Raw genomic sequence first — 56,024 nt, 5'->3', positions numbered from 1 at the left:
GCACAGCAAGGCCGACGAGGACAAGCTCTCGCAGGGGCTTGGCCGGCTGGTCGCCGAGGACCCGACGATGCGCCTGGAGCAGAACCAGGACACCCACCAGGTGGTCCTGTGGTGCCTGGGCGAGGCCCATGCGGACGTCGCCCTGGAACGGCTGCGCTCCCGCTACGGCGTCCAGGTCGACGTCGTCCCGCACAAGGTCTCCCTACGGGAGACGTTCGCGGCGAAGTCCGCCGGGCGCGGGCGGCACGTGAAGCAGTCCGGCGGGCACGGGCAGTTCGCCATCTGCGAGATCGAGGTCGAGCCGCTGCCGGGCGGTTCCGGCATCGAGTTCGTCGACAAGGTGGTCGGCGGTGCCGTGCCACGGCAGTTCATCCCGTCGGTGGAGAAGGGCGTCCGGGCCCAGGCCGCCAGGGGCATCGCAGCGGGACACCCGCTCGTCGACATCCGGGTCACGTTGCTGGACGGCAAGGCGCACTCGGTGGACTCCTCCGACGCCGCCTTCCAGACGGCGGGCGCGCTCGCGCTGCGGGAGGCCGCGGCCGACGCGAAGATCCACCTGCTGGAGCCGGTGGCCGAGGTGACCGTCCTGGTCGGCGACGACTACGTGGGCGCGGTGATGAGCGACCTGTCCGGGCGGCGCGGCCGGGTGCTCGGCACCGAACAGGTGAGCACCGGGCGCACCCTCGTCAGGGCGGAGGTGCCCGAGATCGAGATCGGCCGGTACGCCGTCGACCTGCGGTCGCTGTCGCACGGCACCGCCCGCTTCAACCGCACGTACGCGCGGCACGAGCCGATGCCACCGCAGATCGCCGAAAGGGTTCGTGAACAGACGCAGGACGCCTCGTAGTCGGCGCACGACCGCGCACAACCGGCTTGCGTGGTACGGCCATACACCACCGCACCACCGGCCGCACTGGAATGCTCCCCTCCGCGTCGGCGGACCGCTTCGGCGGTCCGCCGACGAATGTCGGTGCCTGCGGATACGCTGATGACCTGATCAACAGGTGTGCGGGGCAGGGAAGTCGGGAAGGCCGCAGAAGCGGGCATGGGCGGCGATCGGGGGCGGGAATGACCGTGGACAGCGGTTACGGCGACATCTTCGGACCACAGGTGCCGCGTACGGGCGACGAGGGCCAGACGGCCACCTTCGCGCTGGCCTCGGCGGCCTACCGGGACAACCCGGTCGAGGAGATAACCAAGGCCGACAACGAGTGGCACCAGTCGACCGTCAAGGCCGGGAAGGTCTCGCTGTTGCGGCCCAACCTCGGCGAGGCCTTCTCCCGAGCCGTGGTGGACCGCATGCTGGGCAGCGGCCGCAAGCCGCTCATCCAGTCCTTCGGTGCCGAGCCGCAGGTCGTCGTGGAGCACTGTCTGGCCGCCAACAACATCCGCCGGGACCGCGACAACCGGCTGACCGCGGTGATGGTGCTGTGCGGTCTGATCTTCCTGCCGGGGCTGCTGGTCTGGCTGCTGGTCTTCACGATCCGGACCAACATCGACAAGCGCGACGACAAGCGGGCCTCCGCCCTGGCCACCACCCTGCTCGTCGCCGTCGGCGCGCTCGCCGTGATCTTCCTGATCCGTATGCCCTTCACGGGTTTCTGGGCGTGGTACGCCCGCGCGGCGGTCGTCATGCCCGTGGTCGGCTGGCTGTCGGCCCGGCGGATCTGCGAGCACACGGCCAAGGATCTGCGGGAGCGCTGGGGCAGCCTCCTGTCGGGCAGCAGCGTCGGCGCCAAGGTCCCCGAGGCGGTGCCCAGCAGCCCCCGCGAGACCGCTGCCGAGCAGCTGCGCCAGTCGCTGGCCAAGCTGAGCGCCGAGCAGCAGTCGAACTCCGTCTTCTACGCCGGGCCCAAGGGCATCCTCGGCATGGGCACCCGCTGGGGTTCCTGGCAGCTCGCCGAGGACCTGACGCCGGCCGACCCCACCCGGGAGATCCACCCCTTCCGCAGCTGGGACGTCATCCGCTCCGTCCACGACCAGCTGCGCATGCTGGAGCGCGACCTGCTGAACACCGGCGGCTTCCCGAAGGCGTCGATACGGCACTGGATCGTCACGCCGATCGGGGAGAACGCGAAGGAGGTCTCCCGGCCCCAGGGCACGGACGTGGACGCCTACCAGGTCAAGCAACACGCGATACAGGACATCTGCAACAAGCAGCAGTTCGGGGCCGGGGACCGGCACTACCTCGGCGTGCAGTGGACGCTGTGGGACGGACAGCTGGTCATCACCATGCTGATCACGGTGACCGTGCTGCACTCCACCCTGCGCATCGAGGTCACCGGCCATGCGCTCGGTCCGGTGAACCCGCTGTTCACGACCAAGCCGGAGGCGCCGACCAAGGAGGTCGCGAAGTCCTTCAAGCCGTGGGAGATGCGCACGGTGAAGCTTCCCCTGGTCACCACCAACGAGGTGGTCCGGCTCGCCGTCCGCGCCCCGCTCACCTGGTATCCGCCCCTGCTGAACTGGCTCGGCGGGACGATAGCCCTGCCCGAGCCGTTCGGTCTGCGGCACGCCTGGGCGGATCAGCCGTGGCGGCACCGCTTCATGGCCGACGACGCGCTGCGCGCGGCCACGCCGGTGCTGCGGGTGGTGCACTCGGCCGCGATCCGGGTCCTGGAGGAGAACGGCGTGGACATCGAGAAGTTCGGGACGCGATCGGCGTTCCTCAGCACGGCGGTGCAGGACGCCTCACCCAAGAAGGCCGACCTCTACGACGCATAGGCCTCCGGCGGCCGGGCAGGTGTCGGCGACAGCTGGGTGCCTGACCCTGGGGGCTGCGCGCCCCCGGGGTGCCGGCCTCGTCGGCGCATCAGGCCGTCGGCCAGGCCTCCGCCAGCATCTTCCGGGTGTCCGCCAGCAGCTGCGGCAGCACCCTCGTGTGACCGACGACCGGCATGAAGTTCGTGTCGCCGCCCCAGCGGGGAACGATGTGCTGGTGGAGGTGGGCGGCGATGCCCGCGCCGGCCACCGTGCCCTGGTTCATGCCGATGTTGAAGCCGTGCGCGCCGGAGGCGGTGCGCAGGGCCGTCATCGCCTGCTTGGTCAGCTCGGCGAGCTCGACGGTCTCCGCCTCGGTCAGGTCCGTGTAGTCGGCGACATGACGGTAGGGCACGGTCATCAGGTGGCCGCCGTTGTACGGGTAGAGGTTGAGCACCGCGTACACGTGCTCGCCCCGCCTGACGATCAGCCCGTCCTCGTCGGACTTGGCCGGGATCGCGCAGAAGGGGCAGCCGTCGTCGGCCCCCGGGCCGGTCGGCTTGTTCTCACCCTGGATGTAGGCCATCCGGTGGGGCGTCCACAGGCGCTGGAACGCGTCCTGCGTCCCCACTCCGATCTGCTGCTCCGGCTCACTCGTCATGCAAGGCAGCATATGGCTTCGCCCGTTCGCGGCGTGTCGGCGGGTGCCGTACCTGAGGGCTTGCGGCCAAGCTGGGGCGATGTATGACGACAGCCCCCAGGCCCGCTGGGAGCAGCGCAGCGAAATCCCGCTCGGCGTGGGGTCACTGCTGTTTCTCTTCTTCTACGCGGTCCTCGTTCTGGCCCACGACCTGCCCAGGGCGTGGCGGGACGCCTGCCTGGCGGCGCTGTTCGCCACCTGGGCGCTGTTCGCCGTCGACTACGCCGTGCGCTGGCGGTTGAGCGGGCAGGGCCTGGGTTTCGTACGGACGCACTGGCTGGACTCGGTGGTGCTGGTGCTGCCTCTGCTGCGCCCGCTGCGGATCGTCAAGCTCTACGAAGCGGTGCAGCGCCGGCGCGGACAGCCCCGGTTCAGCCTGCACGCGCGCGTGATCACGTACGCCACCCTGTCGGTGATGCTCCTCGGCTTCGCCGGTGCTCTCGCCGTCTACCAGCAGGAACACAACGCCCCGGACGCCACGATCCGCACCTTCGGGGACTCGCTGTGGTGGGTGTGCTCCACGCTGTCGACGGTGGGCTACGGCGATGTCACTCCGGTGACGCCGTGGGGGCGGGTGATCGCCACGGGCCTCATGGCCTGCGGGCTGGCCCTGCTCGGCGCGGTGACCGGCTCGTTCTCGTCCTGGCTGCTCCAGGTGTTCACGCGAGAGGACGACGTGAGGCCCCCGAGGAGCTGAGCTTCTCGGGGGCCTCACAGCGCAGGCTCAGACCTGCGACCGCTCCTCGACGACCTTCGCGATCTTCGCGATGGCCTCGTCGAACGGGATGCCGTTCTCCTGCGAGCCGTCGCGGTAACGGAAGGACACCGACCCGGCCGACATGTCCTCGTCGCCCGCGATGACCATGAAGGGCACCTTCTGCTTCTGGGCGTTGCGGATCTTCTTCTGCATACGGTCGGAGGAGGAGTCGACCTCGACGCGCAGGCCCTTCTTCTTGGCCTCCGCCGCGAACTTCTCCAGGTACTCGACGTGCGCGTCGCCGATCGGGATGCCGACCGCCTGGACGGGGGCGAGCCACGCCGGGAAGGCGCCCGCGTAGTGCTCGAGGAGCACCGCGAAGAACCGCTCGATCGAGCCGAAGAGGGCCCGGTGGATCATGACCGGACGCTGCTTGGACCCGTCGGGGCCGGTGTACTCCAGGTCGAAGCGCTCCGGCAGGTTGAAGTCGAGCTGGACCGTCGACATCTGCCAGGTCCGGCCGATCGCGTCCTTGGCCTGGACGGAGATCTTCGGGCCGTAGAACGCGGCGCCACCCGGGTCGGGAACGAGCGGGAGGCCCTGCTTCTCGGCGACCTGGCGCAGCGTCTCGGTGGCTTCCTCCCAGACCTCGTCCGAGCCGACGAACTTCTCCGGGTCCTTGGTGGACAGCTCCAGGTAGAAGTCCGTGAGGCCGTAGTCACGCAGGAGGTTCAGCACGAAGGTGAGCGTCTTGTCGAGCTCGTCGGCCATCTGCTCGCGGGTGCAGTAGATGTGCGCGTCGTCCTGGGTGAAGCCACGGGCGCGGGTCAGGCCGTGCACGACGCCCGACTTCTCGTACCGGTACACGGTGCCGAACTCGAACAGGCGCAGCGGCAGCTCACGGTAGGAGCGACCGCGCGCGTCGAAGATCAGGTTGTGCATCGGGCAGTTCATGGGCTTGAGGTAGTAGTCCACGCCCTCGTCGAGCTGCATGGGCGGGTACATGCCCTCGGCGTACCAGTCCAGGTGACCCGAGGTCTCGAAGAGCTTGCCCTTCGTCGCGTGCGGGGTGTAGACGAACTCGTAGCCCTCCTCCTCGTGGCGGCGCCGCGAGTAGTCCTCCATCGTGCGGCGGACGATGCCGCCCTTGGGGTGGAAGACGGCGAGGCCGGAGCCGATCTGCTCCGGGATGGAGAACAGGTCCAGCTCGTTGCCCAGCTTGCGGTGGTCGCGCTTCTCGGCCTCGGCGAGGAAGTCGAGGTGCGCCTTCAGCTCGTCCTTGGACGGCCAGGCGGTGCCGTAGATGCGCTGGAGCATCGGGTTCTTCTCGCTGCCGCGCCAGTAGGCGGCGGCGTTGCGCATCAGCTTGAACGCCGGAATGTTCCGGGTGGTGGGCAGGTGGGGACCACGGCAGAGGTCCTTCCAGCACAGGTCACCGGTCTTGGCGTCCAGGTTGTCGTAGATCGTCAGCTCGCCGGCGCCGACCTCGACGTCCGCGCCGTCGTCCGAGGACGCCGAGCCCTTCAGACCGATGAGCTCCAGCTTGTACGGCTCCGACGCCAGTTCCTCCCGGGCCGCCTCGTCGGTGACCACACGGCGGGCAAAGCGCTGGCCGCGCTTCTGGATCTCCTGCATCTTCTTCTCGATGGCCTTGAGATCCTCGGGCGTGAACGGCTTCTCGACGTCGAAGTCGTAGTAGAAGCCGTCCCTGACGGGCGGGCCGATGCCCAGCTTGGCCTCGGGGAAGAGCTCCTGCACGGCCTGGGCCATCACGTGCGCGGTGGAGTGGCGCAGGATGTTGAGACCGTCCTCGGAGGAGATCTCGACGCCCTCGACGGTCTCGCCGTCCTTGACCTCGTAGGCGAGGTCCTTGAGCTCGCCGCCCACGCGTGCGGCGATGATCGAGCGCTCACCGGCGAAGAGGTCGGACGCCGTAGTGCCCGTCGTCACCACGCGTTCTTCCCGCTCGGAATCGCGCTGGATGATCACACGGACGTCTGACACCGGTCTCTCCTGACTGAAGGTGGGGTGCGGCGCCATACCAGGAGCGCGCGCATGAGTGGGATCGTACCGACCCCGACCCGCCGACCGCGAAACGGTTACCCTCAGTCCTCGCCCGTGCACGCCTCCTCGAAGAAATCCAGGTTCTCCTGGAGCGATTTCATCAGCCGGTCCCGCTCCGCCTCGTCGACCTGCACCGGTACGACCCCGCCGGCCCCGGTCAGCCTGCGGAAGCCGCCGCGGCTCTCCAGCCGACCGTGCAGCCGCACCGGCAGCCCGACCAGGTGCGCCTGTCCGGCGATGCGGTAGTCCTCCTCGTCCAGCGTCAGCCGGACGTGCGGGACCTCGGCCCCGGCGATCACCCTCAGCCGTACGGCTCCCTCGCCACGCGGCCCCGACCTGCGCAGCCGCTCCACCGCGCCGGTGATCCGCACGGGTACGGACGGCTCCTCGCGCAGATAGCGTGCCCCGGCCTCGCGCAGCACCGGCAGGTCGCCGGGCGAGAACTCGACGGGCTCGACCCCGGCCGCGCAGTCCTCGGGGACTCCGGCGGCGGGCGCCCACTCGACGGCGATACGGGCCCCTTCGGTGCCGCGTACGAGGGCGATCAGGGCCTCGGTGAGCTCGCGGCTGACGCCCGCCTCGACGGCTCCGTCGAAGGCGTCCATGCCGCCGGTGGCCCGCTGGTAGTCGATGGCCTCGCGGGCGGCGTACAGGGCCTGGTGGAGGCGGACGGCGAGCGGGCGGGCGGTGCCGACGGGCACGAAGGCGGTCAGGCTTCGGCCTCCGGCCGCCGAGCCGGCGAGGACGCTCTCCAGCAGCGCGGCGGCCGGGCGCCGGTGCCGGGCGCCGTGGTAGCCCGCACGCGCGCGGGTGGCGAGTGCGCCGGCGAGCAGCGTCTGGCGGGCGGCGGTGCGCAGTTGCTCCTCGACGGTCCAGGGCGAGGCGCCGGCGGGCCCGGTGGGCACGTCCCGCCACCAGCGGATCTCGTCGCTGGGCACCGCGAGCCCGAGCAGCACCTCGCGCGCGGACGGCGTCCCGCTGCGGGACAGGGCGACGAGCGCCTCGCCGAGCAGGTCGTCGCTGTCGGGGAAGGCGCGGCTCTCGGGCACGAGCAGGCTCGTTCCGCCGCCGCCCGGGCCGGGCGGGGTCCAGCGGCCGTAGCGTCCGGCGGCTCCGCCGCGCCGCTGCCAGCCGTGCCGGCGCAGCAGAGCGCCGAGGACGGCCGGGTCGACCTCGTCGGGCGCGGGCGGGCGGTCCCAGTGGGCCTCGGGGTGCGGCCTCACCTGCCGCAAGGGCTCCACGAGCGGGCGGTGCGTCATGGTCTGCCTCCCGTCCCGACCCGCGTCATGATCTCGCACAGCGCCCGGTCGTCGAAGATGCGTGAGGTCGGTATCCGCACGGTGGTCCGGTGCCGGCCGGTGATGGGCTGTCCGGCCAGGTTGACCCAGTAGCAGCAGTGCCGCAGGTCGAGGCGGTCGTGACTGGCGCGCAGCCAGTCGTCCTGGGATCTCGGGACGAGCATCACGACCAGGATCTTGTGCACCGAGACAGGCGTGCGGGCGAGCTTGGCCAGGTGGTCGTTGTCGAGCGTGAAGGAGAAGAACCGGCCCGGCGGATTCGGCCGGATCTGGTACGTGCACTTCAACTGCACCTTGATGGTGACCTCGTCGTCGACCGTGTGCCCGGGCGCGCTGTGACTGACGTGCCAGTCGATGCCGTTGTCCGGAAACGGCTGCGACAGCGAGCAGCCCGCGGCCGCGGCGACCGCGTGCAGATAACCCACCTGCAGTGTCTCCATGCAGGCGGTGGTGGCGAGTGTGCCGCGATGGGGTGCCGTCCGTTCGGGCAGCAGCCCGCCCCGCTCGGGCTGCGCTATCGCCATGGCCAACAGCCTTCCACGCCAAGTGTTTCCCCGCTGCGGGCCGCTGAACTGCAAAGACCCGTACTCCTGTTGTGTCCTCCCGGCGTACGGCGCAAACAGCCCGGGTATCACCAAACAGGCAGAAGACGGCGCGTCAGCTGCCGTGGGTGAACGAGGAGTTGTGTTCGTATGACGTACTGGTACGAGGGGCCCCTGGCCGCGTTCGACACCGAGACCACGGGCGTGGACGTCGAGACCGACCGGATCGTGTCGGCAGCCCTCGTCGTCCAGGACGCCCCGGGCACCCGGCCGCGGGTGAGGCGCTGGCTGGTGAACCCGGGCGTGCGGGTGCCCGAAGGGGCGACGGCGGTGCACGGGCTGACGGAGGACCATCTCCAGCGCAACGGCCGCTGGCCCGCGCCGGTGATGTACGAGATAGCCGAGGACCTGGCCGAACAGGCAGCCGCGGGCCGCCCTCTGGTGGTCATGAACGCGCCGTTCGACCTGACCCTCCTGGACCGCGAGCTGCGCCGGCATCGCGCCTCGTCGCTCGACCGCTGGTTCGATTCGGCGCCGTTGCAGGTGCTCGACCCGCGGGTGCTGGACAAGCACCTGGACCGCTACCGCAAGGGCCGCCGCACTCTCACCGACCTGTGCGCGCACTACGACGTCACGCTCGACGGCGCGCATGACGCGGCCGAGGACGCGCTGGCCGCGCTGGAGGTCGTCCGGGCGCTCGGGCGCCGCTTCGCGACCCGGCTGGAGCGCCTCTCCCCCGCCGAGCTGCACAACCTGCAGGCGGGGTGGCACGCGGCCCAGGCACGCGGCCTTCAGGCCTGGTTCGCGCGCAGCGGCACCGAGGAAGAGGTGGACCAGGCGTGGCCGCTGCGTCCGGAGCTGCCTGCTGCGGCGTGACGACGGCACACGGCACGAAAAAGCCGGTCCGTACGGATACGGACCGGCCTTTCCCGGTGGGCGATACTGGGTTCGAACCAGTGACCTCTTCGGTGTGAACGAAGCGCTCTCCCACTGAGCTAATCGCCCGGGAACGCACTGAACAATACAGGTCCCCGCGGGCTTCCTTCAAACCGCTTGCACATACGCGGCGAGGCCGCGCTCTCCGGCCCGCATCATCAGCCGGTGGTTGACGCGGAAGACGGGCCGCCCCGGCACGGCGAGCCGCCTGAGCAGCGGCTTGTTCACGTCGACCACCTGGTCGTAGCGCGCGAGGGTGCCGTCGCCGTGCGCGGTCACGGTCCAGCGCGCCCAGCCGTCCATGTCGCCGGACATCGCGATCTCCAGGACCCCGGCCGCCGGATCGCGCCGCACCTCGCGCGCCGTGAAGGTCATGTCGTACGGGAGGAACGAGCGGATCCGGATGACGCCCGTGCTGTCGTTGAGCCGGGTCACCTCGCGCACCTGGGGCCACCACCGGGGATAGTCCTCGACCCGCTCCAGCGCCTCGTACACGGTCGCGGGCGCCACGGGCAGGGTCCACCGGCTGAGGAAGCGGTAATGGGTCCAGTCCATGCTGGGAGTCTGCCCGTACCCAGCGGTTTCTCCCGTGATCTGAGTACGTTCTGAGTACCCACGCTCATGCCGTACGGCGTGACGCGGACCACACTCCAGGACATGACGCATGTTCCGCCCCCGGCCGAGGAGTTGCGGATCCTCGACGCCGAGCTGTGGCGACTGGACTCCCGCCGGGCTCAGTTGCTGGCCCGCCGCGCCTGGCTGATCGCCACCCTGCAACCGGACCCGCAGACTCCGGTCGCGCCGCCCCGACCGGAGGCCACCGCGCCGCGCGTGCAGAACGTGCTGCTCCTGCTCGGCGGTGTGCTGCTCACCATCGCGGCGATGGTGTTCACCCTGGTCAGCTGGGGGCACCTGGGGATCGTCGGGCGGAGTGTGGTGCTCGGCGCGGTCACGCTGGCCGTGCTCGCGGCGCCGGTTCCGCTGCTGCGGCGCGGTCTGCGGTCGACGGCCGAGTCGGTGGCGGGCCTCGGGCTGGCGCTGACGGTGCTCGACGCGTACGCGTTGCACGAGGCCGGCTTCCCGGGGGCGGACGGCACGGCGTACGCGGCGGTCGCGGCGGCGGTGCTGGCCGGGCTCTGGACGGCGTACGGCCGCGGACTGGACGCGTTGCGCCTGCCCGTGCCCGCCGCGCTGGCCGCGGCCCAACTCCCGCTCGTACTCGGGGCGGTCGCGGCATCGGCGGGGCCGTACGCCATCGCGGCCGCGCTCCTCGTGACGGCCGGGCTGGACACGGTCGTGGCGCTCCGGGTGACCGCCCCGGCCGTACGGTACGTCGCCGCCGTCGGCGCGTACGGCCTGGGCGTCTGGGGCGTGTCGGCGGCCGGCCGGCTGTCGTGGACGGCCACCGGTCCGAGCGCCGCCGCCCGTGCGGCGGCGCTCCTCGCCCTCGCCGCGGCGATCGCGCTGGGGGCCGTGTGGAAGGCGCGGCAGCCGGTGGTCGCCACCGTCACCGCGCCGGTCGGCGGCCTGCTCCTGGTCTCGGCGGGCGGCGGCCTGCTGCGTGCGGTGCTGCCCGGCGGCTGGACGGTGCCCGCGTATCTGGTGTGCGGAGTCGCGCTGTTGGCGGTGCTGCGCGGCCGGCTCCCCGAGCCCGTGCGAAGCGGCCTGGTGCGGGCCTCCGGCGCCGTGCAGCTGGCCGCGTCGGTCTGTGCGCTGCCGCTCGTCGCCGTCGCGTTGCTGGGTCCGGTCGGCTGGGTGGCGCGACCCTGGTCCGGTGGCCCGTCGGACGCCCGTGCCGGGGTCACCGTGGACGTGCCGTGGCCTGCGCACTCGGCACAGCTCCTGATCGCTCCCGTGGTCGTCGCCGGCGTGCTGACCCTGCTGGTCCGCGCCGAGGCCTGGCGGCAGCGGGCCCTGTCCGGCGCGCTGGTCCTGGCGTGGGCCACGGCCCTCGCCCTGCCGGCGGTCCTTGAACTCCCGTACTCTTTCGGACTGTTGACACAGGGGGTCGCGACTGTGGTCGCCCTCGCGGCAGCGGCGTCCGGCCGCCCCTCCCCGCCGCTCCGTCTGACCGCCACTGTCCTGGCCCTGGTCGGCTCGCTCGGTCTCGCCTTCCTCGCGCTCGCCTACGAGACCGCGACCCTGACCGTGCTGTCCGCGCTGACCCTGCTGTTCGCGGGGGCCTCGTGGCGCCCGGAGGTCGCCCCCGTCACCGCTCCGGCGGCGCTCGCCCACGCCGCCGCGCTCGCCTGCGCGACCGGCGCCGCCGCCGGCTGGCCGGCGCAGCACACGGCTCTGCTGGTCCTGGCCGTCCCGGTGGCCGCGGCCCTGCTCGCCGCCCGGCTCGGCGGGAACGGGGCGACCGTACCGATCGAGGTGACGGGGATCGCCGCCGGACTCCTCGCGGTGGGCCTCGCCGTCACCGACCCGCCGATGCTCGCGCTGGTGCTCGCTCTGAACGGGGTGATCGCCACCGCCACGGCGGTCCGCCCCGGCCGCAGGCCCGTCGGCTACGCGGCAACGGTCCTGTTCGTGCTGGCCGCCTGGGTGCGGCTGGCGTCCTGGGATGTCGGCGCCCCGGAGGCGTACGCGCTGCCGGTCACCGTCCCGGCGCTGTGCGTCGGCGCCTGGCGCAGGCGCCGTGATCCGCTGACGTCGTCCTGGACGGCGTACGGCCCCGGACTCGCCGCCACGCTCCTGCCCAGCCTCGCCGCGGCCTGGGACGACCAGCACTGGCCGCGCCCGCTGCTGCTGGGCACGGCCGCGCTGCTGGTCACCCTGCTCGGTGCCCGGCACCGGCTCAAGGCGCCGCTCGTGCTGGGCGGTACGGCGCTCGTCCTGGACGCGCTGCACGAACTCGCCCCGTACCTGGTCCAGGTGGCCGACGCCCTACCCCGCTGGGTGCCTCCCGCACTCGCCGGCCTGCTGCTGCTCGCTCTCGGCGCGACGTACGAGCAGCGGATCCGGGATGTCCGGCGAGTGCGGGAGGTGCTGGGGAGGATGAACTAGCCCGAGGACGGACCAGCCCGCACGACGGCAACCGCTACGGCATCTTGTCGCCCAGCAGCGCCAGGTTCTCGATGGCGGCGAGGCCGTACAGGGCGGTGTCGTTGCTGGACACCCAGGCGGCCTCGCTGCCCGCGACCAGGGTGGCCGGGCCGCTGAGCGGCTCCGTCTTCCACGGCGAGGACTCCATGTAGCCGTCCGAGCTGTAGAACTTCGTCCACGCGCGCTTGGCGAGCGTCTCGTCGCCGGTCTGGACGGCGGCGTACGCGTCCAGGCGGGAGTGGCCCTGGAAGAGCAGCAGGGAGCCGAAGTTGGTGCCGTAGCGTGCCGCCTGTTCCGCCTTGGTGGCGTTGAAATAGCGGCAGTAGTCGAAGTAGGCCTCGTTGAACTTCGGCATGTCGGTCAGGTGGATCAGCTCGGCGCACAGTTCGTTGAGGCCGAAGACCGCGGACAGGTGCGAGACGCCGACCACCGGGGTCGTGGCGACGGCGAACTTGCCGGTGTCGAGGTCGTACAGGCCGCTGCCCTGCACGAAGCCGTTGGGCTGGGCGGCGATGCCCTCCATCGTCGACAGCACGCGCGCCTTGGCCTTCTCCCACTTCGGGCCCTTGCGCTCCCACTCCGTCAGCCACGCCGACACCAGACCGCTCCAGTCGGTGCCGAAGCCGATCGACAGGGCGTGCCGGTCGGGCGTGTACGTGTCGGTGCGGACCTTGCGCAGCGGGTCGAGGACGAGGAAGGTCTCGTCGGAGTCGACGTTGGCGTGCATGAGGTCGCCGACGCGTTCGTCGGCGGTGAGGAAGTAGTAGAAGCGCCGGTAGGTGGTGTTGGAGATGCGCTGCTGCTTCGCGCTGTCCGCGAAGTGCTGGACGCCGTGCCGGGTGCCGAGGCCGGCCCACTTGCCGATGTGGTAGACGTCGACCTCGCCGGTGTGCCGGGTCAGCGCCTCAGCGAACCGGAAGATGTCGGAGCGGCCGCTTCTGAGGTACGCGTACCAGAGCCACAGGTCGGGCGAGAGCTCGGAGTTGTCCCAGGCGTAGCCGCCGACGTCGTACCGCCACTGGTGGCGCACGGTGTCGTACGTGTGCATGAAGTCGCCGTAGTCCCAGAAGCCGTACCAACGGCGTTGCTCGACCTGCTCCTTGTAGTAGGTGAAGAGGAAGTCGAGGTGGTCCTCGATCTTGGCCTTGGCGGGCGTGGAGCGGTCGGGCTCGGAGTAGAGGCCCGGGCCGAAGACCTTGGCCTTGATGAGCTGCTTGGGCGGGGCGGCCAGCTGCGGCAGCACCCGGACGGCGTCGACCTGGTCGGCGAGCGTCTCGGGGGCCGGCGTCGATTCGTTGGCCCAGAAGAGGAGTTCGGAGGTGCGGGCGATGCCGTAGGGGGTGCCGAACTCCGGCTCGTAGTCCTCGTAGGTGATGTTGAGGCCTTCGAGCTGTTCGGCGAAGGTGTCCTGGCCCATGCCGTCGTGGTAGAAGCGCAGGTCCATGGGCTGGGCCTCGGGCGACCAGAGCCAGAGGGTGACCTCGGCCTCGTCGGTGTGGGCGTCACGGATGTCGAGCTGGGCGGGGAACTTCTGCCAGAAGTCCCTGAGGCCGAAGGAGAATCCGCCGCTCGCCCCCCCGACGTAACCGAACCCGGAGGCCCGCCTGCCGCCGCCTGCCGCAATCCAGCCGTAGCCCTTCTTGGTGCGCTTGCGCACGGTGAAGCCGTCGGCGGAGAGCTGGGAGAGGGTGTAGTCGCCCCAGTGCGGGATGTACTGGAGGCGGGTGGTGACCCGCTGGTCCCAGGTGGACGGGTCGGGCAGCTTCTGGCCCGCGTACTGGGCCGCCTGCACGGCCGCGCCGGGGTCGCGGCGCAGCCCGGTGATGCCCTGGACGGCCTCGCGCAGCAGGCCCGTGCCCTCGCCGCCGATGCGGATGTGCCGGTCGTACGCCTCGTCGCGCATCGGCACGGTGAAGCGGACGCCGAGGCCGCGGATGAAGTCGCCGCCGGCCTTCCCGGGCTCCTGCGTCCCGTCGTAGGTGATCGTGTGCACCATGCGGAAGGAGTCGGCGCCGGCGTAGAAGTAGAGGCGGATCGAGAACGGCAGCCAGCTGCGGTCGCCCTTGCGGTGCTTGCCGTCGATGCGGACCACGGCCCGGACCGGGCCGTCCTGCTCGACGGTGACCTCGGAGATGGCGCCGTCGAAGCGCTCGGTCTTCACCGAGCCCTGGTCCTCGTCCTCGATCTCGGGCTGGCGGATCAGGACGAGCCGGCCGTTCTTGGCGATCTCCGTCGAACCGCGGGTGACGGACTTGATGAGCGTGGAGCCGTTCTTGCCGATCTTCGCGGTGATGACACCCGTCGACACGTCGATGGTGCCGCCGCTCTCGTCGACGGTGACCTTCTTCTCGGCCTCCGCGGGCGTACCGGCGGTGAGGGTGAGCTTGCCGGAGCCCGAGGCGACCGCGTGCGCGGTCCACTTCAGGGAACCGTCCGGCCAGTAGCCGATCGGCCACGACTGCACGGGTACGGCCTTGCCGTCGGCGTCCGTCAGCGCGAAGGTCTGGTCCTCCTGGTAGGTGCCCATGGGCCAGGGCACGCCGACCGTGGAGCCGGGGGCGGCGCCGAGGCCACCGTCCTCGATCCAGTCCAGGGTCACCGGGTCGGCGTCGGCGGCCGCGGCGCCGGGTGCGGCCTGCGCGTCCTTCGCCCCCAGCGCCCAGCTGAACTGGGCGGCGGCTCCGGCGACGGCGGCAGCCTTGAGAAGGGACCTGCGGGGGATGGGAGACATGAGATGCAACCTTTCCATTCCGTGCGGGCAGTAGGTCAGGGGCATGACAGGGAGAGGTGCGACGCCCGGAGGCGCCGACCTTGTAGGTATGGGGGACCGCCCGTCAGCGGTGCCGGTACCGCTCCTCCGCGGCGACGGCCGCCGCCGCGACGGCTCCGAGGACGGGGACCGCCAGCGGCGCGATGAACAAGGCGGACAGGGTGACGACGGCCAGCCCGCAGACGATCAGGAAGGACCCGGCGGGATCGAGCACGGTCCGCCTGACGGACTCCGCGAGCAGCGCCCGCCAGGCGGAGCCCGGTGTCCAGACGGCCGCCGCCCGCAGCAGGGCCACGGCAAGCCCGATCAGCACGAAGATCCCGACGGCCCCGACGAACGGCCCGCCGGGAATCCCGGCCCGCGAGGCCAGGACGTCCACCCAGACCGCGGCGGCCGCCGCCCACCCGGCGAACCCGACGGCCCACCCGCGGCGCACGGCCGCCCGGAAGTCCTGGGCGAACTCCCGCCAGCCACCGCCCTCATGAGCGGTGCGACGCCGCAGGTGCCGGGCGCCGGCGGCGAAGGCCGCGGGGTAGGTGACGACCCCGAGACAGGCCACGGCGATCCACACTCCGGTGAGCAGACACTCGGCGAAGACCGCGAAGCGCTCGCCGAACACGGACTCCTTGCGCCGGGCGCGGGCCTTCACGCGTGCTTGGGCCATGGTGACCGCCTCAGCCCTTCAGTCCGGAGGTCGCCATGCCGTCGATGAGGTAGCGCTGGAAGGCCATGAAGAAGGCGATGACCGGCACCAGCGCCACCAGCGACATCGCGATCATGCTGCCGTAGTTGGAGATGCCCTCCTGGTCGCGGAACATCATCAGGCCGAGCGAAACGGTGTACTTGGAGGGGGTGTTGAGGTAGATCAAGGGCCCCATGAAGTCGTTCCACGCATTGATGAAGGTGAAGATGGCGCTGGTGATGAGGGCGGGGCGGCACAGCGGCAGCACGATGGACCAGTAGGTCCTCAGGTGCCCGCAGCCGTCGAGCTTGGCGGCCTCGTCCAGCTCGCGCGGCAGCCCGCGCATGAACTGCACCATCAGGAAGACGAAGAACGCCTCCGTGGCCAGGAACTTGCCCGCGACGAGCGGCACCAGCGTGTCGATGAGTTCAAGCTTGCGGAACATCACGTACTGCGGGATGAGCAGTACGTGGTACGGCAGCAACAGCGTGCCGATCATCAGCGTGAACAGCAGATTCCGCCCGGCGAACCGGATCTTGGCGAAGGCGTACGCGGTCAGCGAACTGGACAGCACGACACCGACCACGGCAAGGACCGCGTACGTCAGCGAGTTCACGAAGAAGCTGCTGATGGAGATGCCGGAGATACCGTCGGCAAGGCCGGAGAAGTTCGCCCAGACCGGCTTGGTGGGCAGCAGGTCGACGCTGGCGATGATGTCCTTGCTCGGCTTGAACGAGGCGCCGAGCACCCAGATCACCGGGTAGAGGACGACCGCGAGCACGAGGAGCGCGCCCACGTGCCAGGCAACGGATCCGATGCGCCGCCGCTCGTTCGCGGTGCGCGGGGCAGGGCTGATGGCACTGGTCACTTGGCGGCCTCCTCGTAGTGCACCCACTTCTTCTGCGACCAGAACAGGACCGCCGTGACGAGCGCCACCGCGACCACCAGCGTCCAGGCCATCGCGGAGGCGAAGCCCATCTGGGCCTCCTTGAAGCCCTTCTGGTAGAGGTAACAGGTGTAGACGAGCGTGGCGTCGGCGGGCCCGCACCGGGTGTCGGAGACGACGTAGGCGGAGCCGAACACCTGGAACGCGTGGATGGACTCCAGCAGCACGTTGAAGAACAGCACTGGGGAAATCATCGGCAGCGTGATGTTCCAGAACCTGCGGAGGGGACCGGCCCCGTCCATCTCGGCGGCCTCGTACAGCTCCGGCGGGACCTGCTTGAGGCCGGCCAGGAAGATGACCATCGGTGCGCCGAACTGCCAGATACTCAGGGCCACCAGGGCGTAGATGACGTAGTCCGGGTTGCCGATCCAACCGCCGACGTCAAGCCCGAAGATCTTCTGGGTACGGTCCACGACGGCGTCGTCGGAGAACAGCGCCCGCCATACGAACCCCACGGAGACGCTGGCGCCGATGAGCGAGGGCATGTAGAACGCGGCCCGGTACAGGGCCTGTCCGCGCCGCTTCTGCGCGAGCAACAGCGCGACGCCGAGCGCGAGCAGCAGCTTCAGCGGTGTGGCCACGACGACGTACTTCAGCGTGACCTGCACCGACTTCTGCCAGCGCGGGTCCTGGAACATCGTCGTGAAGTTGTCGAGTCCCACCCACTGGGGCGGCGTGAACAGGTTGTAGCTGGTGAACGCGTAATACAGCGACGCGATCATCGGCCCCGCCGTGAGCAGCAGGAACCCCGCGATCCACGGCGACATGAAGAGATAGCCGGCGAGGTTCTCGCGGCGCCGCCCGCGCCGTCCGGCGCCGGGAGCGGCGGACCGCTTCCCGGCCGGGCGCGCGGGCGCTTCCTTGACGAGCGTCATGGTGGTACGTCCCCTCAGCCCGCGAACGCGGCCTTGGCCTCGCTGAACAGCGTCTTGGCACCGTCGGCCGGCTTGGTCTTGCCCTGGGCGACCTCACCGCCGATGCGCAGGAACGCCGCCTCGATGATGTCGGCACCGGACGGGTGCGGGGTGATCTTCCCGAGGACGCCGGCCTTGGCGACCTCGTCCTCGTACGCCGCGACACCCTTGTTGTTGTCGTCGGTGGGCGTGAACGCCTCGTACTGCTCGGTCGTGGCGAGGATGCCGCGGTCGTAGCCCATGATCTTGCCGACCTCGGGGTCGTGGACCATGAAGTCGATGAACTGGGCGACTTCCTTGGGGTGCTTGGTCCCGGAGAAGGCGCTGAGCATCAGCGAACCGAGGTACTGACCGGTGTTCTTGCCGTCCGTCGTGGGGATCGGCGCAAGCCCGTAGTCGGACTCGCCCTCGCCCTCGTAGCGGATGGAGAAGTTGTCCCAGGTGAACTCGGACGCTGCGAGGCCCGCCGAGAGACCGGACTTCGGCTTGACCTGCTCGATCTTCTTCGGGTCGGCGACCAGCCCGGACTTCACGCGCTTGTAGCCGTCCTCCCACCACTGCGTCACATCGTCCTCGGTGAAACCGAGACCGGAGTCGGTGAAGAAGGCCTTGCCGTTCTGACGCAGGTACACGTCGTAGAGGTACATGATGGCGAAGTAGCCGGTGTCACCGGCGATCTTCAGCTTGTCCTGGATCGTCTGCAGCGCGTTGAAGTACTCGTCCCAGGTCCAGCCGAACTTCGGCTCCACGCCCGCCTTCTTGAAGGCCTTGAGGTCGATGACGAGCGACATGGTGTTGGCGCCGACGGGTATGCCGATCTGCTTGCCGTCGACCTGACCGTTCGCCAGAACGCCGTTGCGGAAGTTCTCCAGGCTCAGATTCCCCGCGTCCGCCTGCGTCTTGAGATCCATCAGAACGCCGCGCTTGTCGTACTTGCGCAGAAAACCGACCGCATTCTGGAAAACGTCCGGCGGATTCCCACCGGAGGCCTGGGTCTGGAACTTCTCCCAGAACGCCTCGTAGTCGGTGAATTCGGGCTTGATCTTGATCTTCGGGTACTTCTTCTCGAAGAGCGCGATCGTCTTCTTGATGGCGATGGTGCGCGGCTCGCCACCCCACCACGCATAACGGAGCGTCACCGTCCCGTCGGACGACGTGCCGCCGTCGCCCCCGCAGCCCGTCGTGGCGGCCAGCCCCAGCGTGGCCACCGAGGCCCCGGCCACCTTCAGGATCGTGCGCCTCTCAACATCCCTGGTTCCCACAGTCGGGCCCTCCTCGCAGCGTCGTTGCCGTCGTCATGAATCGTTTCAAGTAAGCGCTTGCTGGCACAAGTTACGGAGGGGTTGAGGGTGCGTCAATGATTCGGACAGGAATTTCTTGCGAGACGGCCGGGCCGCTCGACGGCGCGGGCCGCCGGGAGCCAGGCCCGTATTCGATGAAGTCGCAGGTCAGATGGGGTGAAGGTGAGGGGAGGGCGGGGCGGCGGGGGTGGTGGGCGTCCGGCTGAAAGTCGACGGCGGGCGAGGATGTCGTACGAGCGCGCACGGATGGCATACGAGCGCGCTCGGGTCGCAGAGAGGCCCGGAGAGGCCCAGGGGGATGCCCCCGCGAGGGCCGCCGTGAGGGCTGGAGCCCCGGGAACACGGCACCGGAGGGGCTCGGCGCCGACTCGAGGGCGCAGCGGCGACAGCAGGCCCACAGGCCCGCGCCGACATCACGCCGCCCGCACAACGAACGGCGGCCCACCTGCACTGTCGCAGGCGGGCCGCCGTTTCCGGGTGGGCGATACTGGGTTCGAACCAGTGACCTCTTCGGTGTGAACGAAGCGCTCTCCCACTGAGCTAATCGCCCGGGCGCAGGAAGAACATTACCCCATGTCAGGGGGTGCCTGTGACCAGCGCCGGGCGGCGCCGGCCGGCACGCGCCCCGCGCCCCGGGTCACTGATCCTTGATCTTCCAGGGCATCACGACGCCGAACTTCCAGACATAGATCCCGACAAGGACCGCCACGATCGCCAGGCCGATCACTGTCAACGTGATGTTGCGTCGCCGCACCTTGGGATCGAGCGCCTTTTGGGCCGCCTCGGTGACCTTGCGTTTGGTCCACCGGAGCACCAGCTGGGCCCATACGAACTCGGTCGCCCAGATCGCCATGCCACCGAAGATCACGACCCAGCCCGGGCCGGGCAGCGGCAGCATGACGATGCCGAGGACCACGACCGCCAGCCCGATCACGAAGACGCCCACCTGCCAGCTCAGATGCAGCATGCGGCGTGCCTTGACGAACTCCGGCGCCTTGGAGCCGAGCCCCTGGCCGTGCTCCTCCGTTTTCGCCTCGCCCGACTTCCCGCTCGACTTCGTCCCGTCCGATACCACGGCAACCTCGCCCGGCTCGTTACTCCCCGTGTTCATACGACCAAACACTACCCGAGGGAAACCAGTCACCGGAATGGTCGTAGCTCGCGAACGGGTTCTCGGCCGGAAGAGTTACGTAAAGGCACGCAAAACACTCAGAGGGGTTTACAACGGCACCGTAGGTGGCATGTCGATTTCGCCGACGTGCGAATCCCCGAGCGCACACTGAGCGAAAGGCCCTGGCGCTTATGAACACCACGGTCAGCTGCGAGCTGCACCTGCGCCTCGTTGTGTCGAGCGAGTCCTCCCTGCCTGTCCCCGCAGGCCTGCGGTACGACACGGCCGACCCCTACGCCGTGCACGCCACCTTCCACACCGGAGCCGAGGAGACCGTCGAGTGGGTGTTCGCCCGCGACCTCCTCGCCGAGGGGCTTCACCGTCCCACGGGCACCGGCGACGTCCGCGTCTGGCCGTCGCGCAGTCACGGTCAGGGCGTCGTGTGCATCGCCCTGAGCTCTCCGGAGGGCGAGGCCCTGCTCGAGGCCCCGGCGCGGGCCCTGGAGTCGTTCCTGAAGCGGACTGATGCGGCGGTGCCGCCCGGCACCGAGCACAGGCACTTCGATCTGGATCAGGAGCTCTCACACATCCTGGCGGAAAGTTAGGTCGAGGCCGTCACAGAGCCGCCCGGCGCCGTCCAACTCGGGGAGACGGCTCGGGCCACGACACCCGCACACCGTATGCGCCGATGCCGTCACCGTGGGGTCCTCCCCCACGGTGACGGCATCGGCGTGCGCGCGTCGCCATGCGTGCGCGGGCCGTGACCGACGTCTGCCCGGCCGCCGGCACACGCGGCCCGGGAACACCGGCCGGGCCGGTGTCGTTCCATCGGCGAGCGTGGGCCGGGTGCGCGGCCGCCGCAGGGAGCGTGGGAGCCACTACCATCGGCCAGCATCGGCGGGCGCCCGCCCGACCCCCAGGCCAGGGAGCGAAACGTGCTGATCACCCACGACACCCGGTGTGCCCTCGATGCCGTGGTGGATCTGGTGAACACCGCACCGGAGGACGAGACGACCCCGGACGGGCTGGCGGACGTCCCGGCCCTCGCGGATTTCGTACGAAAGCACAAGATCAGCGATGTCGGGGTGCTGTCGGAGTTCGATCTGTCGGCAGTGCGCAGGATCCGCGGACGGTTCGCGGGAATCTTCGCGGCCCCGGACGCCCGGACGGCTGCCGGAATGATCAACGAGCTGGTCGCGGCCGCGGGCACCACGCCCCGGCTCACGGACCACGACGGCTATGACTGGCACGTGCACTACTTCGCCCCCGGCGCCTCCGTCGCCGACCACCTGGCGGCCGACTGCGGGATGGCGCTGGCTTTCTTCGTGGTGGCCGGGGAGGAGGAGCGGCTGCGGCGCTGTGAGGCACCGGACTGCCGGCGTGCCTTCGTCGACCAGTCCCGCAACCGTTCCCGGCGGTACTGCGACAGCCGTACCTGCGGCAACCGACTGCATGTGGCCGCGTACCGGGCGCGACGCAAGGAAGCGGCGGGCTGAGGTCCGTCGAGACTGCGGAGGTGCGACGCGGTCCCCGGCGGGTGGCGCCGGGGAACGCGGGTACGGCTCACAGCATCAGCAGGTCGTGCAACGAAGCCATGAGCAGCAGACACCCGATCACCGCAAGGAAGATCATCAGCGGTGGCTGGGAAAGGGCGAAGAGGCATCCGCGCGGCTCTTCCTGCGGCGGCGCGGCATCGCTCTGTTTCGTGTCCAGCATCTCGCGGCGATGATGACGCAGCCGACCCCACTCACGCGATCAACACGCCCGTAAAGAGCGGGAGTTCGCCGGATTCCGTGAAGTCCGGTTCAGGGCATGATCATGCGGTGCGCAGAGCGTGATCGCTTTCGGACCGGCGCGGACCTTCTGTGTCGTTTCAGCCTGCGGGGCGGCTCGTCACACGCCGTGCCTCTTCAGTGTCATATGCCGTGCTTCTTCAGGATGGCCTCGATGTCGCTGAAGTCGTCCGCGGAGCCCTTGCGGGGCGTCGTCGCGGGCCGGGCGGCCGGACGGGTACCCGGTCCCAGTGAGGGCGCCGAGGCCGTCGGCGCCACTGCCTCGCGCTCTGCCGACCGGGCCTCCTTGCGTTGTTGCTTGCGGCCGCCGCCACGGTGGCGTTCCACGGCGCGCGTGGTCGCGAACAGCGCCCAGGCCGCGCCGAGCACACCGAAGCCCGCCCAGGCCGTGGGGCTGAAGGCGGTGTCGGCGACCCAGCCGACGGCACCCGTCATCACCAGGCCGATGGGAATGAGGGAGTAGGCGGCGATTCGAGCGGCAGCGAGGAATCGCTTGCGGTAGGCCGTGACCACCGCGATGCCCAGGCCTGCCGCGGAGACGGCGGAACAGACGGTCTCGGCAATCATCCGGTCCTCCAGGCAGAACTCGATCGGGCAGGGGGCACTTCGTCCCCTCCATCCTGCACCTCCCGGGCCCCGCCGGGCCATGCTCCGGCCCGACATCAGGGACATCTCCGGGTCGGCTCCTGCGCAGGTACCGGTCGCGGCCGCGAGCGGCCCGGACGGCCCGGAGAGTCTCGGACGGCTCGGACGGCCCGGACAGTCTCGAACGGCCCGGACGGCCCGGACAGTCCCGGTTGGGGTCGCCGCCGCCGGGCTGGGAGACTGAAGGCATGAGCGACTCCTCCTCCGAACGTCCCGCCGCCCCCGCTGCCGTACTCGACGTGTGGTGCGAACTGCAGTGCCCGGACTGCCGCAGCGCCCTCGACGACCTCCGCGCCCTGCGCGAGCGCTACGGCGACCGGCTGGAGCTGCGGCTGCGGCACTTCCCGCTGGAGAAGCACCAGCACGCCTTCGCCGCGGCACAGGCCGCCGAGGAGGCCGTGGAGCAGGGGCAGGGGTGGCCGTACGTGGAAGCGGTGCTGAGCCGGGTCGAGGAGCTGGACCGTAAGGGAGAACCCTTCCTGGTCGAGGTGGCCGGGGAACTCGGTCTGGACGCCGAGGAGTTCGACACCGCGCTCATCGACGGCCGCCACATCCTGATGGTCGACGCCGACCAGGCCGAGGGCAAGGCCATCGGCGTGACCGGCACCCCCACCTACGTCATCGGCGGCGAGCGCCTGGACGGCGGCAAGAGCCAGGCGGGGCTGCGCGAGCGCATCGAGGAGATCGCGGACCGGCTGCTGGCCGAGCAGGGGGCCTGACCGGCTCCTAGAGCAGCGCCTTGTACAGGGAGTACCGCGTCGTCCCGTAGCCGAGTGACTCGTAGAGCCGCTCGGCCGGCGTGTTGCCCGCGAAGACGTTGAGGCCGAGGACACGTCTGCCGGTGGCGATCGTCTGGGCCTCGGCCAGCAGCATGAGCGTACGGCCGTGTCCGTGTCCGCGGTGGGCCGCGTAGGCCTCGACGTCGAACACGTAGGCACCCTCCTCGCGCAGGGCCACCCACAGGGTGCCCACCCGAGTCCCCTCATGCTCGACCACGCTGAACAGCATGTTCTCGGTAGTGAGCCCCTGCGGCAGCAGCGTCTCGTGGTCGCGGCTCGACTTCGCGTACGCCTCGGCCTCCGGTACACCCCGCTCGATCCAGGTGCGCGCGTACACCTCCGACTCGTGCGCGAGCCACACCTCGAACTCGGCCTGGGTCATCTGGCGTCCCCGGCTGCCGGCCGGCAGGACGGGCGGGGTGTCACCGAGCTGCTTCTCCATGCCGCGGCTGCGGGGCATGTAGCCGAGCGCCTCGCCGAGCCGCAGCGCAGCCTCGGCTTCTGCGGGCACGCTCACCTCGATCTGGCGGCACCCCCAGCCGCGCGCCACCTCCTCCGCGGCGAGCGCGGCCACCGTGCCCCGGCCGCGACGGCGGTCCGGTTCCTCGATGCGCAGCTCCAGGACACGGGCCACCGAAGGCCCGAAAGAGGGGGAGGTGCCGAGGTGTATCGCGCCGACAGGACGGCTGTTCACGCACACCTGGAAGCGGCGCGAACGCGTCCCGTCGACATTGCGCTGAAGCGGCTCGGTCGGCCGCAGAGTCGTGGTCATCAGGGGAGTTCTACCCGCCGTGGCGGACCCCGTCAGCCCATTTTTCCCTGGTCTTACGGATCGAGGTCGTCCCCGGACCGCTCGTCGAAGATCCGCATGGCCTTGGCGGTCACCGGGCCCGGCGCGCCGGGGAGTTCGCGCTCGTCGACGCGGTGCACGGCCTGCACGTCCCGCAACGTGGAGGTGAGGAAGACCTCCTCCGCCCGCTCCAGGACGTCCAGCGGCAGGTCGGTCTCCTTGGCACCCGTCCACTCGACGGTCAAAGCGCGCGTGATGCCCGCGAGGCAGCCGGAGGCGACCGACGGGGTGTGGATCTCGCCGTCGAGGACGACGAAGACGTTGGATCCCGTGCCCTCGCAGAGCTGTCCGACCGTGTTGGGGAACAGCGCCTCGGACGCGCCGTGCTGGTGGGCGCGGGCCAGGGCGACGACGTTCTCGGCGTACGAGGTGGTCTTCAGACCGGTGAGCGCGCCGCGTTCGTTACGGGTCCAGGGGACCGTGATCGCTGCGGTGGAGTCGGCGCGGCGGCCGGTCTCGCCGAGCGCGACGACGAGGGTCGGGCCGTGCTCGCCGCGGTCGGACCCCAGGGGGCCGTGGCCGCCGGTGTACGTGATGCGCAGTCGGCCGAGCGGCATCGGGTTGGCCTCGATGACGGCGGCGCAGGCGCGGCGGACCTCGTCGAGGTCGGGGTCGGGCAGGCCCAGGCCACGCGCGGAACGGGTCAGCCGGTCGAGGTGCCGGGTCAGCGCGAACGGCTTCCCGTCCACCGCCTTCACCGTCTCGAAGATGCCGTCGCCCACGGTCAGGCCGTGGTCGAAGACGGAGACGCGGGCGGAGTCGATGTCCTGCAGCCCGCCGTCGAGCCAAAGCTTCACTGGTCTTCACCTCGCGGGATCGTGCCTGGTACGTCGTCGGACGAGTCTTTGCGGCCGGGGGTCCGGGGGTGCCCCCCGGATGGACACAGCACTTCAGTGCCTCTCCATCTCACTCGCCCTCGCTCGCCTCGTAGGTTCCTGACGCTACCGCGAGCAGCCGGGACGCCTTCAGTTCGGTCTCCCGCCACTCCCCCTCGGGGTCGGATCCCCAGGTGATGCCGGCGCCGGTGCCGAAGCGCAGGGCGCCCTCGGCGCGGTCGATCCAGAAGGTGCGGATGCCGACGGCCAGCTCGCCCTCGCCGCGGTCGGCGTCGACCCAGCCGATTCCGCCGCAGTACGGGCCGCGCGGCGCCGTCTCCAGGGCGGAGATGATCCGCAGGGCGCTGGACTTGGGGGCGCCGGTGACCGAGCCGGGCGGGAAGGCGGCGGCGAGCAGTTCCGGCCAGCCGGACCCGGAGCGCAGCTCGCCGCGGACCGTGGAGACGAGGTGGACCAGACCGGGGTGCTTCTCGACGGCGCACAGGTCGGGGACGGTGACGCTGCCAGTGGCGCAGACGCGCCCGATGTCGTTGCGGACCAGGTCCACGATCATCACGTTCTCGGCGTAGTCCTTCTCCAGGAGGTCCGCCTCGGTGCGCCCGGTGCCCTTGATCGGGCCGGACTCGACCACGCGGCCGGCGCGGCGCAGGAACAGCTCGGGCGAGGCCGTGGCGATCTCCACGCCGTGCCGGGGCAGCCGGATCGTTCCTGCGTACGGCGCCGGGTTGCCGCGGGCGAGCAGCGCGGTGAGGGCGGCCACGTCGGCGTCCGGCCCGACACGCGCGGACAGCACGCGGCAGAGGTTCGCCTGGTACACCTCGCCGGCCGCGATGTGCTCGCGGATGCGCCGGACGGCGGCCGTGTACGCGGCACGGTCGAGAGAGGACGTCCAGTCCGTGACCGCCGGTCCGTGCCACGCCCCCGGCACCGGGGCGGGCACCGGCTCCTCCCTCACGTCCGCGAAGCGGGCACAGGTCAGACGCCCCTCGAAGTCCGCGCAGACAGCCCAGAAGCCGGTGGAGTCGAGTGCCGCGGGGTCGCTGGTGACATCGAGCAGTCCGGTGGCGACGCGGTCGCCGAAGCGGGCGAGGGGAGGGAGGTCGAGCACGTTGTCGAGTCTAGGTGGGTGGCCTGCGGGTGGCCCGGCCGTGTCCCCGCGGGGGGCCGGAGCAGGTCCGCAGGTGGACGCAGGGCAGCACGCTGCGCAAACGCGTTTTTGTGCTGGCCCGGGAATCCGCTAGAGTTCAACACGTCGCCGGGACGCGAGAGCGGACCGAAACGACAAGCGGACGTAGCTCAGTTGGTAGAGCGCAACCTTGCCAAGGTTGAGGTCGCGAGTTCGAGCCTCGTCGTCCGCTCGAAGGAACTAGGGGTCTTCCCGATCCCCTACACTCCTGGTGGAGTGGCCGAGAGGCGAGGCAACGGCCTGCAAAGCCGTCTACACGGGTTCAAATCCCGTCTCCACCTCCAAGGACGATTAGCTCAGCGGGAGAGCGCTTCCCTGACACGGAAGAGGTCACTGGTTCAATCCCAGTATCGTCCACTGGCCCGCAAGGGTCTTGATCCGCAAGGATCCCCGCGCGATTAGCTCAGCGGGAGAGCGCTTCCCTGACACGGAAGAGGTCACTGGTTCAATCCCAGTATCGCGCACGCAGTGCCCATGATCGGCTCTCCGGAGTGATCGTGGTCCCGAGGACGATTAGCTCAGCGGGAGAGCGCTTCCCTGACACGGAAGAGGTCACTGGTTCAATCCCAGTATCGTCCACACACCGAAGCCCCCGGCCGTCTCGTACGGCCGGGGGCTTCGTCGTCTCAGGACGAGAACAGCATGTGGCCGAAGCTCTTGTGGCGGTGGTGTCCGCCGTAGTGCCCACCATGGTGGCCGCCGCCGTGCGGGGCGCCCCAGGCGGGCGCCTGCGGCGCGGCGGGGTACGCCTGCGGGGCGGCGGGCGGCGGCGGGGCGGGCTGGGACCACTGGGACTCCAGACGGGTCAGCGCCTCCAGCTCGCCGTAGTCGAGGAAGATCCCTCGGCAGCCACTGCACTGCTCTATCTGGACACCGTTACGGTTGTACGTGTGCATCGGCGCATGGCACTTCGGACACTGCACGGTCGGCTCAACTCCTCGCTGGTCGGTCCTGCTTAGCGTTTCGCCAGGACAGACTCTGTCCGGCTGCGGTCGGTTGCACCCTACTTCGCGAAATCGCGGGCCAACTCCGGGGGGATCGGACCCATTCGGGCACATGCGTCGACAAGGGACAACTCCACCTCGTCCAGAGAGCGGTCCGCGGCGATCGCCTTGACGACGGCCCGGGCGGCGCTCTGCGCGGTGAGGGCGCGGGCCGCGACGTCCAGGGCGGGCCACGGGTCGCCGTCCGCGGGGACGGCGGGACCGCCCGCCGCCCGGTAGGCGGTCAGGAAGCGGGTCCACTCGTCGGGCGGGAGCAGTCCGCAGGCGTACCAGGCCGCCGGGCGGGCCAGGTCCCAGGCCGGGACGCCCACCCCGAGGTCGTCGACGTCGATCAGCTTCCAGGGGCCGCCCGGGGCGGGGTGGCGTACGAGCTGGCCGAGGTGGAGGTCGCCGTGACAGAGGGTGGTGCCGTCGGGCATGGGAGCCTCGGCGCGGGCCCAGGCGGGGAGGAGGGACCAAGCCTGGAGGACGGGGGGTACGGCCGGGTGCGGGGTGCCCGCGGCGCGGAGGAGGGCGAGGGCGCGGGCCGCTTTGACGGGGCCGCGCATGGGGGGCAGTCCGGGCGGGGCGGGACTCCGGTGGAGGCGGGCGAGGAGGGTGGCGGCGGCTTCCCAGGGGGCGGCGTCGGGGTCGTCCGGGTCGACGGGGGCGCCGTACGGCCAGAGGGTCACGAGCCGGCCGTCGACCGGCGTCGGGCTCGGGTCCAGGGGAGGCAGCAGGACGTCCGGCAGGCCGGCGGCGACGGTGAGGCGGCGGGCCAGTTCGGTGGGGGCGGTGTCCGGGGCGTGGGCCTTGGCGACGGTGTCGGCATGGCGGACGACGGTGGCGTCGGGGCGGTCGGCGAGGGTCACTGGGGCGCCGCAGGTGCAGGGGGTGCCGTTCGGGTGGGCCGCTGTTCCGACCTTCGCGGTCAGGGTGGGCAGCAGCGGGTTCGTGGTCACGGAGCTCCCCTGGGGGTTTATGCCTGAGCCTACGTGGGTGTGGTGGCCCGGGGTTGCCGGGTGCGCGGGGTCGGGGCCGAGGGGTGAGTCGCGCGACCCGGCGCTTGCGGAGTGCCGCCCTTCTGCGGGACGGGCGCCGCTCCGGGCGGCACGGCTGCCCGCAGCTCCCCGGTCGGCACGAAGGAAAGACAATGCCGGCGCAGCTCCCCAGCTGCGCCGGCATTTTGTGCCGTCCGCCGCACCCCCGTCCCCACGGGGTTTCATGGGTGGATGTCCCCGCCCGGACCGCTCTTCCGGGCCTGGGGTCGCCGCTCAGCGCCCCAGCATCACTCCCACGGACGACGCCTGTGTGGCCACTGTCTCCCAGCCGTCGAAGACGAGGAGGAGAAGGGCCGCCAGGGGAAGGGCCATGAGTGTCGCCACCAGGGGGTGGCGGCGGCCCGCACGGCGGGGGCGCCTGGTGCGTCCCTGGGTGCGGATCAGTGCCCGCGGTGCCGTGTAGGCCATGGTCCCTCTCCTGACCGTCTCAGTTGTCATTGGCAGCGGCGGGTGTCTGACCTCGGGGGACGAGTGCTGCACCCGCCGCTTGACTTCAAATCTAGGCGGACGGCGCCCGCCGGGCGTCATGCCCTCGTACCGATTGGCGGGCCTCCCCGAGGATGAGCCGTGACCTGCGGAGTACTCCCCTGGGTGGAGACGAGGTCCTAGGAATCGGGGTCTTCCCGGAGGGGCCGTCCGGTGTGCGCCGGCTTTTCCGAGCTGTCTTCACGAGGTACCGGCTGTTCGACCAGAGCCAGGACCCGGTTCGCCATGAACCGGGCGGTGCGGACAACCGAGCCGTTGCGGGTGACTTCGCTCACTTCCACCACGCCCCGGCGCACCGCCGTCTCCACCCGGCGGCCCGCTCTGCTCGCCACCACCTCGTACGTCCGTGTCGTGTCGCCGGCGTCCACGACTATCTCCACGCGGTCACCCTTCACGGGCTCAATCCCCCTTCACTGACGGGTCGTTGGGGGGACGGTCAGTACAAGGCCGTACTGTCCGCACGCTCCCTGACCACTCTTCAATTCTCCCACCCGGCACTGACAATCCATCGGGCCGAGAGGGCGCGGCCTCTGCGCGCGGGCGGCTGTGGAAACGTAAGCTGTGCCACGTCACACGGACCGGGCAGCGGGGATGAACATGGCGATGATGCGCCTGAGGCGCGAGGACCCGCGCGTCGTCGGCTCGTTCAGGCTTCACAGACGCCTCGGCGCGGGCGGGATGGGCGTTGTCTACCTGGGCTCCGACAAGAAGGGGCAGCGGGTCGCGCTCAAGGTGATCCGGCCTGATCTGGCGGAGGATCAGGAGTTTCGCTCACGGTTCGCGCGTGAGGTCTCGGCGGCGCGACGGATTCGCGGGGGGTGCACGGCGCGACTGGTCGCGGCGGACCTGGACGCGGATCGTCCCTGGTTCGCCACGCAGTACGTGCCCGGGCCCTCCCTGCACGACAAGGTCGCCGACGAGGGGCCGCTGGGTGCGGCCGAGGCCGCCGCGATCGGCGCCGCCCTGTCGGAGGGCCTGGTCGCCGTGCACGAAGCCGGGGTCGTGCACCGGGACCTGAAGCCGTCCAACATCCTGCTGTCCCCGAAGGGGCCGCGGATCATCGACTTCGGCATCGCCTGGGCGACCGGTGCCTCCACGCTCACACACGTCGGCACCGCGGTCGGCTCCCCCGGCTTCCTCGCCCCGGAGCAGGTGCGCGGAGCCGCCGTCACCCCGGCGACGGACGTGTTCTCGCTGGGCGCCACGCTCGCTTACGCCTCCACGGCCGACTCGCCCTTCGGACACGGCAGTTCCGAGGTGATGCTGTACCGCGTGGTGCACGAGGAGGCGCATCTGCACGCCGTGCCCGATGCGCTGGCTCCGCTGGTGCGCGCGTGCCTCGCGAAGGCCCCCGAGGACCGGCCCAGCACGCTCGAACTGTCGCTGCGCCTCAAGGAGATCGCGGCCCGAGAGGCCCAGGGGATGGTCGACGGACGTCCGCCCGCGCCGCGCTCTGCCGAGGCGGACCGGCCCACCGGGCGGCTCCCCGAGCCCACTTACCCGGAGCAGCAGCGCGCTGCCGGGCGGCGACCGCCGGGGCAGCCGGGCACGCAGGGGACTCCGCCGCCCCGGGGAGCCGCCCCCTCGCGCGGTCCGGCTCCGGCCGTCAGGGGTGGCGGCACCCCGTCCCGCGGAGGCAGTGCCTCGCGGAGCGGCAGCACGTCGGGCCGGTCCGGAGCGCGGCCCACCCCGGCCTCGCGCAACACGACCCGGTCCGGCAGCGGCAGCCGTACGCCGGGACGCAGCGGTGCGGGTCGTCCCGCGCCCCGGACCACCGGGGCCGGCCGACGGCCGGCCAATCCGCGCCTGCTCCGTCAGCGGCTGTTCGTGTTCATCGTGGTGACGCTGCTCGTCGCGCTCGGCATCGGCGTGGTGCAGGGCTGCCAGGGATCGGCGCGCGGGCTCGGGGGCGACGGCGACGTCGTACGGCGGTCGGCGACGGAGCAACAGCCGCGGGAGTGGTTGGTCGGCCAACTGATGAAGCAGCGGTACGAGTCGACCCTCCGGGCGGACAGCCCGGAGTGACGCGGGCGGCCCCGGCCGTTCAGGACTGCGGGCGGCCCGTCGCCACCGCGTAGAACGCCACCGCGGCCGCCGCTCCCACATTGAGGGAGTCGACGCCGTGGGCCATGGGGATGCGGACCCATTCGTCGGCGGCGACCAGGGCCTGGGTGGACAGGCCGTCGCCCTCCGCGCCGAGCATCAGGGCCACCCGGTCCATCCTGTGCGGAGCGGCCTCGTCGAGGGATTTGGCCTTCTCGTCGGGGGTGAGCGCGAGGAGCGTGAAGCCGGCCTCGCGGACCGAGTCGAGGCCCTTGGGCCAGGTGTCGAGACGGGCGTACGGGACGGAGAAGACCGCGCCCATCGAGACCTTGACGGAGCGGCGGTAGAGGGGGTCGGCGCAGTCCGGGGAGAGCAGGACCGCGTCCATGCCGAGGGCGGCCGCCGAGCGGAAGATCGCGCCGATGTTGGTGTGGTCGTTGACCGACTCCATGACCGCCACCCGGCGGGCGGACCGCAGGAGTTCGGCCGCCGTCGGCAGCGGTTTGCGCTGCATGGAGGCGAGCGCGCCGCGGTGCACGTGGTAGCCGGTGACCTGTTCGGCGAGCTCCGGGCTGACCGCGTAGACGGGGGCCGGGAGTTCGTCGATGACGTCGCGCATGACGTCGACCCACTTGGCGGACAGCAGCATCGAGCGCATCTCGTACCCGGCGTCCTTGGCCCGGCGGATGACCTTCTCGCCCTCGGCGATGAACAGGCCCTCGGCGGGCTCGCGCTTGCGGCGCAGCTCGACGTCGGTCAGGCCCGTGTAGTCGCGCAGGCGCGGGTCGGCGGGGTCCTCAACGGTGATGAGATCGGCCACAGGGTGATACTGCCTTGTCCTGGGTGTGGTGCCAACGGCTCGGAACGGGTTGTGTTACCCGGGGTTACGCGGATGTCCGCGGGCCCACGGCGACGACTTCGCCGATGACGATGACGGCCGGGGGCTTCACGTCCTCGGCGCGTGCGGTCTCGGCGACGGTCGCGAGGGTCGCGTCGACGCGCCGCTGGGCCGCCGTCGTACCCTCCTGGACCAGGGCGACGGGCGTGTCCGGCGACTTGCCGTGCGCGACGAGCGTCTCGGCGATCTTCCCGATCTTGTCGACGCCCATGAGGACGACGAGCGTGCCGGTCAGTTTCGCGAGCGACGGCCAGTCGACCAGGGAGCGCTCGTCGTCAGGGGCGACATGGCCGCTGACCACCGTGAACTCGTGTGCGACACCGCGGTGGGTGACCGGGATGCCGGCCGCGCCCGGCACCGAGATCGAGCTGGAGATGCCCGGCACGACCGTGCACGTGATGCCGGCCTCGGCGAGCGCCTGGAGCTCCTCCATGCCACGTCCGAAGACGTACGGGTCGCCGCCCTTCAGCCGTACGACGGACTTGCCCTGCTTGGCGTGCTCGATCAGCGCGTTGTTGATGGCCTCCTGGGCCATGTAGCGCCCGTACGGGATCTTCGCCGCGTCGATCACCTCGACGTGCGGCGGGAGTTCGGCCAGCAGGTCGCGCGGGCCGAGGCGGTCGGCGATGACGACGTCCGCCTCGGCGAGCAGACGGCGACCGCGGACCGTGATCAGGTCCGGGTCGCCGGGGCCGCCGCCGACGAGGGAGACGCCCGGGGTACGGGTGCGGTGGTGCGGGGCGACGAGGGTGCCGTCGCGCAGGCCCTCCACGACCGCGTCGCGGATGGCTGCGGTGTGCCGGGGGTCGCGGCCGCGCGCGTCCGTGGTGAGTACGGCCACCGTGACGCCCTCGCTGTGGCCGGTGGCCGGGGTCCAGGCGGTCGCCGCGTCGGCGTCGTCGGAGCGGACGCACCAGACGCGGTGCGCCTCCGCCTCGGCGGAGGCGCGCGTGTTCGCCTCGGGGTCGCTGGTGGCGATCAGGGCGTACCAGGCGTGCGCGAGGTCGCCGTCGGCGTAGGGGCGCTTCTCCCAGGTGATCTCGCCCGCGTCCGCCATGGCCTCGACGGAGGGGGTCGCCTCGGGGGACACCAGGAGGATGTCGGCGCCCGCCGCGATCAGCGCCGGAAGGCGACGCTGGGCGACCTGCCCGCCACCGAGGACGACCACTCGGCGGCCGGTGAGACGGAGGCCTACGGGGTAGGCGGGGTGTTCGGCCATGAGGGGCGGCTCCTCGTCCTGGCGGTGCGATGGGCGCTACGGCTCTGGAGCGGCCCTGACGTGCGGATTTTAGACGTGGGTTCAGCGTACGGCGGGGGCGGGGGCAGGCGACGGAGCGCCTGGCCACCCCACCCCCGTCCTTGTGCTCGGCTACTTCTCGGTGACGCGTTCCTGGCTACTTCTCCGTGACGCCCGCCGAGTCGAACGTCGCCACCTCGTGCATCGCTCGCGCCGTGCTCTGCACCAGCGGGAGGGCGAGCAGGGCGCCCGTGCCCTCGCCGAGGCGCAGGTCGAGGTCGACCAGGGGGCGCAGGCCAAGCTTGTTGAGGGCCGCCACGTGGCCCGGCTCTGCGCTGCGGTGGCCCGCGATGCAGGCCGCGAGGACCTCGGGGGCGATCGCGCGGGCGACCAGGGCGGCGGCGCCCGCGCTGACGCCGTCCAGGATCACCGGGGTGCGCAGGGAGGCGCCGCCCAGGAGGAGGCCGACCATCGCCGCGTGTTCGAAGCCGCCGATGGCCGCGAGGACGCCGATGGGATCGGCCGGATCCGGCTGGTGGAGTTCCAGGGCGCGGCGGACGACCTCGGTCTTGCGGGCCAGGGTCTCGTCGTTGATGCCGGTGCCCCGGCCGGTGACCTCGGCGGGGTCTACGCCCGTGAAGACCGAGATGAGCGCGGCCGACGCCGTGGTGTTGGCGATGCCCATCTCGCCCGTGAGCAGCGCCTTGTTGCCGGCCGCCACCAGGTCGCGGGCGGTCTCGATGCCCACCTCGATGGCCTGCTTGGCCTCCTCGCGGGTCATCGCGGGGCCGGTGGTCATGTCGGACGTGCCCGCGCGGACCTTGCGCGGCAGCAGACCCGGCGTGGCCGGAAGGTCGGCGGCGACGCCCACGTCGACGACGCAGACCTCGGCGCCCACCTGTCCTGCGAAGGCGTTGCAGACCGCTCCCCCGCCCAGGAAGTTGGCCACCATCTGGGCCGTGACCTCCTGCGGCCAGGGCGTGACGCCCTGGGCGTGCACGCCGTGGTCGCCCGCGAAGATCGCGACGGCCGCGGGCTCCGGGATCGGCGGCGGGCACTGCCGGGACAGGCCGGACAGTTGGGCGGAGATGATCTCCAGCATGCCGAGCGCACCCGCCGGCTTCGTCATGCGCTTCTGCCGCTCCCAGGCCTCGCCGAGCGCCTTGGCGTCCAGCGGGCGGATCCCGGCGACGGTCTCGGCGAGCAGGTCGTGCGGGTCCTCGCCGGGCAGCGCGCGGCGGCCGTACGTCTCCTCGTGCACGACCCAGGACAGCGGACGGCGCTTGGACCAGCCCGCCTGCATCAGCTCGGGCTCGTCCGGGAACTCGTCGACGTACCCGACGCACAGGTAGGCGACGACCTCCAGGTGGTCGGGCAGGCCGAGGGCGCGGACCATCTCGCGCTCGTCGAAGAAGCTGACCCAGCCGACACCGAGGCCCTCGGCGCGGGCGGCGAGCCAGAGGTTCTCCACCGCGAGCGCGGAGGAGTACGGGGCCATCTGCGGCTGGGTGTGCCTGCCGAGGGTGTGGCGGCCGCCGCGGGTCGGGTCGGCGGTGACGACGATGTTCACGGGGGTGTCGAGGATCGCCTCGATCTTCAGTTCCTTGAACTGCTTCGCCCGCCCCTTGGGCAGCGACTTGGCGTACGCGTCGCGCTGACGCATGGCCAGCTCGTGCATCGTGCGGCGCGTCTCTGCCGAACGGATGACGACGAAGTCCCAGGGCTGCGAGTGACCCACCGACGGGGCCGTGTGGGCCGCCTCCAGCACGCGCAGCAGCACCTCGTGCGGGATCGGGTCGCTGCGGAAGCCGTTGCGGATGTCGCGGCGCTCGCGCATCACCCTCAGGACGGCCTCGCGCTCCGCGTCGTCGTAGCCGGGGGCCGCCGGGCCGGTGGACTCTCGTGCTTCTTCCACTGCGGCCGTGCTCTCTTCTTCCTGGTCTTCCTGTTCGGCGGCCCTGGTGTCCAGGTCCTCCGCTTGCTGTACGACGTCGGGGTCGGGCTCCGGGTCCGGGGGGGCCGGGACGGGAGCGGGGTCGGCCTCTCGGGGGGCGGGGACCATCGCGACGGGTTCCGGTGCGTGGGGTGCCTGCGGTTCCGGTGCCTGCGCGGGGAGGACGATGGGGTGCGGCGGAGTCGGGGCGAGGTGCGGGGTGGTCGGCACCTGGCCCTCGACCGGCACGAACTCGCCCATGGGCCGGTCCGGCTGTGGCTCCAGGGGGATCGTGCCGGGTACGTCCGCGGCCGGAGGCTGGACCTCGTCCTGGGCGTCGGCGGCCACGGGGGCCGGCCGGGCCGGGGGCTGCGCCTCCTGCGGCGTCTGCTCCGGCCCCGTGACCTGGTCGGTGTCCGCGGACTCGGGCGACTCCTCGGCAGACGCGGCGACGTCCTCGGCGGGAGCCGGGCTCTCGTCCGCGGGGTGCGGAGGCCGCGCGGCGTCCAGGGCCGACGGCACGGGCGCGAACGCCATGGCTTCCGGCCCGGGGGCAGGCTCGACCGTTTCGGGAGCCTGAGCGGGCTGGGGTGCGGCGGCCTCGGGGACGGCCGGTTCCTGGACCTGCGGGGCCTCGGGCCCTGCGTATTCGGGTGCCACGGCCTCGGCGACCTGGGCGCTCTGCGCGACAGCCACCGCTTCGGTGCCCTGCGGGCTCCCAGGCGTGACCTCGGCCGGTGCGGCGGGCGCGGGTTCGGGAGCCTGCACGGTCTCGGGCGCGTGCGCCTCCGCCGACGGGGCGACGGCCTCCGCGGCCTGGTCGGCAACCGGTACGTCGGACGGCGCGGGAGCCTGCTCTGCGGCACCAGGAGCCTGCGCAGCATCCACCACCACGGCGGTGCCGGTGGCCTGCTCATCCTCTACGGCCACTGCGGCACCGGGACCCTGCGCAGCGTCTACGACCGCTGCGCTACCGAGCACCTGCGCAGCGTCTACGGCAATCACGGCACCGGCGTCCTGCGCGGCCTCCGAGACGGGCTCGGGGGCTGGGACGAGGGCGGCATCCGCAGCCGCAACCGCCCCGTGGGCCTGGTCCGCGTCCGCGACCGGTTCGGGGCCGGGGACCTGGCCGGCCTCCGCGGCCGCTACAGGGCCGGGGGTCTGACCGGTCTCCGTCACGGCTGCAGGACCGGGGATCTGACCGGTCTCCGTCACCGCACCAGGACCGGGACCCTGACCGGCTTCCCTCCACACGGCGGGCCCTTGGACCTGACCGGCCTCCACGACCGCTTCAGGCCCCTGAACCCGACCGGACTCGGACTCCCCAGCCGCCTCAGGGCCAGGAACCCGGCCGTCGGCGCCCGCAGCCGCCGCTGCCGCCGCAGCGCCGAGAGCATGCCCCTCGTCCTCGGCGGAACCGGCGCCGGGGTCGTGCACGGCGGCGGGCACCTCTCCCGCATCCTCGCCGTGCGCCGCGCCCACGGGCTCAGCCGCCTCCGCGGCGAACGCGGGCGCGGCGACCGGACCGGACGGTGCGGGGGCGACCGCGTAGCCGCCGTCCTGCGCCTGCGGCGGCACCTGGGCCGTCGCGGCGACCGCCTCCGTGGCGATGCGGGCCATGACGGCCTGGGCGGCGCCGACCGGCTCCGGCTGCTGCTCCACAGGCGGAACAACCGTTTCCGCGGGGGTCGCCCCGAGGCCCACCGGCGGCTGCGCCGCGGTCGGTGCGCCCCAGGGCGCGGCGCCCTGCGGAGGCGTCTCGCGCAGCTGCTGGACGTCGAGGTACTCGGGGCCGGTGGTCGACGGGCCCTGCTGCCGTACGGGCGCGCCCGCGGGGCCGCGGTCGGCGAGGGAGCGGACCGGGCTGGCGGAGGCGTCGGGGATCGGCGGGCCGAGGTGCAGAGGCCTGCGGGGCTGGGACGGCGTCGAAGGAGGCGTCGGGTTGGGCAGGCGGACGCCGCTGAGGTCGACCGAGCCGCTGTCACGGCCGGCCAGCTCGTGCGGGCCCGGTTCGTGGACGGCCTCGACGACCGGTTCGGGCACCGGCGGAGCCACTTCGTTGCCCCAGGCGCTCTGGGCGCCCGGCAGTAGCAACAGGTCTTCGTCCTCGGCGGTGGTTTCGGAGAGGTAGGTGTACGCACCCGGCGCGGCGACGCCCGGCTGCTCCACCATGCCTGCGTTCTCCGGCAGCCCCTCGCCCGGGATCTGGCCGGTGTCGGTCATGCGTACCCCTCGCCCATCGGTTAGTGCCTCTACGACCAGCTCACCGGGAACGGCGCACCGACCGCCCCCGCAGTGAAGAACGAGCGTGCATGCCCAGCGGCACGAACGAGCCGACCGTAAAAGGCGACAAAGCCATTAGGTGGCATTGTCCCGGCCGTTCCGCCGTCGCGACAGCTTGATCCGCGCCAGCCCGCTGTGGACTGCGCCACGTTGCGCGTCCTCCGGTTCTGCCGTACCACACTCACCCCAAAACGGGCAGGTTTTCCGGACATTGACGAACGAAGCTCCGGGCCACCGGGTGAGGTACAACGATCGGCCAGCCTACCGCGCGCGGTACGACAACAGGATCACGGGGCGCGATCGGGGAGAACCCCGCTGAGCAGGAACGCGACGCTCCGCTCCGTCTCCGTCCAGGCCCGGGTGTCGAGTTCGACGGACTGGAGGAGGGCGCACTCGACGTGGTAACCGTGCTCCGTCAGGTCCCGGCCGATGACTTCGGCCGCGTCGCGGTTCGCCGCGTGCGTGACGATGCGCTGCGGCCGGCGGTCGGCGACCGCGGAGACCACGGCCGCTCCCCCGCCGGCGACCCGGACGACGTCCGGTTCGGGGAGGCGCTCCAGGACGTGCGGGGCGGTGCCGTGGACGATCTGGAGCTGGACGCCGTGGCGGCGCGCGGCCGCGTCGGTGCGGCCGCAGGCCCGCGGGTCCCGGTCCACGGCGATCACGGCGGCGCCGGCCCGGGCGGCCTCGGTGGCGAAGGCGCCGCCGCCACAGCCGATGTCCCACACGAGGTCGCCGACCCGCGGGCCGAGCCGGGCGAGTTGGGCGGCCCGGAGCAGATCCGTCTCGCCCTCGCCGAGCGGCCCGTCGTAGGCCTCGGGGGGCAGGGTCCAGCCGCGCGGTCCGGCGGCCGGGTCGCGGCCGGCGATCCAGCCGCCGCCGTGGCTCGCGCTCACGGGTCCGCCGAGGACGATGACGACGTTCGGGTCGCGCCAGGTGTGGTCGGCGGCCTTGTCGGAGGTGACGACGGAGACCTGTTCGCGTTCGGTGCCCAGTTCCTCGCAGATCACGAAGGTGCGGTGGACGCCCTCCAGGAGGAGGCCGAGTTCCGCGGGGCCGGCGCCGGGTGAGGTGAGGACCGCGACCTTGGTGTGGGCGCGGCACACATTCACCGCGCGTCGCAGGGTGCGGCGGTGTGCGACGACCACCTGGGCGTCGTCCCAGGGCATTCCGGCCCGGGCGAATGCGGCGGCCACGGAGGAGACGGCGGGGACGACCTCGACCTCGAGCCCGAAGTCGGGCGCGCGCAGGGTCCGTACGACGCCGAAGAAGCCGGGGTCGCCGTCGGCGAGCACGACCGCGGTGCCGCGGTGGCCGGTGATACGGCGGGCGGCGAGGTCGACGCTGCCCAGCCGGACGCGTTCGGCGCCGGGCGGGACCTCGGGCAGCGCCAGGTGGTGGGCGGCGCCGGCCACGAGTGTGGCGGCACCCAGGGCTGCGCGTGCCGCGGTGGTCAGCGGCGAGCCGTCCCAGCCGATCACCGTGACCCGGTCGGCCATCGTCGTCAGTCTCCAGGGGTCTCGCGCAGGTCGTCAGGGGGACAGCCCGCAGGGGGCTCCGTGAGGGTACCTGGTCGAGGGCTGCCGGTTCAGTTCCAGTCGGTGTAGGCGGTGTACGACGTGAAACTGCCGCTGTCGGACAGCTGCTCCCCCGCGCCCTCCAGGTCCTCGGGCAGCAGACTCCAGACGATGAAGTCGGTGCGCACGTCGACCCAGGTGCCGTCCTCGGCGCGAGTGCGCGCTATACAGGCGTTGCGCAGGACGCCCTCGCTGATGCAGCCGATCTTCTGGGCGACCTGCTGCGAGGCCGTGTTGTCGGCCGCCGTGCGCAGCTCGATGCGCTCGAACTTCTGGTCCGTGAAGAGCCATTGGGCGGTGGCGAGCGCTGCCTCGGACGCGTAGCCCTCGCCGCGTGCCCAGGAGGCGACGATGTACGACAGCTCGGTGGACCGGACGTGCCAGTTGGTCTTGCCCAGCTGGATGATGCCGACCAGGCGCTGGGTGAGGAACTCGGTGACGGCGAGGTCGAGGCCCCGTCCCGCGACGCGCTGGGTGGGGGCGTACTCGGTGATCCAGGTGCGGGCGGCGTCCTGCGTGAAGGGCTGGGGCACGTTCGTCCAGGCCGCGACCTGCTCGTCGTTCATCATCTCGGCCAGGGCGGGGATGTCGTCCTCGTCGAGGGGACGCAGCACCAACCGCTCCGTGCTGATGGAGATGTTGGGGAAGGTGCTCGTCATGCGCCGCTCCGTAACCTTCGAGTCGTCAGGTCCTGCTGAACTGCCCAGCATGCAGCATGACGGCACGGAACCGCACGACGGGGTCGACTCCCGTCGAGGAGTGGACCCCGTCGTGCGGCAACCCGTCCTAGAACGAGGCGATGACCGAACCGTCGTACTTGTCCTGGATGAACTTCTTGACCTCTGCGGAGGTGAGGAGCTTGGCGAGCTTCTGCACGCGCGGGTCCTTCTCGTTGCCCTTCTTCACGGCGAGGAAGTTGCCGTAGGGGTTGTCCTTGGCGGACTCCAGGACGAGGGCGTCCTTCGCGGGCTTCAGGTCGGCCTCGATGGCGTAGTTGCCGTTGATGACCGCGGCGTCCACGTCGTCCAGGGAGCGCGGGGTCTGGGCCGCCTCCAGCTCCTTGAACTTGAGGTTCTTGGGGTTCTTGGTGATGTCGGCGGGGGTCGCCTCGGTGCCGACGCCGTCCTTGAGGGTGATGAGCCCGTTGGCGGCGAGCAGCTTGAGGGCGCGGGCCTCGTTGACGGTGTCGTTCGGGACGGCGACGGTCGCACCGCTCTTCAGGTCGTCGGCGCTCTTGAACTTGTGGGAGTAGAGGCCGAGCGGCTCCAGGTGCACCGTGACGACGGGCACGATGTGGGTGCCGTTCTTCTTGTTGAAGTCGTCGAGGTACGGCTGGTTCTGGAAGTAGTTGGCACCCACGGAGCCGTCCTCCGTCGCCGTGTTCGGCGTGACGTAGTCCGTGAACTCCTTGACCTCCAGGTCGAGGCCCGCCTTCTTCGCCAGGTTGTCCTTGACGTAGTCGAGGATCTCGGCGTGCGGGGTCGGGCTCGCGGCGACGACCAGCGGTCCGCTGTAGTCGGAGGCGGAGGAAGCGGAGTCCTTGTCCGAACCGCAGGCGGTGAGCCCGAGGGTGAGGGCTCCGGCGGCGAGGACGGTGGTGGTGATCTTGACGGTGTTACGCACGAAAAGTGCCTTTCCTTATGGGTGGTGCGACCCCGTCATGGGTGAACGGGGAGTCCAGGGGTGAGGTTCAGGGGCGGGAGTTCAGGCGACCTTGCCGACCTCGGCGGCCGCGGGCTCCTTGGCCTTGAGCAGGCGGAGCCGGGGCGCGGGGCCGGCCTGTCCGCCGCGCCGGTGCAGGGAACGGGCCGCGTAGTCGCCGGCGAACTGGATGAGCGAGATGACGACGGCGAGGATCGCCACGGTGATCCACATCAGGTCGGTCTCGAAGCGCTGGTAGCCGTAGCGGATGGCGATGTCACCGAGGCCGCCCGCACCGACCGTGCCGGCCATCGCGGAGTAGCCGATGAGGGCGACGATCGTGGTCGTGGTGCTGGAGATGAGGGACGGCAGCGACTCCGGCACGAGGACCTTGCGCACGACCGTCCAGGTGTTGCCGCCCATCGCCTGTACGGCCTCGACGAGCCCGCCGTCCACTTCGCGGACGGCCGTCTCGACCAGGCGCGCGAAGAACGGGATCGCGCCGATGGCGAGCGGCACGATGGCGGCCTCGCGGCCGATGGTCGTCCCCGTGATCGAGCGCGTGAAGTTCATCAGCGCGACCATGAGGATGATGAACGGCAACGAGCGGGCGATGTTCACGACCTGCCCGATGACCTTGTTGGCGAGGACGTTCTGGAGCAGTCCGCCCCGGTCCGTGAGGACGAGGAGGATGCCGAGCGGGAGGCCGCCGACGACGGCGATGAGCGTGGACCAGCCGACCATGTAGAACGTGTCCCAACACGCCTGGGACAGCAGGGGCTGCATCTCGGACCAGGTCACTTGGCACCTTCCTTCACCAGGGTGGGCGCCTGGACCCGGTTGTCGACCACGTCGATCTGGAGTCCCTGTTCGCGCAGGAAGCCGATGGGCACGACGTTGTCCTCGTAGCGGCCGGGCAGTTCGATGCGCATCCGGCCGACCTGGAGGCCGCCGACGGTGTCGATGGCCGCGCCGAGGATCGATATGTCGATGTTGTAGGTGCGCGCGAGCTGGGAGATGACGGGCTGGGTGGCACTCTCGCCGTGGAAGGTGACGTCGACGACGGTGCGGTCGTCGCCGGTGGCCTCGCCGGCGACGGGGAAGAGTGCGGAGGCCAGTTCGGAGCCCGGGGTGGCGAGCAGCTCGCTGACCGTGCCGGACTCGACGATGCGGCCGTTCTCCATGAGGGCGGCCGAGTCGCAGACCGACTTCACGACGTCCATCTCGTGGGTGATGAGCAGCACGGTCAGGCCCAGCTGCTGGTTCAGGTCGCGCAGCAGCTGGAGGATCGAGCGGGTGGTCTCCGGGTCGAGGGCGCTGGTGGCCTCGTCGGAGAGCAGCACCTTCGGGTCGCCGGCGAGGGCGCGGGCGATACCGACGCGCTGCTTCTGCCCGCCGGAGAGCTGGGCGGGAAAGGCCTTGGCCTTGTCGGCGAGACCGACGAGGTCGAGCAGTTCGAGCGCCTTGCGGGAACGGTCCTTCCCCGACTTCCCGAGGATTTCCAGCGGCAGCTCGACGTTGTCCTGGACCGTCCGTGAGGACAGCAGGTTGAAGTGCTGGAAGACCATACCGATGCGGCTGCGTGCCTGGCGGAGTTCCTTGCCGGCGCGGGGTCCCCGTCCGGCGAGGGCGGTGAGGTCCTGTCCATCGACGGTGACCGTGCCGGCGGTGGGGCGCTCCAGCAGGTTGACGCAGCGGATGAGCGAGGACTTGCCGGCGCCGGACTGGCCGATGACGCCGTACACCTCACCTTCGCGCACGTGGAGATCGACGCCGTCGAGTGCGGTGACCTCGCGGCCGCGGGAGCGGTTGGCCCGATAGACCTTCGTCAGGCCCGAAGTGGTGATCACTGGGGTTTCCGTCACTGTCGAGTGCGCGGGCGTGGGTGTACCCGGGCACGGGTGCATTCGTTCAGGGACGCAGCACGGTTCTCGCGGTGGCGATGGAACCGGGGAGAACATGTGCGCGGGGCGGCGTCGGTCACGTACGACACACGTCGTACGGACATGCCACGGCGTCTCGCTTCGGGGCGCGAGGCTCGGGTGCTGCAGGGGCCCTCTAGAAGGCGCACATTCGACACATACAACGAGCACCGGGCGTCATGGTCGCCTCGGTCGCAAGGGTGCGGCTGCTCGTCGTGGTCATGCGATCAGTAAACCAGACGTACGGTGCTGACAGTCCGCCGCTGTCCGTATTCCGGACAGCGGCGGACCACGACGCACAGGTGTCAGCGGTGGACGGAGATCTCCACTCCGCCCTCGGTGACCAGCGCCGACAAGGCGGAAAGGTCCTCCACCACCAGGTCGGCGTCGAGCTCGTGGGCCTGGTGGGTTGTGGCCAATGCCACGGTGGTCATGCCGGCGGCGCGGCCGGCCCGGAGCCCGGCGGGGGCGTCCTCGAAGACGACGCAGTGGGCCGGGTCGACACCCAGGCGGTGGGCGGCGAGCAGGTAGGGCTCGGGGTCGGGCTTGCCGCGCGTGATGTCGTCGGCGGCGATGAGCGTCTTCGGCAGGATGCCGACGGCGTCGAGCCGGGCCTCGGCGAGGCGCAGGGTGGCGGAGGTCACGACGGCCCACCGGTCGGCGGGCAGGGAGTCGAGGAAGTCCCTGGTCCCGGGCAGCAGCTCCACACCACCGTTCGGCACGTCCTCCACCTCAAGCAGCTCGATCCGCGCGACGGCCTCCGGCACGACGTCGGCGGGCAGCAGGTCGGCGGCTATCTCCACGGCGGGCCGCCCGTGCAACGCGACCCCGGCGAAGTCCTCGGCGGTGATCCCGTACTCCCGGGCCCACCGAGTCCAGCAGCGCTGCACGGAGGCGAGGGAGGAGACAAGGGTGCCGTCGTTGTCGAAGAGGAGGGCTTGCGCGTGGATCGTCATGGTCTAGACCCTACGGCGCCGTCGGAGGTTGTCGGACGGGGGACGGGCGGCGGTCGTCCGGGCGTGGATGCTGCTGTACGTCATCGGGGCGGGCCGGATCCGGTGGCCGCGGCCGGGGCCGGACGCGGCGGCCTTTTTGGGGCGTAATAGGGTCGCTGCATGCTTGATGCCCTGACGCTGGTGACCGGTGTCGCCGCGCTGCTGCTTGCCGCCTGGTGCGGGTGGGCGGCCTATCGTGACCAGCCGACGAAGGACTGGCACTTCATCGGGATGGCCGTGGTCTCGCTGCTGGCCGTGATTCAGCTGGTGGTCGGGATCGTGCAGTTGGCGCGGGGCGAGAACGCGGAGCAGGGGACGGCCATCTTCGTGGCGTATCTGCTGGGCGCGTTCGCCTGCATCCCGGCCGCGGGGTTCATGTCCCTGGCCGAGCGGACGCGATGGGGTTCGGTGACGGTCGCGGCCGGCGGTGTCGTCCTCGCCGTCCTCGAGGTGCGGCTCTATGACATCTGGGGAGGCTGAGATGACCGCGGTGAACGACAAGGCGGCCCGGCTCATCAGCGGGCCGGGCATTCTGCTGGTCTGGCTGTACGGCGTGATGGTCGTCGGCGCGGTGTCGCGGTCCGTCTACCAGATCGCCACCGAGTTCGACCGGGCGCCGCTCGCCTACTCGCTGTCGGCGGTGGCGGGTGTGGTGTACGGATTCATCACCTACTCGCTGGTGCGCGGCGGGGAGACGGCCCGCAGGGCGGCGCTGGTGTGCTGCGCCGCCGAGCTCGCGGGTGTCCTGATCGTCGGTACGTGGACCCTGATCGAACCGTCCGCGTTCCCGGACGCCACGGTGTGGTCGAAGTACGGCATGGGGTACGTCTTCATCCCCGTACTGCTGCCGTTGTCCGCGCTGTACTGGCTCCGCAAGGCGCGTATCCAGCGGTAGGCGTCCGGGTCTCGTCTAGGCCGTCGTCGCGTACGTTCCCGCCGGCTTCTCCAGGATGATCATCGGTACGCCGTCGTCGCCCTTGGACGTGCCCACCGTCTCGTAGCCCACGCGGCGGTACAGGCGCAGGTTGCCCTCGCTGCGGTGGCCGGTGAACAGGCGGAACTTCTTGGCGCCGCGCTCCTCGGCGAGGGCCGACTCGGCCGCGCGGAGCAGGCGGGCGCCGATGCCGTGGCCCTGGAGGCGGGGGTGGACGCAGAGCTTGCCGATGGCGGCCGCGCCGTCCTCGGTGACCCGGCCGCGCACCGAGCCGACGACCTCCTCGCCGAGGCGCGCCACGAAGACGCAGTCGGAGGCGACCTCCGCGCGGACCGAGTCGAGGCTCTGGACGAGCGGGTCGATGCGGTAGTTGCCGTACAGCGCAGCCTCACTCTGGAAGCACAGGTACTGCAGCCTGAAGATCTGCTCCACGTCCTGCTCGGTCGCCACCGAGATGGTCACGCTCATGCCCATGTGCGCACGCCTCCCGCTCACCTGATCGCCTGTTGTCCCTCACTCCTATCCCCGCCCTCCGCGGGCCGCAACCTCCGATGTGAGCAAACGCCGTAGACATCCCAGACATCTGGAACGTTCCGGTCCCAGACTGCCCTGTGAGATACCCAACTCCCCCGCGATCTCCCGGTATGTGAGGTCTTCCGGCGACAGCAGAGCCTCCATCAGGCGCGGGCAGCGGCCGGGCAGCCGGCGCACCGCGTCGCGCAGGGCGCGGTGGCAGGCGGCACCGAGGGCGAGTTGTTCGGGGCCGCGGTCGTCATCGGCGACGGGCTCGGTGGCGTACGGCCGCTCAAGGCGGGTCGTGCGGCGGGTGCGGCGCGCCTCGGAGCGGACGGCCTTGCGCAGCCATCCCTGCGGGTCGCGTGGCGGCGCGTCGGCCGCGAGGCGTTCCAGGAGGCGGACCCAGACCGCCTGTTCCAGGTCCCCCGCCTCGGTCCCCAGGGCGTGCGCCTCGGCGGAGGCCTCGGCGACGAGCAGCGGGCGCAGGGCGGTGAGCATGTCGTGCTTCATGTGCGGCACGACGCGGCCGCCCGGGCGTCGGGTTGCCCGGGCGGCCGACTCTCACTCCAACGGGGAATCAGCCGTTGACGAAGTCCGCGCGGGCCAGCACGCCGGTGTCCGCGTTGTCGGTGAAGACGCCGTCGATGCCGGTCGCGAAGTAGGCCTTGAAGGCGCCGAAGACGTCGCCGTAGGCGTCGGCGTCGGTGCCCTTGCGGAAGTTCGCGGGCAGGAAGGGGTTCTCGTTGCGCATGGTGTAGGGGTGCAGGATCAGGCCCACCGCGTGGGCGTCCTTGACCAGGGTGGTCGGTGTGGTGAGGTTGCCGCTCGCGTCCTTCGGGACGACCAGGTCGAGGGTCGGGCCGATGCCCTGCGCGTACCCGGCGATCTCCCTGAGGCCTGCGGGGGTGATGAGGTCGGCGACCGTGCGCGGGTCGCCCGTCTCGACGAAGTCCCAGGGGCGGCTGTTCGCCGTGGAGAGCAGGACGACGAGCGGGTTGTCGACGAGCGTGTTCAGGCGCTGGATGCTGGTCGGCTCGAAGGACTGCAGGATGACCGGCGAGTTCCACTTGTCCTTGCCGTACTTGCGCAGCAGCTTGGCGACCCGCTCCTCCAGGCCCAGGCCCAGCTTGCGGAAGTAGGTGGGGTGCTTGGTCTCCGGGTAGATCCAGACCTGCTTGCCGCGCGTGCGGGTCTGCTCGTCCTGCCAGCGGAGCACCTCTTCGAAGGTGGGGATCTCCCAGCGGCCGTTGTAGAGCGTGTTGTGCGGGCGGTTGGCCGGGATGCGCTCGACGGCACGCAGGGTCTTCAGTTCGGCGAGCGTGAAGTCCTCGGTGAACCAGCCGGTGGTGGCGACGCCGTCGAGAACCTTGGTGGTCTTCCGGCCGGCGAACTCCGGGTGGTCGGCGACGTCCGTGGTGCCGCCGATCTCCGGCTCGTGGCGGCAGACGAGGTGGCCGTCCTTGGTGGGAACCAGGTCGCCGGCCTCGACGATGTCCGCGCCCAGGTCGAGGGCGAACTGGTACGAGCCGAAGGTGTGCTCGGGCCGGTAGCCGCTGGCGCCGCGGTGGCCGATGATCGTCGGCACGGGCAGGCTCTTCAAGCCGCGTCCCCCTTGCCGCGCGTCGGCTCTCGCCGTACCGGCGATGCCCAGGACCGCTCCGCCCGCGCCGAGGACCGCCGCGCCGAGCAGCGCCCGCCGTCCGGTCCCGGCCATTTCCTCGTTCGACCCCTGCGACTCCTGTGACCCCTGCGTGGCCATGAGCGCCCTCCTGCCGTCGGCTCGTCAGTGCGCGCCGATCGTAGGGGTGTGGACATGACGAAAGGGAGGCCTTGGGTCCAACGCGCGGATGACACCGGATGGCGTATCGACGGCGCGTTGTGACGGTACGTCTGCTTCGATGCGAGCGGCCGGGGTAGGCGAGCGGTACCCGCTCGGAGCAGTCGGGCGGTGCGACCCGCGCGATGTCCGTCACATCGTCCGCGACGTCGCGTGCGCGTTACGCGGCGGCGACGGGACGACACCGCAGGTAAACGTACGTCAACAGTGCGTAAGACCTCGGTGAACCCGACGCACCCGATGTGCGCCACCCCGGGGGCCGCGAGTATCGTCCTCACCTGCACAGACTCATCACGCTTTGCTCGGCCATCTCTCGACTCGGAGGGTCCGTTGTCCCGCTTCGCGCTCATCAAGGCAGTGCTCGGACCGGTCATGCGCCTGATGTTCCGCCCCCGGGTGGAGGGCGTGGAGCACATTCCCGGCACGGGCCCGGTCATCCTGGCCGGCAACCACGTCACGTTCATCGACTCGATGATCCTGCCGCTCGTCTGCGACCGCCAGGTCTTCTTCATCGGCAAGGACGAGTACGTCACCGGCAAGGGTTTCAAGGGCCGGCTGATGGCGTGGTTCTTCACCGGCGTCGGCATGATCCCGGTCGACCGCGACGGCGGCAAGGGCGGTGTCGCGGCCCTGATGACCGGCCGCCGGATCCTCGAGGAGGGCCGGGTCTTCGGCATCTACCCCGAGGGCACGCGTTCCCCCGACGGCCGTCTGTACCGCGGGCGTACCGGCATCGCGCGGCTGACGCTGATGACCGGGGCGCCCGTCGTTCCCTTCGCCATGATCGGCACGGACAAGATCCAGCCGGGTGGGTCCGGTATGCCCCGGCCGAGCCGGGTCACGGTCCGGTTCGGGGAGGCGATGGAGTTCTCCCGGTACGAGGGGATGGACCGGGACCGTTATGTGCTGCGGGCCGTGACGGACTCCGTGATGGCCGAGGTGATGCGGTTGTCCGGGCAGGAGTACGTGGACATGTATGCGACCAAGGCGAAGGCGGCGTAGCGCCTCCGCCGGTCGGCCGGTTTTCGGGTGCGGTGTGTTGTGGCTGGTCGCGCCCACGCGGCGGAGCCGCATGTCGTCACAGCACCGCGCCCCTCACTGTCCGCTGTCCAGCCGTTGGCCGCGGAGCAGGAACCATGCTGCTGCCGCCGTCGCGAGCAGCACGACGGCGCCCGCTCCCGCCGCCAGGCTCAGGCCGTCCACGAATGCCTCGCGGGCCGAGGTCAGCAGTTGCCGTGCGGTGTCCGGGGGCAGGTGTGATGCCGCCTCCACCGCGCCGCTCAGTGACTCATGGGCCCCGGCCGGCGCGCCCGCCGGGCCCGTGAAGTCGCGGTAGACGCTCGTCATGATGGATCCGAGTACGGCGATACCGAGGGCCGCGCCCAGTTCGTACGCCGTCTCGGAGACCGCGGACGCGGCGCCCGCCTGTTCCTTGGGCACGCTGGAGAGGATCACGTCGGCGGTGACGGTGAAGGAGAAGCCGGCGCCGACGCCGACGACCAGCAGGGCGGTGCCCAGCAGCGGGTAGCCCGTCGACCGGTCGATCAGCGTGAGCGAGGCCAGCGCGAGGCCCACGGCGGCGAGGCCGCCGGAGACCACGGCCCGCACCGAGAAGCGCCGGGCCGCGCGGCCCGCGACCAGACCGGCCGCCACCGCACCGATCGCGGCGGGCAGTTCGGCCAGACCCGCCTCGAACGGGCGCCTGCCCTGGACGAGTTGCAGATACTGGGACAGGAAGAACACCAGACCGGACAGGCCCAGCACGGTCAGCAGGTCGGCGAGGACGGCGCCGCTGAAGCCACGGTTGCGAAACAGCCGCATGTCCAGCAGCGGGGTCGGCAGGGTGAGCTGGCGTCGGATGAACCAGTACAGGGCGGCCGCGCCCAGCAGGCCGGTGGTGAGCGTCTCCCAGGTGCAACCGTGGGTGGCGGCCTCCTTGACCGCGTACACGACAGCGATCATGCCGACCAGGGACAGCGCCACGCTGATGAGATCCCAGGGGCCGGGGTTCGGATTGCGGGACTCCGGGAGCAGCTTGATGCCCACGAGGACGAGGACGACCATCACGGGCAGGTTGATCAGGAAGACCGAGCCCCACCAGAAGTGCTCGAGGAGGAAGCCCCCGGTGATCGGCCCGATCGCCGTACCCGCGGAGGCGGTGGCGCCCCAGATCCCGACGGCGAGGCTGCGCTCGCGCGGGTCGTGGAAGAGGTTGCGGATCAGGGCGAGCGTGGCCGGCATCAGGGTCGCGCCCGCGACGCCGAGCAGGGCCCGGGCCAGGATCATCGTCTCCGGCGAGGTCGCGTAGGCGTTCAGGACGGATATCGCGCCGAACGCCGTGGCACCGCCGAGCAGGATCCGCTTGCGGCCGATGCGGTCGCCGAGGCTGCCCATGGAGACGAGCAGGCCCGCGATGACGAAGGAGTAGACGTCACCGATCCAGAGGAGCTGGGTGCCGGAGGGCTTCAGGTCCTCGCTGATGTAGGGGGTCGCGAGGCCGAGGACGGTCGCGTCGACGGCCACCAGCAGCACGGCGAGGACGAGGACACCGAGCGCGAGCCAGCGGCCCGGGCGCTTCACCGCCTCTGTCGTGAGCGCCGGCTGCAGGGTGCTGGTCATGATTCCTCTCTTCGTGGTTCGTCTCGCCGCAGTGCGCCGCCGAGCAGCAGCTCGACGATCATGTGGGTGAAATCCTTGGAGGCGACGCGGCCTTCCGACACCGCCCAGGCGGCGGATGCCAGCAGGCCGTACAGCGCCTCGGTGAGCCAGGCCGGGGTGAGGTCGATGCGGAACTCTCCGGCTGCCTGGCCACGTCGGAACAGGGCGGCGATGCGGTCGTCGATCCGGGTCCAGCCCGTGTTCTGCCCCTCGCCCTCGAACAGCTGGTTCTCGGTGTAGAGGAAGGCGAGCAGTCCGGCAGCGGGTTCGATCTCGCGCACCAGACGGTGTACGGCGTCGCGGGCCGTGCCCTCGTCCAGGCGGGCAGCATCCAGCGCGGCGTCGCACTCGGCGATGCCGAGCGACTCCAGCGCCCGGACGAGCGCGTCACGGCCGGCGAACTGGCGGTGCAGCGTGGCCCGGCTGATACCGGCGGCCTTGGCGACCTCGTCCATGGTCGCGGTGGATTTGCGGGTCAGCAGGGCGGCTGCGCTGCGCAGCACGTGGTCACGATCGACGGCCATGAGACAACAATAGACCATGTGAGACATCTTCGTCTCATTGTAGGCGCATGTGCCTCACGGGAGCAGGTCTGAGCAGCGGTCTTCCTGGGTGCGTTTCTCAGTGCCAGGGCAGCTGCCCGCGCCGCTCCCAGTACGTGTGCGGCTCCTCCGCGAGCGTGGCAAGCCGGGCCAGCTGGTCCTCGTCGAGGTCGACGACGGCCGCATGCAGGTTGGAGGCGAGCTGGTTGACGGTCGCGGCACCGGAGAGGACGACGCCGGCCCAGGGCCGGCGCAGGACCAGGGCGAGGGCGACCGCGTCGCAGCCCAGGGATGTTTCCACCGCCACCTGCTTCAACGCGTCCGGCGCGTAGGGGTCCGCGAGCCGTCCGTTGGCCATGCACTCCTTGACGATCACCGTGAGTCCGGCGTCGTGCGCCTCGGCGAGGGCCGGGGCGGCCGACGTCTCCAGAGCGTTGTACGTCGACTGGACGGTACGGAAGAGGAGCTCACCGTCGACCGTCACGGCGAGCGCGGCACGGATGGCGTCGGCCTGGGCCGGGCCGCTGGTGGAGAAGCCGATGGTGGTGCCCTGGGCGGCGGCCTCGGCGAGCTTCGCGTGGAGCTCCTTGTCGGTGAGGGCCGGGCTGTCCGGGGTCACCGAGTGGATCTGGTAGAGGTCGAGCCGGTCGCCGAGCAGGGCGGCGGTCTCGACGCGCTGCCGTTCGTACGACTGGACGCTGTGGTCCTTGACCTCGTGCCGCTCGGCGTCGGTGGACCAGCCCGCGGTGTAGGTGTAGCCCCACTTGCTGCCGACGACGATGTCGTCGATGTCGGGACGTGCGTTCAGCCACTCGGCGAGGAACTCCTCGGAGCGGCCGTAGGAGCGGGCGACGTCGAAGTATCGGACGCCCTGGGCGTAGGCGGCGTCCAGGAGTTCGTGGGTCCGCTCGCGCAGGGCGTCGACACTGCGGACGGGCGGCAGGTCCTGCTCCCGGCCGAGGTTGATGTAACCGGGACGGCCGACGGCGGCCAGGCCGAGTCCGATGTGGGCGGTGGGAGTCGTCGCTGCGCTCAGGCGGGCGAAGGGCATCGCGGGCTCCGTTTCGGTCGGCTCCTTGCGGCTCATGACCAACGTAACCGCGAAGGCGATGCTTGATGCGCACCTGGGGGCATCACGCGCGGGGAGCGGCACCCGACGCGGCACACGCCCCCATGTATCGACGCCGGACACGGCACACGCCCCGATGTATCGACGCCGGACGCGGCACGCACGCCCATGTGACGGCACCGGAGGTGGCACGCACGCCCATGGCGACGCCGGAGGTGGCACGCACGCCCATGGCGACGCCGGACGCGGCAGCGTATGGAGCGGTGCGGCACGCGCACGGGGCAGGGCCGGGCGGGGCGGGGCCGGGCATGACGTGGTGTGGTGTGACGCGCAGTCGCGTCGGTGTTCGGAAGTGTCCCGCACGTGTGGGGTCGAGACGCGTGACGCGTGTCCGGTTCCCCTGGAAGCCACGCGCGCGTGGAGCCCCGGAAGGAGCTTCACGCGCGCGTGGGTGTGACGTGCCGTCGGCTACTTCTTGTCCTTCGCCGTGGCCCACGCGTGCTGCGCCGCCACGTCCGTCTTGACCTCGGCGAGCTGGACGGCGACCGCCTCCGGGGCCGTACCGCCGCGGCCGTTGCGCGCCGCGAGTGCGCCGTGGACGTTGAGGACCGACCGTACCTCGGGGGTGAGGTGGGCGGAGATCTTCGCGAACTGTTCGTCCGTCAGGCCGTCCAGTTCCTTGCCCTCGGCCTCGGCGACCTTCACGCACTCGCCGGCGACCTCGTGCGCCACGCGGAACGGCACGCCCTGCTTGACCAGCCACTCGGCGATGTCGGTCGCGAGCGAGAAGCCCGCGGGGGCCAGCTCCTCCATGCGCTCCCGGTTGACGGTGAGCGTGGCGATCATGCCGGTGAAGGCGGGGAGCAGGACCTCGAGCTGGTCGCAGGAGTCGAAGACCGGCTCCTTGTCCTCCTGGAGGTCCCGGTTGTACGCGAGCGGGAGCGCCTTGAGGGTGGCCATCAGGCCGGTGAGGTTGCCGATCAGGCGGCCCGACTTGCCGCGCGCCAGCTCCGCGATGTCGGGGTTCTTCTTCTGCGGCATGATCGACGAGCCCGTGGAGAACGCGTCGTGCAGCGTCACGAAGGAGAACTCCTTCGTGTTCCAGATGATGATCTCCTCGGAGATCCGCGAGAGGTTCACGCCGATCATCGCCGTGATGAAGGCGAACTCGGCGACGAAGTCGCGGGAGGCCGTGCCGTCGATGGAGTTGCCGACGCTGCCGCGCTCGAAGCCGAGGTCCTCGGCCACCGCCTCCGGGTCCAGGCCGAGGCTGCTGCCCGCGAGCGCGCCCGCGCCGTACGGCGACACGGCGGTCCGCTCGTCCCACTGGCGCAGGCGCTCGGCGTCCCGGGACAGCGACTGGACGTGGGCGAGCACATGGTGGGCGAAGAGGACCGGCTGGGCGTGCTGGAGGTGGGTGCGGCCGGGCATCGCCACGTCCGGGTGGGCCTCCGCCAGGCCGATCAGCGCGTCCTGGAGCTCGGCGATGAGGCCGCCGATGATCCGGGCGTGGTCGCGCAGGTACATGCGGAAGAGGGTGGCGATCTGGTCGTTGCGGGAGCGGCCCGCGCGGAGCTTGCCGCCGAGGTCGGGGCCGAGACGCTGCAGCAGACCCCGCTCCAGGGCGCTGTGCACGTCCTCGTCGGCGACCGTGCCGACGAAGGAGCCGTCCGCCACGTCCGCCTCGAGCTGGTCGAGGCCCGCGAGCATTCGGGTCAGCTCGTCCTCCGTGAGGAGGCTCGCCTTGTGCAGCACGCGCGCGTGGGCACGCGAACCGGCGATGTCGTAGGGCGCGAGCCGCCAGTCGAAGTGGACGGACGCGGACAGGTTCGCCAGGGCCTCGGCGGGACCGTCGGCGAAACGGGCGCCCCAGAGCCGTACGTCACCGCTGTTGCTGCTCACTGCTGTGCTCCTTGGAGGTGGTGGCTGTGTTTTTCCGGGGGACACCGGGACACCCCAGACCCTGCGCGACCGCCTCCCTGCCGTCCGACGGTCAGGGAGGCGGTCATCACGCTACTGCTTACGCGAGGTCCCGCTTCGCAGCGATCTTCGACGACAGGCTGTAGATGTCGATGAAGCCCTTGGCCGCGGCCTGGTCGAACGTGTCACCCGTGTCGTAGGTGGCCAGGTTGAAGTCGTACAGGGACGACTCGGAGCGCCGGCCGGTGACGACCGCGCGGCCGCCGTGCAGGGTCATCCGGACGTCACCGTTGACGTGCTGGTTGGCCTCGTCGATGAAGCCGTCCAGGGCGCGCTTGAGCGGGGAGAACCACTGGCCGTCGTAGACCAGTTCGCCCCAGCGCTGCTCCACCTGCCGCTTGTAGCGGGCGAGTTCACGCTCGACGGTGACGTTCTCCAGCTCCTGGTGGGCGGTGATCAGGGCGATCGCGCCGGGGGCCTCGTACACCTCGCGGGACTTGATGCCCACGAGCCGGTCCTCGACCATGTCGATCCGGCCGATGCCCTGGGCGCCGGCGCGCTCGTTGAGCTGCTGGATGGCCTGGAGCACGGTGACGGGCTTGCCGTCGACGGCGACCGGGACACCCTCCTTGAAGGTGATGATCACCTCGTCGGCGTCCCGCTGCACTGCCGGGTTCTGGGTGTACTCGTAGATGTCCTCGATCGGCGCGTTCCAGATGTCCTCGAGGAAGCCGGTCTCGACGGCACGGCCGAAGACGTTCTGGTCGATGGAGTACGGGGACTTCTTGGTGGTCGCGATCGGGAGGTTCTTCTCCTCGCAGAACGCGATGGCCTTGTCGCGGGTCATCGCGTAGTCGCGGACCGGGGCGATGCACTTGAGATCGGGGGCGAGGGCCACGATGCCGGCCTCGAAACGGACCTGGTCGTTGCCCTTGCCGGTGCAGCCGTGGGCGACCGTGGTGGCGCCGTGCTTCTTGGCGGCGGCGACGAGGTGCTTGACGATCGTCGGCCGGGAGAGGGCGGAGACCAGCGGGTAGCGGTCCATGTAGAGCGCGTTGGCCTTGATCGCCGGGAGGCAGTACTCGTCGGCGAACTCGTCCTTGGCGTCGGCGACCTCGGCCTCGACGGCACCGCACGCGAGGGCGCGCTTGCGGATGACGTCCAGGTCCTCGCCGCCCTGGCCGACGTCCACGGCGACAGCGATGACCTCGGCGCCCGTCTCCTCGGCGATCCAGCCGATGGCGACGGAGGTGTCCAGACCGCCGGAATAGGCGAGTACGACGCGCTCGGTCACGGGCTTCTCCTCACAGTGCGTTCCTATCTATGCATGAGTATGCGGGACTCTGCATGATTCGTCAATCCGGGGCCGGGGCGGGCAGAGGCGGAGGCGGAACAGACGGGAGCAGAGGCGGAGGCGGACCGGAGGGGGACCGGACGGCGGGGACTCGGGTCCGAGGAAGTTTTCGAAGGGGCTTTGAACAACTGAAATCGCTTACCCGTACTCACGGCTGAACGCCGGCGCCGCGTCTGTAAACCCACTCCTGACCCAAGTGAGGCATCCGCATGTCCAGGGCTCTTCCGAAGTACAACAAGCGTCGCGTGGCGGTCATCGGCGGCGCCGCCGCTCTGGCGCTGACCGGCGCGGTGGTCGTGAACTCCGCCCTCGCCGGGGAGACCCCCAAGAGCGGCGGCACGACCGCCAGGACCCTCGCCGCCCCCGGCACGATCACCTGCCCGGACGTGGCCTCGCAACTGCCCGCGATCCCCGCCACCGCGAAGGCCGAGGTCGATCGCAATCTCGCCCTCCTGAACACGCAGATCCAGGAAGCCAACAAGCGCCTCGTCGACACCGTGGGCCAGGGCGGCCCCAACTTCGTCCAGAACGCCATCCTCGGCCCCCTCAAGGACAAGCGCGTGGCGACCGTCAACCGCATCGCGACGGCGATCGGACGTACGGCCGCCAAGCCGACGGGCCTGGACTCGCTCGCGCCGTGCACCCTCAGCGCGGGCGGCGTGGCGAACACCGCGACGGCCACGCCGAGCGCGGCGGCGACCCAGGCCGGCGGGAACACGGGTAACGCAGGCAACACCGGTAACGCGGGGAACGCGGGGAGCACCAACGCCGTCGGCACGATCACCTGCCCGGACGTGGCCTCGCAACTGCCCGCGATCCCCGCCACCGCGAAGGCCGAGGTCGACCGCAATCTCGCCCTTCTGAACACGCAGATCCAGGAAGCCAACAAGCGCCTCGTCGACACCGTGGGCCAGGGCGGCCCCAACTTCGTCCAGAACGCCATCCTCGGCCCCCTCAAGGACAAGCGCGTGGCGACTGTCAACCGCATCGCGACGGCGATCGGACGTACGGCGGCCAAGCCGACGGGCCTGGACTCGCTGGCCGCCTGCACGCTCAACAAGTGAGGTGACCGGCAGCTGTGGCCGCCCCGAGTGAGCGTCGGCCGGGGCGGCCACAGTCGGCGACGGGGGTGCCATGGGGGCCATGGCAGGCCGCCGGCAGACCGTGACGGGCCACCACGTACCGGATCCCTCAATTCCTTAGACAGGCGAAAGGATTCCATCGATAATCGTTAGACATGGGAAAGACTTACGAGCGCATAGACGGCAGGCTCCGTACGTTCATCGAGGAGCAGCCCCTGTTCTTCACCGCGACCGCTCCGCTGTCCGACGACGGCACGGTCAACCTCTCCCCCAAGGGCGTCAAGGGCTCGTTCGCCGTGCTCGACGAACACACCGTGGCCTACCTCGACTTCGCCGGATCCAACGCCGAGACCATCGCGCACCTGCGCGAGAACGGCCGGATCACCCTGATGTGGTGCGCGTTCCAGGGGCCGCCGAACATCGTGCGGGTGCACGGCCGCGGGGAGCCGGTCTTCCGTGACGACCCCCGTTTCAAGGAGTTCCTCGCCCGCTTCCCGGACATCGACCCGACCCCGCACGGCCTGCGCGCGATCATCGTGGTGCGAGCCGAACTCGTGCGCGACACCTGCGGGTACGCGGTGCCCTTCATGACGTACGACGAGGACCGCGACCTGCACGCCAGGCGCTTCGCCCGCGAGGACGACGCCTCGCTGAGCGACTACTTCCAGAAGAAGGAGCACGTGGAAACCAGCCTGGATGGACTACCCGGGCTGCCGTTGCCACTGCCTCCCTCTAGCGTCTGAGCATGCGCCCTGGTGTCGTTGCCGCCGGTCTCGTCTCCCTGTCCCCTCTGCTGCTCGGTGCCGCCGCGCCCGGTGGTGAGCCGCCTCTGCCCGCGCGGATGGCGGACACCGGGGGCGGCACCCAGCTGATCACGGCTCAGGCGCCGCGCGCCGACTCGACGTCGGGCACGCTCAGCTGGTGGGACCTGCGGAACGGGCAGTGGGTGAAGACGGGTTCCACGCAGGCCCGGTTCGGGGCGAATGGGCTGGTCGACGGCGCCTCTCGAAAGCAGGGGACCAACAGGACACCGGCCGGGCTGTACGACCTGCCGTTCGGGTTCGGGATCAAGAAGGCGCCGAGCGGAACCGCCGTCGCCTACCGGCCGGTTCGGGAGAACTCCTGGTGGTGCCAGGACAACGACTCCCGCGCCTACAACCGCTGGACCGAGCCTCGCCCGTCCGACTGCCGAGCCGCCGAGTCCGAGCACCTGATCTCTTACGAGACGCAGTACGCGTACGCGCTCGTCATCGGC

Annotated in this window: 52 protein-coding genes and 7 tRNA genes (2 of these 59 only partly in view); 20 read left to right on the top strand and 39 right to left on the bottom strand. The window is 70.9% G+C overall.

Features of this window, described 5'->3' with window-relative positions; translation table 11 throughout:
- A protein-coding gene (locus ACFY16_RS22575; RefSeq protein ID WP_390648934.1) for an elongation factor G-like protein EF-G2 crosses the window boundary here: on the top strand, positions 1-847 show its final stretch. The gene continues 1,352 nt to the left of window position 1, outside the view; the window shows 847 of its 2,199 coding nt (coding positions 1,353-2,199); its start codon lies off the left edge, out of view; its stop codon occupies positions 845-847.
- Positions 848-1,068: 221 nt separating this feature from the next.
- Complete coding sequence (locus ACFY16_RS22570; RefSeq protein WP_390648933.1) at positions 1,069-2,724, top strand: hypothetical protein; 1,656 nt, start codon at positions 1,069-1,071, stop codon at positions 2,722-2,724.
- 88 nt (positions 2,725-2,812) lie between these two features.
- Here the strand turns inward: ACFY16_RS22570 and ACFY16_RS22565 are convergent, their stop codons facing one another.
- The gene (locus tag ACFY16_RS22565; RefSeq protein WP_390648932.1) at positions 2,813-3,361 is read right to left on the bottom strand and encodes an HIT family protein; all 549 of its coding nucleotides are present in this window, start codon (positions 3,359-3,361) and stop codon (positions 2,813-2,815) included.
- Positions 3,362-3,440: 79 nt separating this feature from the next.
- Here ACFY16_RS22565 and ACFY16_RS22560 point away from each other — a divergent pair, with 79 nt between their 5' ends.
- On the top strand, positions 3,441-4,097 hold the full coding sequence (locus tag ACFY16_RS22560; protein ID WP_390648931.1) for a potassium channel family protein: 657 nt from the start codon (positions 3,441-3,443) through the stop codon (positions 4,095-4,097).
- 27 nt (positions 4,098-4,124) lie between these two features.
- Here the strand turns inward: ACFY16_RS22560 and thrS are convergent, their stop codons facing one another.
- The 3 genes from thrS to ACFY16_RS22545 all read right to left on the bottom strand — a co-directional run bounded on the left by thrS (position 4,125) and on the right by ACFY16_RS22545 (position 7,983).
- Positions 4,125-6,101 (bottom strand): threonine--tRNA ligase, encoded by a 1,977-nt coding sequence (thrS, locus tag ACFY16_RS22555; RefSeq protein WP_390648930.1) that lies wholly within the window; start codon positions 6,099-6,101, stop codon positions 4,125-4,127.
- 101 nt (positions 6,102-6,202) lie between these two features.
- On the bottom strand, positions 6,203-7,420 hold the full coding sequence (locus tag ACFY16_RS22550; RefSeq protein ID WP_390648929.1) for a hypothetical protein: 1,218 nt from the start codon (positions 7,418-7,420) through the stop codon (positions 6,203-6,205).
- Positions 7,417-7,983, bottom strand: coding sequence for a DUF4365 domain-containing protein (locus ACFY16_RS22545; protein ID WP_351143847.1), 567 nt, complete (start codon positions 7,981-7,983; stop codon positions 7,417-7,419). Before ACFY16_RS22545 ends, ACFY16_RS22550 begins: the two co-directional genes overlap by 4 nt.
- Positions 7,984-8,151: 168 nt before the next feature.
- On the opposite strand from ACFY16_RS22545, the gene ACFY16_RS22540 reads away from it, so the two are divergent.
- On the top strand, positions 8,152-8,877 hold the full coding sequence (locus ACFY16_RS22540; protein ID WP_390648928.1) for a 3'-5' exonuclease: 726 nt from the start codon (positions 8,152-8,154) through the stop codon (positions 8,875-8,877).
- Between the two features lie 57 nt (positions 8,878-8,934).
- Here the strand turns inward: ACFY16_RS22540 and ACFY16_RS22535 are convergent.
- A tRNA-Val gene (locus ACFY16_RS22535) sits at positions 8,935-9,006 on the bottom strand.
- A 39-nt stretch (positions 9,007-9,045) separates the two neighbouring features.
- Entirely contained in the window at positions 9,046-9,492 is a 447-nt protein-coding gene (locus ACFY16_RS22530; protein WP_390648927.1) for an SRPBCC family protein, read from the bottom strand.
- A 66-nt stretch (positions 9,493-9,558) separates the two neighbouring features.
- On the opposite strand from ACFY16_RS22530, the gene ACFY16_RS22525 reads away from it, so the two are divergent.
- Positions 9,559-11,946 (top strand): SCO7613 C-terminal domain-containing membrane protein, encoded by a 2,388-nt coding sequence (locus ACFY16_RS22525; RefSeq protein ID WP_390648926.1) that lies wholly within the window; start codon positions 9,559-9,561, stop codon positions 11,944-11,946.
- Between the two features lie 34 nt (positions 11,947-11,980).
- Here the strand turns inward: ACFY16_RS22525 and ACFY16_RS22520 are convergent, their stop codons facing one another.
- From ACFY16_RS22520 to ACFY16_RS22490, 7 genes are all read right to left on the bottom strand, one after another.
- Entirely contained in the window at positions 11,981-14,716 is a 2,736-nt protein-coding gene (locus ACFY16_RS22520; protein WP_390648925.1) for a Tat pathway signal sequence domain protein, read from the bottom strand.
- 103 nt (positions 14,717-14,819) lie between these two features.
- Positions 14,820-15,419, bottom strand: coding sequence for a hypothetical protein (locus ACFY16_RS22515; protein ID WP_390648924.1), 600 nt, complete (start codon positions 15,417-15,419; stop codon positions 14,820-14,822).
- A 10-nt stretch (positions 15,420-15,429) separates the two neighbouring features.
- On the bottom strand, positions 15,430-16,305 hold the full coding sequence (locus tag ACFY16_RS22510) for a carbohydrate ABC transporter permease (RefSeq protein WP_390648923.1): 876 nt from the start codon (positions 16,303-16,305) through the stop codon (positions 15,430-15,432).
- On the bottom strand, positions 16,302-17,258 hold the full coding sequence (locus tag ACFY16_RS22505) for a carbohydrate ABC transporter permease (protein WP_390648922.1): 957 nt from the start codon (positions 17,256-17,258) through the stop codon (positions 16,302-16,304). The genes ACFY16_RS22510 and ACFY16_RS22505 overlap by 4 nt, the downstream gene beginning before the upstream one ends.
- A 14-nt stretch (positions 17,259-17,272) precedes the next feature.
- Positions 17,273-18,559 (bottom strand): ABC transporter substrate-binding protein, encoded by a 1,287-nt coding sequence (locus ACFY16_RS22500; protein WP_390648921.1) that lies wholly within the window; start codon positions 18,557-18,559, stop codon positions 17,273-17,275.
- Between the two features lie 517 nt (positions 18,560-19,076).
- Positions 19,077-19,148, bottom strand: a tRNA-Val gene (locus ACFY16_RS22495).
- Positions 19,149-19,235: 87 nt separating this feature from the next.
- Positions 19,236-19,709, bottom strand: coding sequence for a TIGR02611 family protein (locus ACFY16_RS22490; protein WP_390648962.1), 474 nt, complete (start codon positions 19,707-19,709; stop codon positions 19,236-19,238).
- A gap of 191 nt (positions 19,710-19,900) precedes the next feature.
- Between ACFY16_RS22490 and ACFY16_RS22485 the strand changes: the two genes are divergently transcribed.
- Positions 19,901-20,314, top strand: coding sequence for an SsgA family sporulation/cell division regulator (locus tag ACFY16_RS22485; RefSeq protein WP_004002642.1), 414 nt, complete (start codon positions 19,901-19,903; stop codon positions 20,312-20,314).
- 330 nt (positions 20,315-20,644) lie between these two features.
- Positions 20,645-21,205 carry a CGNR zinc finger domain-containing protein gene (locus tag ACFY16_RS22480; protein ID WP_390648920.1) on the top strand — a complete coding sequence of 187 codons (561 nt, stop codon included), beginning with the start codon at positions 20,645-20,647 and terminating at the stop codon, positions 21,203-21,205.
- A gap of 67 nt (positions 21,206-21,272) precedes the next feature.
- On the opposite strand, the gene ACFY16_RS22475 is transcribed toward ACFY16_RS22480, so the two are convergent.
- Both ACFY16_RS22475 and ACFY16_RS22470 read right to left on the bottom strand, forming a co-directional pair.
- Complete coding sequence (locus ACFY16_RS22475; protein WP_390648919.1) at positions 21,273-21,425, bottom strand: hypothetical protein; 153 nt, start codon at positions 21,423-21,425, stop codon at positions 21,273-21,275.
- Between the two features lie 200 nt (positions 21,426-21,625).
- The gene (locus ACFY16_RS22470) at positions 21,626-22,069 is read right to left on the bottom strand and encodes a hypothetical protein (protein ID WP_390648918.1); all 444 of its coding nucleotides are present in this window, start codon (positions 22,067-22,069) and stop codon (positions 21,626-21,628) included.
- A gap of 266 nt (positions 22,070-22,335) precedes the next feature.
- On the opposite strand from ACFY16_RS22470, the gene ACFY16_RS22465 reads away from it, so the two are divergent.
- On the top strand, positions 22,336-22,866 hold the full coding sequence (locus tag ACFY16_RS22465) for a DsbA family protein (protein ID WP_390648917.1): 531 nt from the start codon (positions 22,336-22,338) through the stop codon (positions 22,864-22,866).
- 7 nt (positions 22,867-22,873) lie between these two features.
- Here ACFY16_RS22465 and ACFY16_RS22460 read toward each other — a convergent pair whose 3' ends face one another.
- The 3 genes from ACFY16_RS22460 to ACFY16_RS22450 form a co-directional block, all read right to left on the bottom strand.
- Positions 22,874-23,698 carry a GNAT family N-acetyltransferase gene (locus tag ACFY16_RS22460; RefSeq protein WP_390648916.1) on the bottom strand — a complete coding sequence of 275 codons (825 nt, stop codon included), beginning with the start codon at positions 23,696-23,698 and terminating at the stop codon, positions 22,874-22,876.
- A 53-nt stretch (positions 23,699-23,751) separates the two neighbouring features.
- A complete protein-coding gene (locus tag ACFY16_RS22455; protein ID WP_390648915.1) occupies positions 23,752-24,573 on the bottom strand; it encodes an aminotransferase class IV in 822 nt (273 codons plus the stop codon).
- Between the two features lie 109 nt (positions 24,574-24,682).
- The gene (locus tag ACFY16_RS22450; protein ID WP_390648914.1) at positions 24,683-25,720 is read right to left on the bottom strand and encodes a chorismate-binding protein; all 1,038 of its coding nucleotides are present in this window, start codon (positions 25,718-25,720) and stop codon (positions 24,683-24,685) included.
- A gap of 177 nt (positions 25,721-25,897) precedes the next feature.
- Between ACFY16_RS22450 and ACFY16_RS22445 the strand changes: the two genes are divergently transcribed.
- From ACFY16_RS22445 to ACFY16_RS22425, 5 genes are all read left to right on the top strand, one after another.
- Positions 25,898-25,970 (top strand) — tRNA-Gly (locus ACFY16_RS22445).
- A 38-nt stretch (positions 25,971-26,008) separates the two neighbouring features.
- Positions 26,009-26,082 (top strand) — tRNA-Cys (locus ACFY16_RS22440).
- 1 nt (position 26,083) lies between these two features.
- Positions 26,084-26,155 (top strand) — tRNA-Val (locus tag ACFY16_RS22435).
- A gap of 35 nt (positions 26,156-26,190) precedes the next feature.
- Positions 26,191-26,262, top strand: a tRNA-Val gene (locus tag ACFY16_RS22430).
- A 43-nt stretch (positions 26,263-26,305) separates the two neighbouring features.
- Positions 26,306-26,377 (top strand) — tRNA-Val (locus ACFY16_RS22425).
- A 47-nt stretch (positions 26,378-26,424) separates the two neighbouring features.
- Here ACFY16_RS22425 and ACFY16_RS22420 read toward each other — a convergent pair.
- From ACFY16_RS22420 to ACFY16_RS22405, 4 genes are all read right to left on the bottom strand, one after another.
- Positions 26,425-26,721, bottom strand: a complete 297-nt coding sequence (locus ACFY16_RS22420) for a zf-TFIIB domain-containing protein (protein WP_390648913.1) — start codon at positions 26,719-26,721, stop codon at positions 26,425-26,427.
- An 80-nt stretch (positions 26,722-26,801) separates the two neighbouring features.
- The gene (locus ACFY16_RS22415) at positions 26,802-27,743 is read right to left on the bottom strand and encodes a phosphotransferase family protein (protein WP_390648912.1); all 942 of its coding nucleotides are present in this window, start codon (positions 27,741-27,743) and stop codon (positions 26,802-26,804) included.
- Positions 27,744-28,055: 312 nt separating this feature from the next.
- The gene (locus ACFY16_RS22410) at positions 28,056-28,250 is read right to left on the bottom strand and encodes a hypothetical protein (protein WP_390648911.1); all 195 of its coding nucleotides are present in this window, start codon (positions 28,248-28,250) and stop codon (positions 28,056-28,058) included.
- A 197-nt stretch (positions 28,251-28,447) separates the two neighbouring features.
- Positions 28,448-28,723, bottom strand: a complete 276-nt coding sequence (locus ACFY16_RS22405) for a hypothetical protein (protein ID WP_390648910.1) — start codon at positions 28,721-28,723, stop codon at positions 28,448-28,450.
- A 196-nt stretch (positions 28,724-28,919) separates the two neighbouring features.
- Here ACFY16_RS22405 and ACFY16_RS22400 point away from each other — a divergent pair, with 196 nt between their 5' ends.
- Positions 28,920-30,353: a protein kinase gene (locus ACFY16_RS22400; protein WP_390648961.1), complete on the top strand. Its 1,434-nt coding sequence runs from the start codon at positions 28,920-28,922 to the stop codon at positions 30,351-30,353.
- A gap of 19 nt (positions 30,354-30,372) precedes the next feature.
- Here ACFY16_RS22400 and ACFY16_RS22395 read toward each other — a convergent pair whose 3' ends face one another.
- The 9 genes from ACFY16_RS22395 to ACFY16_RS22355 form a co-directional block, all read right to left on the bottom strand.
- Positions 30,373-31,191 (bottom strand): TrmH family RNA methyltransferase, encoded by an 819-nt coding sequence (locus ACFY16_RS22395; RefSeq protein WP_390648909.1) that lies wholly within the window; start codon positions 31,189-31,191, stop codon positions 30,373-30,375.
- Positions 31,192-31,255: 64 nt separating this feature from the next.
- The gene (cobA, locus tag ACFY16_RS22390) at positions 31,256-32,488 is read right to left on the bottom strand and encodes a uroporphyrinogen-III C-methyltransferase (RefSeq protein WP_390648908.1); all 1,233 of its coding nucleotides are present in this window, start codon (positions 32,486-32,488) and stop codon (positions 31,256-31,258) included.
- 175 nt (positions 32,489-32,663) lie between these two features.
- Positions 32,664-36,662: a nicotinate-nucleotide--dimethylbenzimidazole phosphoribosyltransferase gene (gene cobT, locus ACFY16_RS22385; RefSeq protein ID WP_390648907.1), complete on the bottom strand. Its 3,999-nt coding sequence runs from the start codon at positions 36,660-36,662 to the stop codon at positions 32,664-32,666.
- Between the two features lie 347 nt (positions 36,663-37,009).
- Positions 37,010-38,221, bottom strand: a complete 1,212-nt coding sequence (cbiE, locus tag ACFY16_RS22380; protein ID WP_390648906.1) for a precorrin-6y C5,15-methyltransferase (decarboxylating) subunit CbiE — start codon at positions 38,219-38,221, stop codon at positions 37,010-37,012.
- Positions 38,222-38,310: 89 nt separating this feature from the next.
- Positions 38,311-38,958: a GNAT family N-acetyltransferase gene (locus ACFY16_RS22375; protein ID WP_390648905.1), complete on the bottom strand. Its 648-nt coding sequence runs from the start codon at positions 38,956-38,958 to the stop codon at positions 38,311-38,313.
- 127 nt (positions 38,959-39,085) lie between these two features.
- Positions 39,086-39,922, bottom strand: a complete 837-nt coding sequence (locus ACFY16_RS22370) for a MetQ/NlpA family ABC transporter substrate-binding protein (RefSeq protein WP_390648904.1) — start codon at positions 39,920-39,922, stop codon at positions 39,086-39,088.
- An 81-nt stretch (positions 39,923-40,003) separates the two neighbouring features.
- Positions 40,004-40,741 (bottom strand): methionine ABC transporter permease, encoded by a 738-nt coding sequence (locus ACFY16_RS22365; RefSeq protein ID WP_390648903.1) that lies wholly within the window; start codon positions 40,739-40,741, stop codon positions 40,004-40,006.
- On the bottom strand, positions 40,738-41,790 hold the full coding sequence (locus ACFY16_RS22360) for a methionine ABC transporter ATP-binding protein (RefSeq protein ID WP_390648902.1): 1,053 nt from the start codon (positions 41,788-41,790) through the stop codon (positions 40,738-40,740). Before ACFY16_RS22360 ends, ACFY16_RS22365 begins: the two co-directional genes overlap by 4 nt.
- Positions 41,791-42,167: 377 nt before the next feature.
- Positions 42,168-42,818, bottom strand: coding sequence for an HAD family hydrolase (locus tag ACFY16_RS22355; protein WP_390648901.1), 651 nt, complete (start codon positions 42,816-42,818; stop codon positions 42,168-42,170).
- Between the two features lie 159 nt (positions 42,819-42,977).
- Here ACFY16_RS22355 and ACFY16_RS22350 point away from each other — a divergent pair, with 159 nt between their 5' ends.
- Both ACFY16_RS22350 and ACFY16_RS22345 read left to right on the top strand, forming a co-directional pair.
- On the top strand, positions 42,978-43,337 hold the full coding sequence (locus tag ACFY16_RS22350) for a hypothetical protein (protein ID WP_390648900.1): 360 nt from the start codon (positions 42,978-42,980) through the stop codon (positions 43,335-43,337).
- A gap of 1 nt (position 43,338) precedes the next feature.
- On the top strand, positions 43,339-43,752 hold the full coding sequence (locus ACFY16_RS22345; protein ID WP_390648899.1) for a hypothetical protein: 414 nt from the start codon (positions 43,339-43,341) through the stop codon (positions 43,750-43,752).
- Positions 43,753-43,767: 15 nt separating this feature from the next.
- On the opposite strand, the gene ACFY16_RS22340 is transcribed toward ACFY16_RS22345, so the two are convergent.
- From ACFY16_RS22340 to ACFY16_RS22330, 3 genes are all read right to left on the bottom strand, one after another.
- Positions 43,768-44,265: a GNAT family N-acetyltransferase gene (locus tag ACFY16_RS22340; protein WP_390648898.1), complete on the bottom strand. Its 498-nt coding sequence runs from the start codon at positions 44,263-44,265 to the stop codon at positions 43,768-43,770.
- A gap of 45 nt (positions 44,266-44,310) precedes the next feature.
- Positions 44,311-44,817: an RNA polymerase sigma factor gene (locus ACFY16_RS22335; RefSeq protein WP_390648897.1), complete on the bottom strand. Its 507-nt coding sequence runs from the start codon at positions 44,815-44,817 to the stop codon at positions 44,311-44,313.
- A 67-nt stretch (positions 44,818-44,884) separates the two neighbouring features.
- Positions 44,885-46,066: a glycerophosphodiester phosphodiesterase gene (locus tag ACFY16_RS22330; RefSeq protein WP_390648896.1), complete on the bottom strand. Its 1,182-nt coding sequence runs from the start codon at positions 46,064-46,066 to the stop codon at positions 44,885-44,887.
- A 408-nt stretch (positions 46,067-46,474) separates the two neighbouring features.
- Here ACFY16_RS22330 and ACFY16_RS22325 point away from each other — a divergent pair, with 408 nt between their 5' ends.
- Positions 46,475-47,146: a lysophospholipid acyltransferase family protein gene (locus ACFY16_RS22325; protein ID WP_390648895.1), complete on the top strand. Its 672-nt coding sequence runs from the start codon at positions 46,475-46,477 to the stop codon at positions 47,144-47,146.
- Between the two features lie 93 nt (positions 47,147-47,239).
- Here the strand turns inward: ACFY16_RS22325 and ACFY16_RS22320 are convergent, their stop codons facing one another.
- The 5 genes from ACFY16_RS22320 to ACFY16_RS22300 all read right to left on the bottom strand — a co-directional run bounded on the left by ACFY16_RS22320 (position 47,240) and on the right by ACFY16_RS22300 (position 53,627).
- On the bottom strand, positions 47,240-48,763 hold the full coding sequence (locus ACFY16_RS22320; RefSeq protein ID WP_390648894.1) for an MFS transporter: 1,524 nt from the start codon (positions 48,761-48,763) through the stop codon (positions 47,240-47,242).
- Complete coding sequence (locus ACFY16_RS22315; protein WP_390648893.1) at positions 48,760-49,326, bottom strand: TetR/AcrR family transcriptional regulator; 567 nt, start codon at positions 49,324-49,326, stop codon at positions 48,760-48,762. The genes ACFY16_RS22320 and ACFY16_RS22315 overlap by 4 nt, the downstream gene beginning before the upstream one ends.
- 97 nt (positions 49,327-49,423) lie before the next feature.
- Complete coding sequence (locus tag ACFY16_RS22310) at positions 49,424-50,395, bottom strand: aldo/keto reductase (RefSeq protein WP_390648960.1); 972 nt, start codon at positions 50,393-50,395, stop codon at positions 49,424-49,426.
- A gap of 486 nt (positions 50,396-50,881) precedes the next feature.
- Positions 50,882-52,315, bottom strand: coding sequence for an argininosuccinate lyase (gene argH, locus ACFY16_RS22305; protein WP_390648892.1), 1,434 nt, complete (start codon positions 52,313-52,315; stop codon positions 50,882-50,884).
- A 118-nt stretch (positions 52,316-52,433) separates the two neighbouring features.
- The gene (locus ACFY16_RS22300) at positions 52,434-53,627 is read right to left on the bottom strand and encodes an argininosuccinate synthase (RefSeq protein WP_390648891.1); all 1,194 of its coding nucleotides are present in this window, start codon (positions 53,625-53,627) and stop codon (positions 52,434-52,436) included.
- A gap of 269 nt (positions 53,628-53,896) precedes the next feature.
- Between ACFY16_RS22300 and ACFY16_RS22295 the strand changes: the two genes are divergently transcribed.
- From ACFY16_RS22295 to ACFY16_RS22285, 3 genes are all read left to right on the top strand, one after another.
- The gene (locus ACFY16_RS22295; protein WP_390648890.1) at positions 53,897-54,751 is read left to right on the top strand and encodes a hypothetical protein; all 855 of its coding nucleotides are present in this window, start codon (positions 53,897-53,899) and stop codon (positions 54,749-54,751) included.
- A 173-nt stretch (positions 54,752-54,924) separates the two neighbouring features.
- Entirely contained in the window at positions 54,925-55,512 is a 588-nt protein-coding gene (locus ACFY16_RS22290) for a pyridoxamine 5'-phosphate oxidase family protein (protein WP_390648889.1), read from the top strand.
- A gap of 2 nt (positions 55,513-55,514) precedes the next feature.
- Positions 55,515-56,024, top strand: partial view of a L,D-transpeptidase gene (locus ACFY16_RS22285; protein WP_390648888.1) — the 5' portion only. The gene runs 195 nt beyond the window's last position; 510 of the gene's 705 nt are visible here — the first part of the coding sequence; its start codon is at positions 55,515-55,517; the stop codon falls past the right edge of the window.

This window comes from Streptomyces sp. NPDC001315 (genome assembly GCF_042896175.1).
In the GTDB taxonomy this organism is placed as follows: domain Bacteria; phylum Actinomycetota; class Actinomycetes; order Streptomycetales; family Streptomycetaceae; genus Streptomyces.
The sequence above is the reverse complement of the archived record's forward strand: the minus strand, read 5'-3'. Positions and strand labels throughout refer to the sequence as shown.

Coding starts and splice junctions, on each gene's coding strand:
- ACFY16_RS22490 (WP_390648962.1), bottom strand. CDS start 19,709: ATGAACACGGGGAGTAACGAGCCGGGCGAGGTTGCCGTGGTATCGGAC.
- ACFY16_RS22310 (WP_390648960.1), bottom strand. CDS start 50,395: ATGCCCTTCGCCCGCCTGAGCGCAGCGACGACTCCCACCGCCCACATC.
- ACFY16_RS22460 (WP_390648916.1), bottom strand. CDS start 23,698: ATGACCACGACTCTGCGGCCGACCGAGCCGCTTCAGCGCAATGTCGAC.
- ACFY16_RS22295 (WP_390648890.1), top strand. CDS start 53,897: ATGTCCAGGGCTCTTCCGAAGTACAACAAGCGTCGCGTGGCGGTCATC.
- ACFY16_RS22290 (WP_390648889.1), top strand. CDS start 54,925: ATGGGAAAGACTTACGAGCGCATAGACGGCAGGCTCCGTACGTTCATC.
- ACFY16_RS22560 (WP_390648931.1), top strand. CDS start 3,441: ATGTATGACGACAGCCCCCAGGCCCGCTGGGAGCAGCGCAGCGAAATC.
- ACFY16_RS22470 (WP_390648918.1), bottom strand. CDS start 22,069: ATGATTGCCGAGACCGTCTGTTCCGCCGTCTCCGCGGCAGGCCTGGGC.
- ACFY16_RS22475 (WP_390648919.1), bottom strand. CDS start 21,425: ATGCTGGACACGAAACAGAGCGATGCCGCGCCGCCGCAGGAAGAGCCG.
- ACFY16_RS22545 (WP_351143847.1), bottom strand. CDS start 7,983: ATGGCGATAGCGCAGCCCGAGCGGGGCGGGCTGCTGCCCGAACGGACG.
- cbiE (WP_390648906.1), bottom strand. CDS start 38,221: ATGGCCGACCGGGTCACGGTGATCGGCTGGGACGGCTCGCCGCTGACC.
- ACFY16_RS22330 (WP_390648896.1), bottom strand. CDS start 46,066: ATGGCCACGCAGGGGTCACAGGAGTCGCAGGGGTCGAACGAGGAAATG.
- ACFY16_RS22355 (WP_390648901.1), bottom strand. CDS start 42,818: ATGACGATCCACGCGCAAGCCCTCCTCTTCGACAACGACGGCACCCTT.
- ACFY16_RS22520 (WP_390648925.1), bottom strand. CDS start 14,716: ATGTCTCCCATCCCCCGCAGGTCCCTTCTCAAGGCTGCCGCCGTCGCC.
- ACFY16_RS22515 (WP_390648924.1), bottom strand. CDS start 15,419: ATGGCCCAAGCACGCGTGAAGGCCCGCGCCCGGCGCAAGGAGTCCGTG.
- ACFY16_RS22350 (WP_390648900.1), top strand. CDS start 42,978: ATGCTTGATGCCCTGACGCTGGTGACCGGTGTCGCCGCGCTGCTGCTT.
- ACFY16_RS22485 (WP_004002642.1), top strand. CDS start 19,901: ATGAACACCACGGTCAGCTGCGAGCTGCACCTGCGCCTCGTTGTGTCG.
- ACFY16_RS22335 (WP_390648897.1), bottom strand. CDS start 44,817: ATGAAGCACGACATGCTCACCGCCCTGCGCCCGCTGCTCGTCGCCGAG.
- ACFY16_RS22315 (WP_390648893.1), bottom strand. CDS start 49,326: ATGGCCGTCGATCGTGACCACGTGCTGCGCAGCGCAGCCGCCCTGCTG.
- ACFY16_RS22540 (WP_390648928.1), top strand. CDS start 8,152: ATGACGTACTGGTACGAGGGGCCCCTGGCCGCGTTCGACACCGAGACC.
- ACFY16_RS22375 (WP_390648905.1), bottom strand. CDS start 38,958: ATGACGAGCACCTTCCCCAACATCTCCATCAGCACGGAGCGGTTGGTG.
- ACFY16_RS22400 (WP_390648961.1), top strand. CDS start 28,920: ATGAACATGGCGATGATGCGCCTGAGGCGCGAGGACCCGCGCGTCGTC.
- ACFY16_RS22565 (WP_390648932.1), bottom strand. CDS start 3,361: ATGACGAGTGAGCCGGAGCAGCAGATCGGAGTGGGGACGCAGGACGCG.
- ACFY16_RS22320 (WP_390648894.1), bottom strand. CDS start 48,763: ATGACCAGCACCCTGCAGCCGGCGCTCACGACAGAGGCGGTGAAGCGC.
- ACFY16_RS22505 (WP_390648922.1), bottom strand. CDS start 17,258: ATGACGCTCGTCAAGGAAGCGCCCGCGCGCCCGGCCGGGAAGCGGTCC.
- ACFY16_RS22465 (WP_390648917.1), top strand. CDS start 22,336: ATGAGCGACTCCTCCTCCGAACGTCCCGCCGCCCCCGCTGCCGTACTC.
- ACFY16_RS22550 (WP_390648929.1), bottom strand. CDS start 7,420: ATGACGCACCGCCCGCTCGTGGAGCCCTTGCGGCAGGTGAGGCCGCAC.
- cobT (WP_390648907.1), bottom strand. CDS start 36,662: ATGACCGACACCGGCCAGATCCCGGGCGAGGGGCTGCCGGAGAACGCA.
- ACFY16_RS22340 (WP_390648898.1), bottom strand. CDS start 44,265: ATGGGCATGAGCGTGACCATCTCGGTGGCGACCGAGCAGGACGTGGAG.
- ACFY16_RS22525 (WP_390648926.1), top strand. CDS start 9,559: ATGCCGTACGGCGTGACGCGGACCACACTCCAGGACATGACGCATGTT.
- cobA (WP_390648908.1), bottom strand. CDS start 32,488: ATGGCCGAACACCCCGCCTACCCCGTAGGCCTCCGTCTCACCGGCCGC.
- ACFY16_RS22530 (WP_390648927.1), bottom strand. CDS start 9,492: ATGGACTGGACCCATTACCGCTTCCTCAGCCGGTGGACCCTGCCCGTG.
- ACFY16_RS22345 (WP_390648899.1), top strand. CDS start 43,339: ATGACCGCGGTGAACGACAAGGCGGCCCGGCTCATCAGCGGGCCGGGC.
- ACFY16_RS22570 (WP_390648933.1), top strand. CDS start 1,069: ATGACCGTGGACAGCGGTTACGGCGACATCTTCGGACCACAGGTGCCG.
- ACFY16_RS22410 (WP_390648911.1), bottom strand. CDS start 28,250: ATGGCCTACACGGCACCGCGGGCACTGATCCGCACCCAGGGACGCACC.